The sequence below is a fragment of the Gloeomargarita sp. genome, assembly GCF_053491055.1.
Genome location: NZ_JBRCEP010000045.1, coordinates 1 through 57,363 on the forward strand (window position 1 = coordinate 1; position 57,363 = coordinate 57,363).

51 protein-coding genes, 1 tRNA gene and 1 pseudogene (1 of these 53 only partly in view) are annotated in these 57,363 nt (G+C 57.6%); 32 read left to right on the forward strand and 21 right to left on the reverse strand.

The genetic code is table 11. From position 1 onward, the window contains the following. Window positions 1-6 precede the first annotated feature (6 nt). The 5 genes from ACWISF_RS04865 (at window position 7) to ACWISF_RS04885 (ending at window position 4,099) form a co-directional block, all read left to right on the forward strand. On the forward strand, window positions 7-189 hold the full coding sequence (locus ACWISF_RS04865) for a transposase (protein ID WP_448380551.1): 183 nt from the start codon (window positions 7-9) through the stop codon (window positions 187-189). 15 nt (window positions 190-204) lie between these two features. Beyond that, the gene (locus ACWISF_RS04870; protein WP_448380470.1) at window positions 205-1,014 is read left to right on the forward strand and encodes an RNA-guided endonuclease InsQ/TnpB family protein; all 810 of its coding nucleotides are present in this window, start codon (window positions 205-207) and stop codon (window positions 1,012-1,014) included. A 405-nt stretch (window positions 1,015-1,419) separates the two neighbouring features. Next, window positions 1,420-1,815, forward strand: a complete 396-nt coding sequence (locus ACWISF_RS04875; protein ID WP_448380471.1) for a DUF6464 family protein — start codon at window positions 1,420-1,422, stop codon at window positions 1,813-1,815. Continuing rightward, window positions 1,803-3,074 carry a serine--tRNA ligase gene (gene serS / locus ACWISF_RS04880; RefSeq protein WP_448380472.1) on the forward strand — a complete coding sequence of 424 codons (1,272 nt, stop codon included), beginning with the start codon at window positions 1,803-1,805 and terminating at the stop codon, window positions 3,072-3,074. Before ACWISF_RS04875 ends, serS begins: the two co-directional genes overlap by 13 nt. Beyond that, window positions 3,071-4,099, forward strand: a complete 1,029-nt coding sequence (locus ACWISF_RS04885) for an AI-2E family transporter (protein ID WP_448380473.1) — start codon at window positions 3,071-3,073, stop codon at window positions 4,097-4,099. Before serS ends, ACWISF_RS04885 begins: the two co-directional genes overlap by 4 nt. On the opposite strand, the gene ACWISF_RS04890 is transcribed toward ACWISF_RS04885, so the two are convergent. Further along, window positions 4,073-5,773: an N-acetylmuramoyl-L-alanine amidase gene (locus ACWISF_RS04890; RefSeq protein WP_448380474.1), complete on the reverse strand. Its 1,701-nt coding sequence runs from the start codon at window positions 5,771-5,773 to the stop codon at window positions 4,073-4,075. The two genes, ACWISF_RS04885 and ACWISF_RS04890, sit on opposite strands and share 27 nt — an antisense overlap. Continuing rightward, window positions 5,770-6,537 (reverse strand): phycobilisome rod-core linker polypeptide, encoded by a 768-nt coding sequence (locus ACWISF_RS04895; protein ID WP_448380475.1) that lies wholly within the window; start codon window positions 6,535-6,537, stop codon window positions 5,770-5,772. Before ACWISF_RS04895 ends, ACWISF_RS04890 begins: the two co-directional genes overlap by 4 nt. Before the next feature lie 292 nt (window positions 6,538-6,829). On the opposite strand from ACWISF_RS04895, the gene ACWISF_RS04900 reads away from it, so the two are divergent. Beyond that, window positions 6,830-6,991, forward strand: a complete 162-nt coding sequence (locus tag ACWISF_RS04900) for a hypothetical protein (protein WP_448380476.1) — start codon at window positions 6,830-6,832, stop codon at window positions 6,989-6,991. Here ACWISF_RS04900 and ACWISF_RS04905 read toward each other — a convergent pair. Then, entirely contained in the window at window positions 6,979-7,494 is a 516-nt protein-coding gene (locus ACWISF_RS04905) for a TRAP transporter small permease subunit (protein ID WP_448380477.1), read from the reverse strand. The two genes, ACWISF_RS04900 and ACWISF_RS04905, sit on opposite strands and share 13 nt — an antisense overlap. Before the next feature lie 66 nt (window positions 7,495-7,560). Between ACWISF_RS04905 and ACWISF_RS04910 the strand changes: the two genes are divergently transcribed. From ACWISF_RS04910 to ACWISF_RS04920, 3 genes are all read left to right on the forward strand, one after another. Continuing rightward, a tRNA-Gln gene (locus tag ACWISF_RS04910) sits at window positions 7,561-7,632 on the forward strand. 89 nt (window positions 7,633-7,721) lie between these two features. Continuing rightward, on the forward strand, window positions 7,722-8,516 hold the full coding sequence (locus ACWISF_RS04915; protein ID WP_448380478.1) for an HAD family hydrolase: 795 nt from the start codon (window positions 7,722-7,724) through the stop codon (window positions 8,514-8,516). A 415-nt stretch (window positions 8,517-8,931) separates the two neighbouring features. Further along, window positions 8,932-10,011, forward strand: coding sequence for a pentapeptide repeat-containing protein (locus ACWISF_RS04920; protein WP_448380479.1), 1,080 nt, complete (start codon window positions 8,932-8,934; stop codon window positions 10,009-10,011). Here ACWISF_RS04920 and cbiE read toward each other — a convergent pair. Both cbiE and ilvD read right to left on the reverse strand, forming a co-directional pair. Then, a complete protein-coding gene (gene cbiE / locus ACWISF_RS04925) occupies window positions 10,008-11,252 on the reverse strand; it encodes a precorrin-6y C5,15-methyltransferase (decarboxylating) subunit CbiE (RefSeq protein ID WP_448380480.1) in 1,245 nt (414 codons plus the stop codon). The genes ACWISF_RS04920 and cbiE overlap by 4 nt on opposite strands. Then, complete coding sequence (ilvD, locus tag ACWISF_RS04930) at window positions 11,243-12,931, reverse strand: dihydroxy-acid dehydratase (RefSeq protein WP_448380481.1); 1,689 nt, start codon at window positions 12,929-12,931, stop codon at window positions 11,243-11,245. The genes cbiE and ilvD overlap by 10 nt, the downstream gene beginning before the upstream one ends. Window positions 12,932-13,130: 199 nt before the next feature. On the opposite strand from ilvD, the gene ACWISF_RS04935 reads away from it, so the two are divergent. Continuing rightward, complete coding sequence (locus tag ACWISF_RS04935) at window positions 13,131-13,625, forward strand: phosphoribosyltransferase (RefSeq protein ID WP_448380482.1); 495 nt, start codon at window positions 13,131-13,133, stop codon at window positions 13,623-13,625. Here ACWISF_RS04935 and ACWISF_RS04940 read toward each other — a convergent pair. Beyond that, the gene (locus tag ACWISF_RS04940; RefSeq protein ID WP_448380483.1) at window positions 13,612-15,147 is read right to left on the reverse strand and encodes a tetratricopeptide repeat protein; all 1,536 of its coding nucleotides are present in this window, start codon (window positions 15,145-15,147) and stop codon (window positions 13,612-13,614) included. The genes ACWISF_RS04935 and ACWISF_RS04940 overlap by 14 nt on opposite strands. A 364-nt stretch (window positions 15,148-15,511) precedes the next feature. Here ACWISF_RS04940 and ACWISF_RS04945 point away from each other — a divergent pair, with 364 nt between their 5' ends. From ACWISF_RS04945 to ACWISF_RS04955, 3 genes are read left to right on the forward strand one after another with little or no spacing between them, the layout of a single operon-like run. Then, entirely contained in the window at window positions 15,512-16,126 is a 615-nt protein-coding gene (locus tag ACWISF_RS04945) for a ferrous iron transport protein A (RefSeq protein WP_448380484.1), read from the forward strand. Then, entirely contained in the window at window positions 16,123-18,411 is a 2,289-nt protein-coding gene (feoB, locus tag ACWISF_RS04950) for a Fe(2+) transporter permease subunit FeoB (protein ID WP_448380485.1), read from the forward strand. The genes ACWISF_RS04945 and feoB overlap by 4 nt, the downstream gene beginning before the upstream one ends. Before the next feature lie 3 nt (window positions 18,412-18,414). Next, window positions 18,415-18,639: a FeoC-like transcriptional regulator gene (locus ACWISF_RS04955; RefSeq protein ID WP_448380486.1), complete on the forward strand. Its 225-nt coding sequence runs from the start codon at window positions 18,415-18,417 to the stop codon at window positions 18,637-18,639. A gap of 275 nt (window positions 18,640-18,914) precedes the next feature. On the opposite strand, the gene lnt is transcribed toward ACWISF_RS04955, so the two are convergent. Beyond that, the gene (lnt, locus tag ACWISF_RS04960) at window positions 18,915-20,399 is read right to left on the reverse strand and encodes an apolipoprotein N-acyltransferase (RefSeq protein WP_448380487.1); all 1,485 of its coding nucleotides are present in this window, start codon (window positions 20,397-20,399) and stop codon (window positions 18,915-18,917) included. 271 nt (window positions 20,400-20,670) lie between these two features. On the opposite strand from lnt, the gene ACWISF_RS04965 reads away from it, so the two are divergent. The 3 genes from ACWISF_RS04965 (at window position 20,671) to ACWISF_RS04975 (ending at window position 23,061) form a co-directional block, all read left to right on the forward strand. Further along, the gene (locus ACWISF_RS04965) at window positions 20,671-21,405 is read left to right on the forward strand and encodes a hypothetical protein (protein WP_448380488.1); all 735 of its coding nucleotides are present in this window, start codon (window positions 20,671-20,673) and stop codon (window positions 21,403-21,405) included. A 62-nt stretch (window positions 21,406-21,467) separates the two neighbouring features. Further along, complete coding sequence (locus ACWISF_RS04970; RefSeq protein ID WP_448380489.1) at window positions 21,468-21,674, forward strand: Hfq-related RNA-binding protein; 207 nt, start codon at window positions 21,468-21,470, stop codon at window positions 21,672-21,674. Window positions 21,675-21,732: 58 nt separating this feature from the next. After that, window positions 21,733-23,061: a (Fe-S)-binding protein gene (locus ACWISF_RS04975; protein ID WP_448380490.1), complete on the forward strand. Its 1,329-nt coding sequence runs from the start codon at window positions 21,733-21,735 to the stop codon at window positions 23,059-23,061. Here ACWISF_RS04975 and ACWISF_RS04980 read toward each other — a convergent pair. From ACWISF_RS04980 to ACWISF_RS04990, 3 genes are all read right to left on the reverse strand, one after another. Continuing rightward, window positions 23,029-23,571: a hypothetical protein gene (locus ACWISF_RS04980; RefSeq protein ID WP_448380491.1), complete on the reverse strand. Its 543-nt coding sequence runs from the start codon at window positions 23,569-23,571 to the stop codon at window positions 23,029-23,031. The genes ACWISF_RS04975 and ACWISF_RS04980 overlap by 33 nt on opposite strands. Window positions 23,572-23,574: 3 nt before the next feature. Continuing rightward, window positions 23,575-25,110, reverse strand: coding sequence for an NAD(P)H-quinone oxidoreductase subunit N (locus ACWISF_RS04985; protein WP_448380492.1), 1,536 nt, complete (start codon window positions 25,108-25,110; stop codon window positions 23,575-23,577). A 69-nt stretch (window positions 25,111-25,179) separates the two neighbouring features. Continuing rightward, on the reverse strand, window positions 25,180-25,452 hold the full coding sequence (locus ACWISF_RS04990) for a DUF3143 domain-containing protein (RefSeq protein WP_448380493.1): 273 nt from the start codon (window positions 25,450-25,452) through the stop codon (window positions 25,180-25,182). Between the two features lie 129 nt (window positions 25,453-25,581). On the opposite strand from ACWISF_RS04990, the gene ACWISF_RS04995 reads away from it, so the two are divergent. The 4 genes from ACWISF_RS04995 (at window position 25,582) to pstA (ending at window position 29,009) form a co-directional block, all read left to right on the forward strand. Next, window positions 25,582-25,848, forward strand: coding sequence for a DUF5340 domain-containing protein (locus ACWISF_RS04995; protein ID WP_448380494.1), 267 nt, complete (start codon window positions 25,582-25,584; stop codon window positions 25,846-25,848). A gap of 134 nt (window positions 25,849-25,982) precedes the next feature. Next, window positions 25,983-26,996 carry a PstS family phosphate ABC transporter substrate-binding protein gene (locus ACWISF_RS05000; RefSeq protein WP_448380495.1) on the forward strand — a complete coding sequence of 338 codons (1,014 nt, stop codon included), beginning with the start codon at window positions 25,983-25,985 and terminating at the stop codon, window positions 26,994-26,996. A 67-nt stretch (window positions 26,997-27,063) separates the two neighbouring features. Further along, window positions 27,064-28,017 carry a phosphate ABC transporter permease subunit PstC gene (pstC, locus tag ACWISF_RS05005; protein ID WP_448380496.1) on the forward strand — a complete coding sequence of 318 codons (954 nt, stop codon included), beginning with the start codon at window positions 27,064-27,066 and terminating at the stop codon, window positions 28,015-28,017. An 11-nt stretch (window positions 28,018-28,028) separates the two neighbouring features. Further along, the gene (pstA, locus tag ACWISF_RS05010) at window positions 28,029-29,009 is read left to right on the forward strand and encodes a phosphate ABC transporter permease PstA (RefSeq protein WP_448380497.1); all 981 of its coding nucleotides are present in this window, start codon (window positions 28,029-28,031) and stop codon (window positions 29,007-29,009) included. 6 nt (window positions 29,010-29,015) lie between these two features. Here pstA and ACWISF_RS05015 read toward each other — a convergent pair whose 3' ends face one another. The 3 genes from ACWISF_RS05015 to ACWISF_RS05025 all read right to left on the reverse strand — a co-directional run bounded on the left by ACWISF_RS05015 (window position 29,016) and on the right by ACWISF_RS05025 (window position 32,671). Further along, window positions 29,016-30,143, reverse strand: coding sequence for a geranylgeranyl reductase family protein (locus ACWISF_RS05015; RefSeq protein WP_448380498.1), 1,128 nt, complete (start codon window positions 30,141-30,143; stop codon window positions 29,016-29,018). Then, a complete protein-coding gene (locus ACWISF_RS05020) occupies window positions 30,140-31,099 on the reverse strand; it encodes a sirohydrochlorin chelatase (RefSeq protein WP_448380499.1) in 960 nt (319 codons plus the stop codon). Before ACWISF_RS05020 ends, ACWISF_RS05015 begins: the two co-directional genes overlap by 4 nt. Window positions 31,100-31,441: 342 nt before the next feature. Further along, window positions 31,442-32,671 carry an acetate/propionate family kinase gene (locus tag ACWISF_RS05025; protein ID WP_448380500.1) on the reverse strand — a complete coding sequence of 410 codons (1,230 nt, stop codon included), beginning with the start codon at window positions 32,669-32,671 and terminating at the stop codon, window positions 31,442-31,444. 442 nt (window positions 32,672-33,113) lie between these two features. Between ACWISF_RS05025 and bcp the strand changes: the two genes are divergently transcribed. The 3 genes and pseudogenes from bcp to ACWISF_RS05040 form a co-directional block, all read left to right on the forward strand. Continuing rightward, window positions 33,114-33,599: a thioredoxin-dependent thiol peroxidase gene (bcp, locus tag ACWISF_RS05030; protein WP_448380552.1), complete on the forward strand. Its 486-nt coding sequence runs from the start codon at window positions 33,114-33,116 to the stop codon at window positions 33,597-33,599. An 85-nt stretch (window positions 33,600-33,684) separates the two neighbouring features. Further along, complete coding sequence (gene fba, locus ACWISF_RS05035) at window positions 33,685-34,764, forward strand: class II fructose-bisphosphate aldolase (protein WP_448380501.1); 1,080 nt, start codon at window positions 33,685-33,687, stop codon at window positions 34,762-34,764. Window positions 34,765-34,837: 73 nt separating this feature from the next. Continuing rightward, window positions 34,838-34,993: pseudogene (locus ACWISF_RS05040) on the forward strand (L-lactate MFS transporter); the annotation flags it as partial. 112 nt (window positions 34,994-35,105) lie between these two features. Here the strand turns inward: ACWISF_RS05040 and ACWISF_RS05045 are convergent. Both ACWISF_RS05045 and ACWISF_RS05050 read right to left on the reverse strand, forming a co-directional pair. Then, entirely contained in the window at window positions 35,106-35,999 is an 894-nt protein-coding gene (locus tag ACWISF_RS05045; protein WP_448380502.1) for an ABC transporter permease, read from the reverse strand. A 37-nt stretch (window positions 36,000-36,036) separates the two neighbouring features. After that, the gene (locus ACWISF_RS05050) at window positions 36,037-37,164 is read right to left on the reverse strand and encodes a response regulator (protein ID WP_448380503.1); all 1,128 of its coding nucleotides are present in this window, start codon (window positions 37,162-37,164) and stop codon (window positions 36,037-36,039) included. 517 nt (window positions 37,165-37,681) lie between these two features. Here ACWISF_RS05050 and ACWISF_RS05055 point away from each other — a divergent pair. After that, window positions 37,682-38,536: a Uma2 family endonuclease gene (locus ACWISF_RS05055; protein WP_448380504.1), complete on the forward strand. Its 855-nt coding sequence runs from the start codon at window positions 37,682-37,684 to the stop codon at window positions 38,534-38,536. Window positions 38,537-38,800: 264 nt separating this feature from the next. Here ACWISF_RS05055 and ACWISF_RS05060 read toward each other — a convergent pair whose 3' ends face one another. Then, window positions 38,801-39,046, reverse strand: a complete 246-nt coding sequence (locus tag ACWISF_RS05060; protein ID WP_448380505.1) for a DNA-directed RNA polymerase subunit omega — start codon at window positions 39,044-39,046, stop codon at window positions 38,801-38,803. Window positions 39,047-39,398: 352 nt separating this feature from the next. Between ACWISF_RS05060 and ACWISF_RS05065 the strand changes: the two genes are divergently transcribed. Together ACWISF_RS05065 and ACWISF_RS05070 are read left to right on the forward strand one after the other, a co-directional pair. Then, window positions 39,399-40,004 (forward strand): shikimate kinase, encoded by a 606-nt coding sequence (locus tag ACWISF_RS05065; RefSeq protein ID WP_448380506.1) that lies wholly within the window; start codon window positions 39,399-39,401, stop codon window positions 40,002-40,004. Between the two features lie 52 nt (window positions 40,005-40,056). Then, entirely contained in the window at window positions 40,057-41,259 is a 1,203-nt protein-coding gene (locus ACWISF_RS05070; RefSeq protein ID WP_448380507.1) for an HhoA/HhoB/HtrA family serine endopeptidase, read from the forward strand. 3 nt (window positions 41,260-41,262) lie between these two features. Here the strand turns inward: ACWISF_RS05070 and ACWISF_RS05075 are convergent, their stop codons facing one another. Together ACWISF_RS05075 and ACWISF_RS05080 are read right to left on the reverse strand one after the other, a co-directional pair. Further along, on the reverse strand, window positions 41,263-43,323 hold the full coding sequence (locus tag ACWISF_RS05075) for an O-linked N-acetylglucosamine transferase, SPINDLY family protein (RefSeq protein WP_448380508.1): 2,061 nt from the start codon (window positions 43,321-43,323) through the stop codon (window positions 41,263-41,265). Then, on the reverse strand, window positions 43,320-44,318 hold the full coding sequence (locus tag ACWISF_RS05080) for a pentapeptide repeat-containing protein (RefSeq protein ID WP_448380509.1): 999 nt from the start codon (window positions 44,316-44,318) through the stop codon (window positions 43,320-43,322). Before ACWISF_RS05080 ends, ACWISF_RS05075 begins: the two co-directional genes overlap by 4 nt. Window positions 44,319-44,431: 113 nt before the next feature. Here ACWISF_RS05080 and ACWISF_RS05085 point away from each other — a divergent pair, with 113 nt between their 5' ends. Genes ACWISF_RS05085 through ACWISF_RS05105 form a run of 5 tightly spaced genes read left to right on the forward strand, consistent with a single transcriptional unit; the run spans window position 44,432 to window position 50,655 of the window. Then, window positions 44,432-47,785 (forward strand): tubulin-like doman-containing protein, encoded by a 3,354-nt coding sequence (locus ACWISF_RS05085; protein WP_448380510.1) that lies wholly within the window; start codon window positions 44,432-44,434, stop codon window positions 47,783-47,785. A 36-nt stretch (window positions 47,786-47,821) separates the two neighbouring features. Then, complete coding sequence (locus ACWISF_RS05090) at window positions 47,822-48,757, forward strand: NAD-dependent epimerase/dehydratase family protein (RefSeq protein ID WP_448380511.1); 936 nt, start codon at window positions 47,822-47,824, stop codon at window positions 48,755-48,757. A 41-nt stretch (window positions 48,758-48,798) separates the two neighbouring features. Further along, the gene (locus tag ACWISF_RS05095) at window positions 48,799-49,221 is read left to right on the forward strand and encodes a single-stranded DNA-binding protein (protein ID WP_448380512.1); all 423 of its coding nucleotides are present in this window, start codon (window positions 48,799-48,801) and stop codon (window positions 49,219-49,221) included. After that, entirely contained in the window at window positions 49,205-49,780 is a 576-nt protein-coding gene (rdgB, locus tag ACWISF_RS05100; protein WP_448380513.1) for an RdgB/HAM1 family non-canonical purine NTP pyrophosphatase, read from the forward strand. The genes ACWISF_RS05095 and rdgB overlap by 17 nt, the downstream gene beginning before the upstream one ends. Continuing rightward, on the forward strand, window positions 49,777-50,655 hold the full coding sequence (locus ACWISF_RS05105; RefSeq protein ID WP_448380514.1) for a UPF0104 family protein: 879 nt from the start codon (window positions 49,777-49,779) through the stop codon (window positions 50,653-50,655). Before rdgB ends, ACWISF_RS05105 begins: the two co-directional genes overlap by 4 nt. Before the next feature lie 452 nt (window positions 50,656-51,107). Here the strand turns inward: ACWISF_RS05105 and ACWISF_RS05110 are convergent, their stop codons facing one another. From ACWISF_RS05110 to acnB, 3 genes are all read right to left on the reverse strand, one after another. Continuing rightward, window positions 51,108-51,983, reverse strand: a complete 876-nt coding sequence (locus tag ACWISF_RS05110) for an alpha/beta fold hydrolase (RefSeq protein ID WP_448380515.1) — start codon at window positions 51,981-51,983, stop codon at window positions 51,108-51,110. Further along, window positions 51,971-54,091, reverse strand: a complete 2,121-nt coding sequence (locus ACWISF_RS05115) for a lytic transglycosylase domain-containing protein (RefSeq protein ID WP_448380516.1) — start codon at window positions 54,089-54,091, stop codon at window positions 51,971-51,973. Before ACWISF_RS05115 ends, ACWISF_RS05110 begins: the two co-directional genes overlap by 13 nt. 150 nt (window positions 54,092-54,241) lie before the next feature. Continuing rightward, the gene (gene acnB, locus ACWISF_RS05120; protein WP_448380517.1) at window positions 54,242-56,764 is read right to left on the reverse strand and encodes a bifunctional aconitate hydratase 2/2-methylisocitrate dehydratase; all 2,523 of its coding nucleotides are present in this window, start codon (window positions 56,762-56,764) and stop codon (window positions 54,242-54,244) included. A 404-nt stretch (window positions 56,765-57,168) separates the two neighbouring features. Here acnB and ACWISF_RS05125 point away from each other — a divergent pair, with 404 nt between their 5' ends. After that, a protein-coding gene (locus ACWISF_RS05125) for a response regulator (protein WP_448380518.1) crosses the window boundary here: on the forward strand, window positions 57,169-57,363 show its beginning. 924 nt of this gene lie beyond the right edge of the window; only the first 195 of its 1,119 coding nucleotides appear in the window; the start codon lies at window positions 57,169-57,171; its stop codon lies off the right edge, out of view.

Consider the following 57,363-nt stretch of genomic DNA (forward strand, 5'->3'; position numbering starts at 1 on the left):
AAGGTTGTGGCAGCCGCTGGGTGTGAATTGATATATCTACCGAAATACTCTCCCGATTTAAACCCGATTGAGCATCCATGGCATAGAATCAAGCAAAGAGTTAGAAAAACTATGACATCCACAACCCAAAACCTTCATGACATCATCGATTCAGTCATCTGCTCTATATGTCAACCTTTGCCTGCTTAGCTATACCTAGAGTGGGTGTATGCCAAGCCTTCTGAACCGCACCCCCTTGACCCAACAAAAGTTCTCGCAATTGATCATGGTGTCAACAACTGGCTTGCCTGCGTTAGTAACTTAGGACATAGCTTTATCATCAATGGGCGGCAGGTCAAATCTTGCAACCAGTGGTACAACAAAGAGGTGGCTAGGCTCAAAACCGGTAAACCGCAAGGTTTTTGGTCTCGCCGACTGGATCGTCTCACCGAGAAGAGAAATCGTAGGATGCGGGATGGCATTAACAAAGCTGCTCGTTCGGTCGTTAATTACTGCCTAGAGCACTCCACCGGGAAAATTATCTTTGGCTGGAACCAAGAGCAAAAGCAGGAATGCAATCTAGGGAGGGTCAACAACCAAAACTTTGTGTTTATTCCCACAGGCCGGTTGAAGGAGCGCATAAAAGAGCTATGCCAATATTACGGCATCGAGTTTATTGAGGTGGATGAAGCGTACAGTTCGCAGGCGAGTTTCTTGGATAGGGATGACCTACCTACTTATGGTGAAAAACCCGACGGGTGGCGGCCATCTGGGAAGCGAATCAAACGGGGATTGTACAAAACCGCGAAGGGGTGGCTGGTAAATGTGGATGTTAACGCTGCAGCCAACTTACTAAGGAAAGTAAGCAGAACCCTAGGGCTTTGTCTTAAGGAACTGTGTAGGAGCGTCTTGACCACGCCTTGGCGCGTCCGTTGGTGGACTGCATCAGCATCCCCCGACTTGAGGCGGTGGGCGTGTCAACACCGCCGGTTTCGAGAATATCTCAACGCCGGAGTCACCCAGGGCTACATGTAGAAAGGTAGAAAGCAGCCTGCGCCTATTCCCTCGGCCCACATAATGCCTGCACCCCAACCCCCAGGCACACAAGTTTTATTGTCAGGACATCTATCACTTTGTACGGGGCACCGATCAACGGAAACCCTTAGAATGAGTACGGTGACATACTCCCGTCTCTCGTCCTACAGACAGAGAGCGGGCTTCAATACGCTTCCTTGGGGAGCTTCCGCAAGAACCCTCTGCGTGTCGCAGACACGGGATGTCCCACCACGTAGCCATGCCAGATTCCGGCAACGCCGTTTTGTATGGCCAACCCTATTTTACCACGTGGGGGTGGCTGTATCCCGGCACCGTGCGGGGCTTATCCACCCCCACACCCCCGCGAGCTAAATTACACCTATACCTGCTTGTCGCTTGCTGACGATGACCCCGGAATCCGTGCCTACCCAAATTCTCCTGAGCCAACCGGCCCAGTCGCTGGGGGAATTTTGGCTCCCTGACCGGCCCCAACCCGGCAGCCCAGTGCAGATCAACGGCCAAACCTACACCGTCTTGGAACGCCGCCATTGCTACCACTACCGGGGCGGTCGCTACCACCTGCACAAAATGGCCCTGCTGGTCCAGGTCGCTCACCCTGACCGCAATCGCTGGCAGGGACGCTGGATTATCGGCGATGGTCGCTGCAAGTACAATGCCCTGTCAGAGTTAGTACGGTGTGCAGTCAACCCCCACGGGCCGTGCCAGGGTTGTCCGAGTTTTACCCCTACTTCCAGTACAATCAGGGATGGTGTGGCGGGGGAATCAGGGTGCTCGACCTGAAACTCATTCGGGAACAGCCGGAGTTGGTGGCGGCCCGGTTGGCGACGCGCCAGGGGGATGTGGATGTGCAACCCCTGTTGGCGGTGGATGCCCAGGTGCGGGCGTTGGCCAAACGCCGTTCCCAGTTGCAGGCAGAAAGTAATGACATTGGCAAGCAGGTCGGCCAGTTGCTACGCACGGGGGCGTCAGAGGAGGTGCTGGCACCGCTGCGGCAACGGGGGCAGGAACTCAAGCAGACCCTGGCGGCGCTGGAACAGGAGGAACGGGAACTCACGCAAAAACTCCAGGAGTTGTTATTACAACTGCCGAATTTACCGGCGCCGGATGTGCCCGTGGGCAAGGATGAAACCGCCAACGTGGTGCGGGCGGTGTGGGGGGAAGCCTACAAACCGCAGCATCCGGTGTTGCCCCACTGGGAGGTGGCGGCCAAATTCCATTGGTTGGAGACGGAACGGGCGACCAAAATTGCCCAGAGCCGGTTTGTCACCCTGTGGGGGGCAGGGGCGGCCCTGGAGCGGGCGTTGATCCAATGGATGTTGGATTGGCACATTCGGCGGGGGTATGTGGAGGTGTTGCCGCCTTTTTTGGTCAACAGTCAAGCGCTCACCGGGACGGGGCAACTGCCCAAATTTGCGCAGGAAAGTTTTGCCTGTCGGGACGATGATTTGTGGCTGATTCCCACTGCGGAAGTGCCGGTGACCAATCTCTATCGCGATGAGATTTTATCCGCCGAGCAATTGCCCATTTATCACTGTGCTTGGACGCCCTGTTTTCGCCGGGAAGCAGGCAGCTATGGCCGGGATACGCGCGGGTTGATTCGTTTGCACCAATTTAATAAGGTGGAGCTGGTGAAAATTGTTCATCCTGCCACCTCGCAGGCAGAACACGAACGTTTGGTCCAGGATGCGGCCAGTTTATTAGAAGCGCTGCGGTTGCCCTACCGGGTGGTGGAATTGTGTACGGGCGATTTGGGTTTTGGGGCGCAAAAATGCTATGACTTGGAGGTGTGGTTGGCGGCGCAGCAAACCTACCGGGAAATTTCCAGTTGCTCTAATTTTGGTGATTTTCAAGCGCGGCGGGCCGGGATTCGCTATCGGGAAGCGGGGAAAAAAGGGACGGAATTTGTCCACACGCTCAATGGGTCAGCTTTGGCTGTGGGGCGGACGATGGCGGCGATTTTGGAGTGCTACCAACGCCCGGATGGTTCGGTGCAGATTCCCGAGGTTTTACAGCCCTTTATGGGCAGGGAACTTCTATGAAATTGGGGGATTGGTTTGGTCTGATCCTGCTAGGGGTAGCCCTGTATATTCTCTGGGAAATTCGCTACTTGTTGCTGTTGGTTTTTGCGGCGGTGTTGGTGGCGGTGGCGTTGGATGGAGCGGTGCATTTTTTGCGCCAGTGGCGGATTCCCCAGGGGGTTGCCATTGGTCTTACCTTGTTGACGTTTTTGGCGGGGTTGACGCTGTTGGTGGGGTTGTTGGTGCCGCCTTTTAGTAAGGAGTTGGAGGAACTGGCCAAACTGTTGCCGAAGGGGTTGCAGTCCCTGGCGCAATGGTCGGAAGATTTGCAAATGCGTTTGTTGGGGGAAATCCTCGTTCCGTTGCAGAGTAACGGTGATTTGCTGCGGCAATTGCAGGCGTTTCTCAACCCGTTGCTGCGGCGGGGGATTAGTTTCTTTTTTGATACGTTGGGGGGGGTGCTGTCGTTTATTTTTATCCTGGTTTTGGCGGTGATGTTTTTGGCCGACCCTGCTACCTATCGCCAGGGATTTATCCGCTTATTTCCCGCTTTTTACCGCAATCGCGTCCATACCATTCTCCGTCGTTGTGAGGTGAATTTGCGGGCTTGGATGTTGGGAACGCTGACGGCCATGGCGGTGGTAGGAATTTTGAGTTTTGTTGGTTTATCGCTGTTGGGGGTGCGGTTGTATTTTGCCCATGCCTTGATTGCCGGTTTGTTTAATTTAATTCCCAATATTGGCCCGACGTTGAGTGTGATTCCGCCGACGGTGATTGCGGCTTTGGATGCGCCTTGGAAGGCGGTGGCGGTGGTGATTTTGTATTTCTTAATCCAGCAAACGGATGCCTATTTGGTCACGCCCTATGTGATGTCGCAGCAGTTGCAATTGCCCCCGGCGCTGACGCTGATGGCGCAGGTTTTTTTCACGACGTTTTTGGGGTTGCCGGGGTTGATTTTGGCTTTGCCCTTGATGGTGGTCTGCCGGGTGTGGATCGAGGAAGCCCTGGTGAAGGATGTGTTAGACCCCTGGCGACAACGGGGTTAGGGTTTGCCGCAGCCAGGCTTCGATGCCGGCTGCAAGGGTCTGGGCCAGGTGCTGCTGGGCCTGGGGGTGGACAATCCATTCAAACTCCTGGGGATGAATCATAAACCCCAGTTCCAGTAACACGGCGGGGCAGACGGTGGGACGGGTAAGGGCGAGGTTGTGCCAAAAAACGCCGTAGCTGGGCCGCCGGGCGGTCTGGGTGAGGTATCGGTGCAAAAAGACGGCCAGGGGTTGGCTCTGGGGGTGATACCAAAAGGTGCCAATGCCCTGGGTGCCCCAAACGTCGCCGTCATCGGGGAGGGCGTTGTAATGAATGCTCAGGGCCAAATGGGGCTGTTGGGTCTGAATCTGGGCCACCCGCTCGACCAAAGGCACGGCCACATCGCTGGTGCGGGTCAGGGTCACCTGGGCACCCCGCCGGCGCAAGCGGGTCGCCACCAGAAGGGCCATCTTCAGGTTCACGTCCTTTTCCGGCGTGCCATCGGGGCCCACAGCCCCCAGGTCCTCCGGGCCGCCATGTCCAGGGTCGAGCAGAACCCTCACCCCCGCCAGGGAGTGGGGCGGCAACGGGGGCGGATGTCGCAGAGCAAAGATCAAAACCTGGTCTTGGTAGTGCGCCCGGTAGCCCCATGCCTGCGCCGAGGGCAAATAAAAGCTGTAGCGGAGGGTTTCCGGGGCGGTTTGTTGCCAGGTAAACCGGCGTAGGGCCGGGCCTTCCCCCAGCCGAATAATGTCGGTTTGCGCGCGGGTGTGCCACAGGGTAAGATGCACTACCCCCGGCTCCTGGTGAATGGCAATGGGTACAGGGCGGCTCAAGGGAAAGTGAATTTCCGTCCAGTCAGCGGTGCGGTGTTCCCGAACCCCCCGCAAGAGGCTGGGCAAGAGGGCCATGCGTTGCAAGGTCACCTGCTGCCGCTGTACCCAACCCCCGTAGCGCAGTTGCAGCCAGTCCCCCTCTTGGGCAATCACCTGGTCCTGCGTCCCTGCCGGCAGGGGGGTCAAGCGGGAGTAATCCGTGCCGGGGCCGGTGCGGGCGATGCCCTCCGTGGTCAGCGTCGCCACCTCTAGCTGGTTGGGGTCGAGAATGGTCACCGCCCCAGGACTCTGCCAACGTTGTTGCCCCCAGCGCAGTTCCGGGTGTCCCAGCAACCCTGGGGTTTCCACCCGCAGACACCCCTCGTACCGCAGTCGCGCCGGAGTGGGCCGGGGAGCAGTCAAAACCGCCTCGTTTCCGGCCAGGTCAGCAACCCAACGGGGTGACAGCGCCACCGACCAGGGACCCACCTGGAGCGCCACCGGCTCGCCAGGCGGCAGGAACGCCTGAAAACAAAGGGGTTCCCCCGGCAACCGCGCCACATCCACCGCCGGGAGCAACGGCGTCGCCGGTTCCGCAGGCGGGACCCGACGAATGGTTAAGGTTAGGGTTTGCGCACCCGCTTGCACCTGTACCGTGTTATGCCCCCAGGCCAGGGGCACAACAGGCGCAAAATGCCCCGCCGCCGAACGGGCCACCACCTGCCCGTTGACCCGTACCGGTTCGTGGGGGGGATGGGTGCCAATCAGAAAAATGTGGGGCGCGGTGGTCTGATGCTCCGGGGGCGGATAAACCACCTGCAACGCCGCAGCTTTGGTTCCCACCAACACCAGGCCCCCTACCACCCACCAGCGGGTCACGACCGCCGCCGCGGCACCTTGGCCAAAAAGTCCAATTCCTGCACCGCCACCACTGGCCGCGTTTGGGGACGGGTATCCACCGCACGGGCCAGGGCGCGATACTGCCGGGGGTCGCCCGCCTGGGGAAACAATTGCTGGCGTTCCTGGGCGCGTTTTTGGTAGTAGCGGATCAAAACATAGTTCCAATCAATGTATCCAATCCCCGCTTTCGCCCGATAGTTGCCGTCATAGCGGGGCGTGACCAAATTGAACGGGCGACCCTGCATCCGGCGGCGTTGGTAGGGCACCGTTTGATCCCCAAAATTTTCCGTATATTCGTCGCTATCTACCAGTTCATTGACAAACCCCTTGAACCCCTGGGTAGCAATGCGGATCGACCAGGCAATCCGTTCCTCCTGGTTGTAGGCTTGCCGCCCCAAAATCCGCCGCAAACACACATCCACCAGCCGGTAATTGTTGTTGGCCGCCACCACCAACCGGTAAAAGGGGTCCGATTGCGCCAAACCCCGGATGAAATCCCGCACGGTAATCGTCCGATTCTTGAGCTGGGATTCCAAAGTCACCTGGCGGCAGGATTTGAGGATCGCGTGTTCACTAAAAATTTGCCGGTAGGCCGCCCAGATCAGCGCATCCATCTCGTCGGTAGTGCCCACATCCTCCAAACGGTAAATCCGGGGGCTATCTTCATTCAGTTCCGCCCGGCCAAAATTCCGCACCCGATGGTTTTGCGTGGTGGGTCGGTAAGCAAGCAAAGGCAAGGTCATGGCAACCAACTCCAGTCAGAAGCTTCCTTCAGGGTAGGCGAAGCGGTTCCCCCCCGTCACCCAACGTAACAGAATGTGAAGCGGCCTGCCGCAACCGGCTCTGGGGAATGGGTATCTCCTTATATTTTCCTGAGAACAAGCCGCGGCCAACGGCGGGAGTGCTCCAGCCGCCGCGTTAACCGTTCTTAAACCTTGTTATGTTCGCGCGGCTTTGGTGATGTTTATCACGCCGGCACAGCCGATTCCTTCTTTAGAGTGGAATTAAGCCATTGGCACCATTCAGGAGTTTTGGATGATGACGCAATTGCGGGAGCACATTGTGGAGACCGTGCGTTTGTCTTTGGCCTTAGCCGCCATGATTGGGGTGGTGTGGGGGATGCAGAACCTCCGCCAGGATGTTCACCAGCAGGGGCGCTATCCGGCCACCGCCCACCCGACCGACTATTCCCGCTGACCGTGACGGAGAAAGTGCACCAGCCCCACCACCTGGGCTATTCCCTGCACCAACAGCAGGCCAAACCCCAGCAAGGGGAGGGATTTGACCCAGTAGCGCGGCAAACCGCCGGGGTCGGGGGACTGTTCCCAAATGCGCCAAGAAGCCCAGACGGTGGGGGTGGTCACCCACAAAATCAAGACCACAAACGGCAGCAGAAACAGTAGGGTGCCTAGGAGGTCCATCCAGGCGCGGCGGCGTTCCGACCAGCGCTGGTACAGCACATCCACCCGTACATGGCTGTTTTGGTAGAGGGTGTAGGCCGCCCCCAGGAGAAAAACCGCACTGAACAGATACCACTGCAATTCCAAAAGCGCATTGGAGGTGAGGTTGCGCCCCCACCATCGCCCTAGATAACGACCCACCACATTCCACACCCCCACCAGCACCAGGGGCGGCACCAGCGCCATTGCCACCCACCCTGCCGCCAGGGTCAGACGATTGATACCATGCCAATACCGCATGGTTCCCAGCATACGCCCATTGTCAAGCGCCCCGCAAGATTGTTAAGATAGCTAATGCGATGGCAATGGGGTGTCGCCAAGTGGTAAGGCAGCTGGTTTTGGTCCAGCCATTCCGAGGTTCGAATCCTTGCACCCCAGTTCTCCCCCCACGGGCACACAACCGAGTGACCAGGGCAAGCGCCTGGTCAGGTTTAGGAAGGTTCATTTTCTGAAGGGCTGGGCGTCCCATGCCGCAACCGTCCCTGTTGGCTCTGGATTTTGACGGGGTGCTCTGTGACGGGCAAGAGGAATACTTTGCCATCAGCGCCCAGGTGTACCGGGAATTATGTCCTGACATTGGCTGTACCGGCAATTTGGAGCCGTTCCGAGAATGGTTTTACCGGCTGCGGCCTGTGATTACGCACGGGTGGGAGATGCCCCTGCTGTTGCATGGGTTGGTGGTGGGGGAGGACTTAGAAGTCATGGCGACTGCTTGGTCCCAGGTGCAACAACGGCTTTTGGCGGCCACAGGTTGGTCGGCAGAGATGTTAGGGCAGCGGGTGGATCGGACGCGGGATGCCTGGATTGCCCAGGATGAAGCCGGATGGTTGGCGCGACACCATTTTTATCCGGGGGTGGTCGCCCAAGTGCAGCGCTGGTTGACGGCTGCCCCCTTTCAGCCGGTGATTGTCACCACCAAGCAAGAACGGTTTGTATTGGCGCTCTTTGCCGGGGCCGGCATCGCATGGCCGCCAGCATGGCTGTACGGCAAAACCCTAGACCAGCCCAAAACCGCGATACTGCAGGCATTACATCAGCAGCACAAAGTCATTGGGTTCGTCGAAGACCGCCTTGAGGCTCTGACTGCCGTGCAACAGATTGCCGCCTTGCGGGACATTCCCTTATTTCTTGCCACCTGGGGCTACAACACCCCCGCCCAGGCGCAATGGGCCGCTCAGCAGGGAATTCGGCCCCTGACCTTAGCGGAATTTTGCCACCCCGATTGCCCCTGGTTGCCGCACACTGATAAGCAAAAGCAGTGATGATGGTCGTCAATCGCTGTTTTCTATAAGAAAATTGTATCGCTACCGTCGCTGCAGGCGGATGACAAAGCAGGGACCGACCTGATAAAGTTTACTTGTGTGAGGAGCGAACCAGTTAGGGAGTCGAGACGAAACACGGCAAGTCGTCGGCTCCCTTTCTGGTTTTTAGGGGCTGGATAGGTGTGCGGTAGATAGATGGGGCGGCTTGGGCAAGGGGGGCAATGTGTCCTGAGTTTGTTTGAGAGGGCGGTTAGCGGGTCACGCTGTAGTAAGTGACAGCATTTGCTTAACTGTGGGGATGCCGAACCATTCCTGCCCACCAGGGTTCCTGACGGGCTACCGGAACTAACTGTATGCAGTATGATGACAGTCAAGGAGTCGCATAATTGTCAGGATTTGGTTAGGAGATGGGCAGATGAAAACGACCTGGTGGGGAGTAATTTGGATTGGCATTGAGTTACTGGGATCGTCGTTGGCCTTGGCCGCCAACCCGGAACATATACAGCGGTTGACCAGCACCAATCAATGTCCGAAGTGTGATTTATCGGGAGCGGATTTGCGGGGAATGGTTCTGGCGGGAGCTAATTTGGGCAATGCAAACTTGCGGGGAGCTAATTTAGCAGGGGCGAATTTGGAGGGTGCCAAGTTATTTAATGCGGATATAACCGAAGCAAATTTGGGCAATGCCAACCTGAAACAGGCGGATTTGGGCAATGTTAACTTGGCAAAAAGTATTCTCATCCGTGCCAACTTGGAGCGAGCAAATTTGAATGGCGCTAATCTTGTCCACACAGATTGCAGCGAAGCCAATTTACGTCAGGCCTCTATCAGTCTGGCGAATCTGGAAAAAGCCAATTTATCGGATGTGAATTTGAGCGGGGCAGATTTGACGGGATCGGTGTTGACGGGAGTGAATTTATCCCAGGCGCGGCTGCACCATGCGGTGCTGAACCGGGTGAATTTGGACCAGGCGGATTTGACAGATGCCCGCATGGAGGGAGTGAAATTGCGGGAAGCCAGTTTGGTAGGAGCAACGTTGCCGCGGGTGCGCTTGAGCCGAGCCGATTTAGTAGCGGCCAAATTAGGGGGGGCCAATTTGCGGGAGGCGGATTTGAGCCAGGCGGATTTGACAGGTGTGGATTTGACCGCTGCGCGTTTGGATCGGGCGAATTTAGCGCAGGCGACTTTAGAGGGTGCCAAGTTAAAAAAGGTGAGTTTGGTCACCGCCAATTTGCCCGCTACAAATCTCATCCAAGCAGATTTAAGTGATAGCGATTTACGAGGAGCTAATATCTCCCGCGCCCGCTTGCAAGATGCCAATCTGAGCAATAGTAATTTGAGCGTAGTGAATTTGAATCACACCAACCTCACAGGCGCTAATTTAGCCGGTGCAGATTTAACAGGTGCCCAGGTGCAGCAGGCCATTATGGGCAATACCAACCTCAACGGCACGATTGGGTTAGATAAGCTGGTGGGACGCACGCAAATCCCTTAGCCCGCCGGTTTGCCCAGTTGCACAAGGGTAAGCGGATTGAGGGGTTGCCAGCGCGTCAAATCCCCGACCGCCAGGGAACGGGAGAGGCGAACATCTAGAGCATGATACGGCCAACCCTGCTGTTTTGCCCAGCTTAAAACCAGCGCTTGGTGTTCTTGGGTCGCCAGCGCCAAAACCACAATCCCCCCTGGCAGCAAACGGGTATCTAATGCCTCTAAAATGGCCCTTAAATTGCCGCCACTTCCGCCAATAAACACCCGGTCAGGATTGGGTAAATGAGTAAAAATTTCCGGGGCATTGCCAGCAATAACAGTAACATTTCTCACCCCTAACTGTTGACAGTTTTGGTGAATTAATTGCACCCCCATTGCATTTTTTTCAATGGCGTAAATGGTACTTTGGGGGAGTACACGAGCGATTTCGATGGCCACTGTGCCTGTACCTGCTCCCACATCCCAAATCGTTTGCCCATCCTGAAGCTGCAATTCCCCCAAAATTAAACTGCGCATTTCCTTTTTGGTCATCAAACCTGGCTGATCGGGAAACCCGTAAAACACTTCATCAGATATGCCGAATATAGGTAACTTCATCGGGTTGCATAATCGGGATGACTCCCGCAGCAGTACCACAACATTCAGCGTATTTCTTTGATCCTTGAGTGCTTGCTCCAGGGTGAGTAATTCAATCTGTTCGTCGGGACTACCCAACTGCTCACACACCCAAATTTGATACGCAATAGGCAGTCTTAATTGCTGGAGCACCTGGGCAATGGTGCGGACGTTGTGGGTGGGGTCGGTGAGAATGGCAATTTTGGCAACCCCTTGTTTGAGCGGGGGAATTAAGTTTTCCCACGACCGGCCATGAATGCTCACAATTTGGGCATCCTGCCAAGGGATTTTCAAGCGACTAAATGCCAATTGCACCGCGCTGACGTGGGGATAAAACCGCAACGATTCCGGTGGAAAATGGCTGAGCAATAACCGCCCAATCCCGAAAAACAAAGGGTCACCGGAGGCCAACACCACCACCTGTTCATACCCCTGCGCCAAATACTTTTTTAAGTCCTGAATGCCCTGCTGGAGATGTTCCCAAGGCAGACGCAACGCCGGATGTTCGGCAAAATGAGCTAAATGCCGGGGAGCGCCACACAAAATTTGCGCGCGATTGAGGGCAATTCGGGCATCCGTCCCCAGCGAAGCCGCCCCGTCCCCGCCCAGCCCAATGACATGAATCAAGCCCACAAATCTAGATCAGTGACCGCCCCCAGATGACTGCCCGCCACCAACTTGGCATACTTCGCCAATACCCCACGCGTATAACGGGGCGCCGGAGGTTGCCATTGCGCCCGCCGCTGCGCCAATTCCTCATCCGCAACGTGCAGATGCAAACGGCATTCCTGGGCATCAATGGTGATCAAATCCCCTTCCTGCACCAGGGCAATCGTGCCACCCACCGCCGCTTCGGGCGACACATGCCCCACCACCAACCCATACGTACCGCCGGAAAACCGCCCATCCGTAATTAACCCCACTTGCTCCCCTAGCCCCGCCCCGATCAGCGCCGATGTGGGGGACAACATTTCCCGCATCCCCGGCCCACCTTTTGGCCCCTCATAGCGGATCACCACCACATCCCCCGGTCGAATCCGCCCGGCCAAAATCGCCGCCAAACAGGTCTCCTCTGAATCAAACACCCGCGCCGGCCCCGTCATCGAGGTCCGTTTGATCCCCGAAACCTTGGCTACCGCCCCCTCCGTCGCCAAATTTCCCCGCAAAATGGCGATGTGCCCCCGCGGATACACCGGGTTGTCCCAAGGGCGAATCACCTCCTGCCCCGCTGGGGGTTCATCCGGCACCGTCGCCAACTGTTCTGCCCACGTGCGCCCCGTAATCGTTAGACAATCCCCGTGCAGTACCCCATGATTGAGCAGAATTTTTAATACCTGAGGAATCCCCCCCGCCCGGTGAAAATCCACCGTCACATACCGCCCCGACGGCTTCAAATCGCATAGCACCGGCACCCGCTCCCGCATCCGGGCAAAATCATCCAAGCTCAAGGGCACCTCCGCCGCCTGGGCAATCGCCAACAAATGCAGTACAGCATTCGTCGAACCCCCCACCGCCATCACCGTAGCAATCGCATTCTCCAACGACTTACGGGTAATCAACTGCCGGGGTAGGATTTCCTTTTCAATCGCCGCCACCAACACCTTGCCCGACGCCGCCGCACTAGCCCGTTTTTCCTCATCCTCTGCCGCCATCGTCGAAGAATACATCAGACTCAAGCCCAGCACCTCCGCCACCGAGGACATGGTATTGGCCGTGTACATCCCACCGCAGGAACCCACCCCCGGACAGGCCCGCCGTTCAATTTCCAACAAATCCGCCTCACTTATTTTCCCAGCGCTGTAGGCCCCCACCGCCTCAAACGCACTCACAATCGTCAAATCTTGCCCCTGATAGTGCCCCGGTTTAATCGTTCCCCCATAAACAAAAATCGCCGGGATATTCAGCCGGGCCATCGCCATAAGCGCCCCCGGAATATTCTTATCACAACCCCCAAGCGCCAAAATCCCATCCAGACTTTGCCCCAAACACACCGTCTCAATCGCATCGGCAATCACTTCGCGGGACACCAACGAGCATTTCATCCCCTCGGTTCCCATCGAAATCCCATCGCTAATCGTAATCGTGCCAAACATCTGGGGCATAGCATTGGCTTGCTGAATCGCCGCTTCCGCCTGCAGGGCCAAATCATTTAGCCCCGCATTACAAGGGGTAATCGTGCTATAGGCGTTGGCAATGCCCACAACCGGCTTGGCAAAATCCCCATCCGTAAATCCCACCGCCCGCAACATCGCCCGGTTCGGGGAACGTTGCACCCCAGCGGTAATCGCCTGACTGCGGCGGAAAGGGGTCATAAAAGCCCAGCAGCACAAAAGTCCCTTGGCCTTAATCATACCACGCCTGGCGTGAGTGCTCTGTTTGGGGCCCTAGGGTTCCCCCAACCAAGCCGTTTTTTCGATTCCTTTAACAATTCACACCCGTTGGACCAAGGGAATGTCGGCACCCGTGCAGAATCGCTATAATGGCCAAAACGGCTGGTAGGGGAAACATCGCTTGCCCCAGGATTACTACCTCACTTGGGAAGAATACCACCAAAAAATCGAACAACTCGCCCAAAAAATTTACGATTCTGGGTGGGAATTTGACCAAATTTTAGCGATTGCCCGGGGTGGGTTGCGGGTAGGGGATATCTGTTCGCGAATGTTTCAAAAACCCCTGGCAATTCTCATGGCCCAATCCTATACGGGAAAACAGCAGGGTTGTTTACGCATTGCCCCCCATATCACCATGACCCAAACCCAGCTTGGCCCCCGGCTGTTGGTGGTGGATGATTTGGTGGATTCGGGCAAAACCCTGGGGCATGTCGTTGCTTATTTGTGGCAGAACCCCCAAATTATCGAACTCAGAACCGCCGTGATTTGGGTCAAAGGGCGCGCCCAATTCTCGCCCGATTACTACCTGGAATTGCTCCCCCACAATCCCTGGATTCACCAGCCCTTTGAACCCTATGACCACTGGCAATTTGCGCCTAACCCTAGGGCAACATAAAATCGGGAATGTCTAGGGTGGGATCGAGTTCCAACGCCCGGCGAATATCGGCAATCGCCCCCCGCTGGTCCCGCAACTCATAGCGCAACAACCCCCGCCGGTAATAGGCCAGGGCAAAATTGGGGTCCAGCCGCAGACATTGGTTGTAATCCCGAATTGCCCCCTGGAAATCCCCCCGCTGCGCCTTGCTGTTGCCCACTTCGTAGAAATCCTGGGCATCCTGGCTGGTGGGATTGAGCGCCGTGCCGTGAATGTAGGCGAAATTCGGATTCAGACGCAGGGCTTGGTTGTGGTCTTTGACCGCCTCGCTGTAATACCCCATGCGGCGGTAAGCAATACTGCGGTTGTAATAGGCATCGGCCAAATCCGGTTGCAGTTCAATGGCCCGCGTATAGTCCGCAATCGCCCCCTGCTTATCCCCCAGCCGATAGCGCGTCAGACCCCGTTGGTAATAAACATCCGCCCGCCCGGGCAGGTAATGCAGGGCCTGGTTGTAGTCCTCCAACGCCCCCCGATTATCCCCCAGATAAAACCGCAACCACCCCCGCCGAAAATAGGCTTCCCCATGCTCCGGGCAAAGCCGCAACGCCGCGGTGAGCTGGGCCATGGCCTGTTCATGTTGTCCCTCGCGGATGTGGGCCAAAGCCGCCTGCACCTGTTGCTCTGCCGCTGCCGCAGATTCCCGGACTGGGGGTGACCAACGGCGGGGTTCCGGCTGCACCCGGTTAAAATCCTCCATCGCGCCCCGCTGATCCCCTAAAGCTGCCCGCGCCTCGCCCCGATGGTAATAGACCTGGGTCAAATTCGGATCAAGCAACAGCGCCCGCGTGTAATCGGCAATGGCCCCCCGCAGGTCCGCGACCGCCTGCCGCGCCAACCCCCGCTGAAAATAGGCCTGGGCAAAATCCGGCTTGACCCGCAGACATTGATTGTACGCCTCAATCGCCGCCGCCCAATTTTTTAACTCCGCCTGCGCCAACCCCTTTTGATAAAACCGTTCCGCACCGCTGGGCGCCAAACCCTGCGCCGTGCCGTGAATGTGCGTGTAATTGGGATTTAATTTCAACGCCTGGGTATAGTCGGCCAACGCCCCCTGTAAATCCCCCTCCCGACGCCGGGCAATACTGCGGTTGTAATAGGCATCGGCCAAATCCGGTTGCAGTGCGATTGCTCTTGTGTAGTCGGCAATCGCCCCCTGCCGGTCGCCCAAGCGATAGCGCACTAACCCCCGATGGTAATAACTCAGGGCATGCTCCGGCGCCAGGGCCAACGCCTGGGCAAAATCCGCCTGCGCCCCCTGGTAGTCGTGGGTATGCAGCCGCGCCAACCCCCGCTGATAATAGGCCAGGCTGTACTGCGGTTGACATTGCAACGCCTGCGTAAAAAACTGAATCGCCCTGGGCAAATCCCCCTGCTCCACCTTTTTTAAGCCCTGGTGGTAAAAACTCTCCGCCTGCAGGGACACCGTCTGCACCGCTTGGGGCTGCGTCTGCTGGGACCGGGAACGGTTGGGGTGGGCCATACCACACAGTAAGATTTATCTGGCTAATTCCATCCTTGTTGCTGGGTATAAGGTTTGCCAGTGATAAAAATCACAAAAAATCCCCCAATACTCAAAATTAAGTAATTTTTCGTACAAAATAAGCCATTTTTCTCAATGAGCGTATATTTACGGAGCAATTTCCCTGACAGACGCCAGAGCCGGCAGGTTTGTATTTTTTTATATTTCTCTTTGAATTTTGGCCCTGCCTGGAGCCTGAGTCCCCTTCGGCAATTATTAAGACTTCTTTAAGGCTGGCGTGGGGTGCCGCTTCTTTTTGTCTAATTGAGAATGATAATTATAATTATTTTGGTGATAAACGCCAGGAATAAGCAAGGAGGTTCCGATGCGCCATTGCTGGGGTCAGGGGCAGAATTCCAGGCAAAATCAGGGGTTTACCTATGTGAATGATGCCACCGTGAGCGGTGAGGGGTCGGGAATTGTCAGTGCGGATGATTCTCAAAAAATGCTTCTATCCCAAGTCCAGCCAGGGGAGCGGGTGCGGGTGGTGCGGGTGGATTGCGGCGAGGCGAATCCCCGGTTGGTGGGCATGGGCATTACCCAGGGGGCGGTGCTGACGGTGCTAAGCCATCTGGATTCCGGGTCGGTGCTGGTGGAATGTCACGGTCAGCGGTGGGGGTTGGGGGCAGGGATGGCAGAACGGATCGGTGTCGTGCGCTGCGAGGCGGAAATGCCTAGGATGACCCTGGGGGAGGCGGCGATTGGCAGTTGGGTGCAGGTGGTGGGCTATGTGCCGGGGGCAGGGGACTACAAACGGAAATTGCTGGGGATGGGTTTAACGCCAGGGACGCTGGTGCGTGTGAAACGCCATGCGCCCTTGGGGGACCCCACAGAGATTGAGGTGCGGGGGTTTGCCCTGAGTTTGCGCAAAGGGGAAGCGGCGGCGTTGCAGGTGGTGCCGGTGGAGGGAGAAGGAAACCAAGGGAGGGATGGGCAATGAGCAAGCGGACGGTTGCCTTACTGGGAAATCCCAACTGTGGGAAAACGACCCTATTCAATGCTTTGACGGGGGCACGCCAACGGGTGGGCAATTGGCCAGGGGTGACGGTGGAACGCAAAGAGGGCATTTACCGGGAACAGGGGCAAACGGTGACGGTAGTGGATTTGCCGGGGATTTATTCTCTGGATGTGGCGGCAGGCAGCACGGGGCTGGATGAACAGGTGGCGCGGGATTACCTGCTCAGCGGCGAGGCTGACCTGGTGGTGAATATCCTGGATGCCAGCAATCTGGAGCGCAATCTTTACCTGACAACCCAGCTTTTGGAGATGGGGGTGCCGCTGGTGCTTGCCCTGAACATGATGGATCAGGCGGAAGGGCGGGGAATGCGCATTGACCGTGCCGGGTTACAACGGCGCTTGGGCTGTCCGGTGGTGCCGTTGTGTGCCCATCGGGGGCGGGGGGTGGCAGAACTTAAGGCAGTCATCCGGCAGGCATTAACCCAGCCACAGGGGGCCAGGGTGCGCCCTACTTATCCCCCGGTGATCGAGCAGGCGTTTACCGAACTTGCCCATGAAGCAGGGCTGGGTTCCCCTTGGGCGGTGCTGTACGGGTTGCAAAGTGACTCGCCGGGATTGCCAAGCCGTTGTCAGCAGTACCGGCAAGAGATTCTCCAAACCCTGGGGGAAGACATAGATTTATTGATTGCCGATGTCCGTTACTCCTGGATTCGGGAGGTGGTGGCGGCGACGGTCACCTTCGCTGGCCAGGTCAGCCAAACGGTTTCGGATCGGATTGACCGCTGGGTGTTGCACCGGTGGTTGGGGATTCCCATTTTTCTCGCCGTCATGTACCTAATGTTTTTCATATCAATCAATGTGGGAGGGGTGTTTATTGACTTTTTCGATATTGGGGTGGGCACGCTGGCGGTGGAGGGCACGGCGCATCTTTTGATCCAACTCCACGCGCCGGGTTGGTTGATTGGGCTGTTGGCAGACGGGGTAGGGGGTGGCATTCAGACGACGGCGACCTTTATTCCCCAAATTGGCTTGTTGTTTGTGTTTTTATCGGTGTTGGAGGATTCGGGGTATTTGGCGCGGGCGGCGTTTGTGATGGACCGGCTGATGCGGTGGATTGGCCTGCCTGGGAAGTCCTTTGTGCCGATGCTGGTGGGATTTGGGTGCAATATCCCTGCCATCATGGCGACCCGTACCCTGGAAAATCGGCGGGATCGGTTGATGACGGTTTTAATGAACCCGTTTGTGTCCTGCGGGGCGCGGCTATCAGTGTATGCTCTGTTTGGGGCGGCGTTTTTCCCAAGAAACGCCCAAAATGTGGTGTTTCTGCTCTACCTGATTGGCATTGGGGCGGCAGTGTTTACGGGTTTGGTGATGAAAAGCACCCTGCTACGGGGAATGACGGCTCCCTTCATTCTGGAATTGCCGCCGTACCATTTACCGACGCTCAAGGGGGTAGCCATCCACGCCTGGGGACGGTTGCAAGCGTTTATTACCAAGGCGGGGCGGATGATTATTGTGTTGGTGGTGATTTTGGGCTTGTTAAATTCGGTGGGTACGGATGGTTCCTTTGGGAAACAGGACAGTACCGCTTCCCTGCTGAGCGCCATTGGTCGGCAAATCACGCCGGTATTTGCACCGATGGGGGTGCGACTGGAAAATTGGCCGGCAACGGTGGGGATATTCACCGGGGTATTTGCCAAGGAGGTGATGGTGGGGACGATGAATTCCCTCTACGGGCAGTTGGCGCAGGCGGAAGCGGCAGATAGTGGGGAACCACCGGCGGCATTTGACCTGTGGGGCGGTCTTCGGGAGGCGGTGGAGAGCATTCCCCAAAATTTTGCCGCCCTAGGGGAGCAGTTGCTGGACCCGCTGGGGATGGGGGTCGTCAGCAGGAGTGGGAACCAGGAGGCAGTGGCAGAGGCATTAGGGGTGGGGACGACCGTCTTTGGTCAGATGGCTGTCCGTTTTGGCAGTACCACGGCGGCAATTGCGTTTCTGCTGTTTGTCCTGCTGTATTTCCCCTGTGTATCGGCGACGGCGGCGGTGTATCGGGAAACCAATCTGGGCTGGACGGTGTTTGTCGCCTGCTGGACAACCGGGCTGGCTTATTGGGTTGCCACCTTTTATTACCAGTTAGCAACCTTGAATGAACACCCGGAAAGTTCCCTGTTGTGGCTATCGGGACTCATCCTGGTCAAGTTGGGGGTTTTGTGGGGATTGCGTGCCGTCAGTAGCCCCCGTTTACGTCGCGTACCCTCCGGGAGGTAACGGATGCTTTTGCAAGACCTGCAAGGTTATTTACAAACACACCGGCAAGTTTCGTTGACCAAGTTATGTCAACACTGGCAAATGGACGCCGATGCCCTCCGTCCGGTTTTGAATCTATTAATTCGCAAAGGGCGGGTGCGATGCTTACACCAGCCAAAGTGTGGGGGCTGTCACTCCTGCGCCGCAACAGATTTAGAACTGTACGAGTGGGTAGAACAACCACCCTAAAGGGGATAAGCCATAGCAATCCTATAGCTAGGTAGGTTAAGGTTGTCGCCTGAAGATTCACGGCTACGCCCAGCAACCCATAGCGTGTCAACCTATGTATGCTTAGCCATATTGGTGACGAAACAATCACCTACCCCGGTGAACAACCCGGACGGTGCGTAGCTTGGGGGTGTTCTCGCTTCCCCAAAGTAAGCAGAACCTTGGGGAACTGGGTAGGGGCGTCTTGACCACGCCTTGGCGCGTCCGTTTGGGGACTGCGTCAGCATCCCCCGACTTTAGGCGGTGGGAGTGTCAAGCCAATGGATCAGCAGAATGAGAAGGAATAGGCCGACACAACTGGGCGTCAGCCAGTCGCCATAACGCACATAAGGGGTTTGGTTGGTGCGGCGGTAAATGCGTACCAGATGGGTTTGATAGCGATAGGGTTCAGCCTGCCAAAGGAGACGCCCCCGCGGACTAATAACCCCAGAAATACCGGTATTGGTCGCGCGTACCAACCAGCGGTCGGTTTCAATCGCCCGCAGTACGTCCTGGGCTTGGTGTTGCCGCATCATCCGGGGTGGGTAGGGATCGTTGTTGGCCACTGTGATGATCCATTCCCCCCCGGCTTGGGCTTGGGTGCGAAAAATCGGGGCAAAGGCCGAATCATAACAAATTCCGGCAATCACCGGCCGGCCTAGAAGCTGCACCGACTGGGACAACGGGCCAGCAACCTGCGATTCCGGGAGTGCGGAAATCCGCCGTACCCACCCCCCCAACCACGGCTCCCAGGGGATGAATTCTCCCAGGGGCACAATCTTTACTTTGTCGTAACGGCTGACCACTTTGCCGGTGCGGTCAAGCACAAACAGACTATTGGTGAGTCGCCCGTCCCGACGGCCATAGGCGCCCAAAACTAAAGGAACTTGCCACTTTTGTATGGATGATGTCAGGGCATGGCCGGGTGTGAACTCCGACCCCAGAGCGCCTTCGGGGGTAAGGATGACCGCTGCTCCTTGGCGCGCCAGGGCTGCATAGCCGGCTCGCAAACGTTCGACCATTTGGGTGTGACCAAAGGGCGTAAACCGCTGGGGGTTGGGGATGGAAGGCTGAATGATGCCCACAGGTACAGCCGCGAAAACCTGATCCCGCCACGCCGTCACCTGCACAAACCAGCCCAAACTTTGTCCCAGACAGAATAACCCCAGCGCGAGGGGGAGTATGAGGTGGCGGGGATAGGTCACCACCAGCGCCAGGACACCGTTGGTCAACACCAGCCAAAGCGTCGGGGTCACCGGCCCCGAAAGTTGCCCCAGGTGCAAAAAGGTGGGATTACCAGGGCTTTGGGTAAGCGCTAGGGTGGTCCACCACAGGGGAGTCCAGCTTGCCAGGGTTTCCAGCACACCCCAGAAGGCCACGCCAGCGCCTAACCGCAGTCCAGGTTGAGTGATTCGGCTGGTTGCCCACGCCCAGACGCCCACCAGCCCAGCCCCCCAAAGCGTCACGCTTAACCACAGGGCAAGGGCAATGACCAGACTGGCTACCCAGGGGATACCCAACCAGGTGAGGGGGTGGAGATGGGTCAGCCAAGAGAGCGCCACGCCGTGATAGGCCGCCCCCCAGACCAGGCCATGCCGCAATGCCCCTTTGCGCCCAAAGGTCGCCCACCACAGGGGCACCAACGCCACCCATCCCACCGGCCACAGCCAACCTTCGCCAGGGGTCAAACCGAGCAACGCCCCGGCCAGCCACAGTAGGGTGGGGTGAAACCAGCGTCCCATAAGGAAATTAAATCAGCGGTTGACATCCCCAGAGGGGCTGACTATGCTGAAAGTGTCTCCTGCCTGTGGAATTCCGATTCATCTTTATTCTCTTCGCTCCTAGGGTTTGCTTACGACCGCTTGCCCCCTGCGTTATAGACTGCAGGGTGACGGTTAGGGAATTGGGTTGGGGGCAAGTCATCGCTTGAGCCCAAAGGCACACCATCCACATTGCTGAGGAGTTGATCCGATGATGCGACACACACACAGAATGCCTGTTTTAGGAATGGCTTTGGCGTTACTGGCCACGCCAGCTTGGGCGCAGTTGGGAACCCAGCTTCCCGCACCGGCGGACTGGAATCAACGACAACAGCGGCTCAGTGCACCCAACCAACGCCCGCTCCCCGTACCCGGCATGGCCGCACCGGTGGGACAAGGGAGTGTGTTGCCCCCAGCGCCAGGGGTGATGGTGAACCCGGATCAGGCGCACCGGGTGTTGGTGATGGCAGTGTCCCCGGCTCAGCTCGGACTTCTACGGCAAATCGCGCCCCAAGCCTTTCCGGTGCGCTATCAGGGGCAGATGGTCATGCAAGCAGGGGTGTTTGCGTCAGCCCAGGAGGCGGAGCAACTGGCAGAACGATTGCGGCAACAGGGATTACTGGCGCAGGTGGTGAGTCCGGCGGCATGGCAAGCGGCCAAGACGCAGCGGGATGCCCGGATGCAGATGGTGCTCAATCCGCCTGGCAGTGGCGACCCCGATGCTTGGGAAACCCTGGCCACTTGGCAGCATGTCCGGCGCCAGACCCCAGCCAGCGGTTCCCGGCAGCCAACGGTGCGGGTGTTGGTCCGCCCGGCCACTCCCACCCAACAAGAGGAAATTCTCAAACTCCTCCCAGAGGCTTTTCGCTCCAGCTACCGCGGGCAAATTTTTTGGCAAGTGGGGCGTTTCCAGAATCAAGTACGGGCGCAGCAATTGGTGGAATACCTGCGTTCCCGCGGCTTCCAGGTAGTGGTCGAATCCCAGTAAGGGGGCGCACGGCCCGAACGCAACCATAGTACAATACCGGGGGTAGTGCCGAGAGCAATCGCATGGCGGAACTGGATACGGGTTTGCCCAGCGTGCGGCAGGTGCAGTTCTACATTCAGGAGAAAAAGGCGGTGGAGGTCAAGCTGACGACCGGGGATGTGCTCTCCGGCCAGATTGTCTGGCAAGACCCCGATTATTTCCGCCTGGTGAACACCCAGCAAGAGCAGTTTCTCCTGTACCGGCCAACGGTGGTCTATATCAAGGGGTAAATCCTGGCGAGAATTGCCAAATCACGGTACAAGGGAAGAAATGATCCCTGGCGTGAGCATGAGGGCTGCTTCCGGTTTTGATACCCATGACCCCCCGGCGCAGGCGGTAATCAATACCTGCGTGCATTGCGGTTTTTGTTTGACCACCTGCCCCAGTTACCGGGTGTTGGGGACGGAGATGGACTCCCCCCGCGGGCGCATTTACCAGATGAACGCCATCCACCAGGGGGAAAGCACCCTGAATGCGGTTACGGTCAGCCATTTTGATACGTGCTTGGGCTGTCTGGCCTGTGTCACGGCCTGTCCCTCCGGGGTGCGCTATGACGAACTCATCCGGGCGACCCGCGCCCAAATTCAACGCAACTATCCCCGCCCCTGGCCGGAACGGCTGCTGCGGCAGATGGTCTTTCAACTGTTCCCCTACCCGGAACGCTTGCGGTGGCTGGCGCCCTGGCTCTGGCTCTATCAGCAAATGGGCCTTGCCCGCTGGCTGCCGGGTTTACTTGGCCGAATGGCTCCCCCTTTGGGGGCAATGGCGACGCTGTTGCCGCCCCTGACGTTTTCCCAACTGTTGCCCCAGCCTTGGCCGGAGGTGTTGCCTGCCCAGGGAACCCGGCGGTTTCGGGTGGGGGTGATCCTAGGCTGTGTGCAACGGCTGTTCAACCCGGCGGTGAATCGGGCGACGGTGCGGGTGTTGCAGGCGGTAGGCTGTGAGGTGGTGATCCCGCCCCAGCAGGGCTGTTGTGCCGCGTTGCCCCAGCACCAGGGGGAAACCGCCCAGGCGCAAACCCTCGCCCGCTGGATGATTGATTGTTTTCGCCATTACGACCTGAACGCCATTCTCATCAATGCCTCCGGCTGCGGCCACACCCTCAAAGAATACGGGCATCTGTTGGCCGATGACCGGGAATATCGGGAACTGGCGCAGGCGTTTAGCCGCCGGGTGTACGACCTGCAGGAATTTCTCGCCCAAATTGACCTGGGAGTGCCCCTGTATCCCTTGGCAGACGAACCCCTGGTCGTGGTGTACCAGGATGCCTGCCATATGATGCACGGCCAACAAATTCGCTGGCAACCCCGGCAGTTGTTGCGGCAAATTCCGGGCGTGGAACTGCGAGAACCTCTGGATGCGGCGCTTTGCTGTGGTAGTGCCGGGGTGTATAACCTGCTCCAGCCGGAAATTGCCCAGGAATTGGGCCGCCAAAAGGTGCGCCATTTGCTCAACACCGGGGCGCAGGTGATTGCTTCTGCCAATATTGGCTGTACGGTGCAAATCCAACACTACCTACGGGAACAGGGAGCGTCCGTGCCGGTCTATCATCCGGTGCAGTTGCTCGATTGGGCCATGCGCCGCCTACCGCTTCAGGATGTCCGTCGCCCGCTGTAGGGTGATGTGTTGGGAAGGTAAATTCAGCGGGTAGCCCAACTGCTTGGCCTTTTGGGTCATGGCCGGGCTGAACACCACATCCGGGTTGGCGATGCCGTGACAGACCCCCCAGTAAACCGGATAGGAGTTTTGGTTGTAGCCAAAATAATCCCCACCGGGGTTGAGCAGATGGGCCACATACCCCGGTCCTGCCGGGTCGCGAAAGATATAGGCCGGGCGCGTCCGCGAGCAGTACACGTAATCCTGGCTCCGTTCCGTAAATTGGCGAGGTGGTTGGCCCTCTATCGGCCAAAAACGGCGGCCCACCGTAATTTGGTAGAGTTGCCCCTGCGCCGTTTTTTGGGCAAGACGGATGCCCAGCACTTGCATTTCCCAGCATTCCCCCTGGCGGCATCCCGACTGCACCACCAGCGGTTTTACGCCCTTGGCTTGGGGTTGGGCCGCCACCGGCAGAACCCCCCCTGCCACCACCAGCGACACCAGTACCAGAACCCACCGATTTCCAACCATCGCTCAACGTCGGTCACCCAAATGGGCCACAGCCAGGGACGGACGCAAGAAATCCGTACCCGTCACCGCCTGATTTGCCAGGGTCAGCAGGGGATTGGCCAACAGACCCGCTATTGCCGTCACCACCACACAGGTAATCAACGTTGCCCGCAACTCCGGCAAACCCGGCACATTCCAGGTAATCGGCGGATAATTTTGCACCGCCAAAGACATTTCCTGCGGTTCCTTGACCACCATCATCCGCACCACCCGAATGTAGTAGTAGATGGAAATCACACTGGTCACCAACCCCACCAACACCAACGTGTACGCACCCGCCTGCCAACCGGCCCAGAAAATATACAACTTGCCGAAAAAGCCTGCCAGCGGCGGAATTCCCCCCAACGACAGCAAACACAAACTCAACCCCAGGGTTAACAACGGGTCTTTTTGATACAGTCCCGCATACTCATTAATCTCATCCGTGCCCGCCCGCAAACTAAACAAAATCACACAGGCAAACGCCCCCAAATTGGTGAACAGATAGATGAGCATATAGAACAAAATACTGGCGTACCCTTCCGGCGTACCAATTGCCAAGCCAATCATCAAAAACCCCGCCTGCCCAATCGCAGAATAGGCCAACAGCCGTTTCAAACTCGTCTGCGTCAGCGCCACCACATTCCCCAACACCATGCTGAGAATCGCCAGCGCACGAAACACAAACTGCCACTGTGCCGTTGCCTCTGGAAACACCGTCACCAACAGCCGAATTGCCAAGGCAAACCCCGCCGCCTTCGACCCCACCGACAAAAACGCCACCACCGGCGTCGGCGACCCCTCATACACATCCGGCGTCCACTGGTGAAAGGGCACCGCCGACAGCTTAAACGCAATCCCCGCAATCACAAACACCAGCGCCATCAACACCCCCAACGACCGGCCCATCTCCTGGCGCACCAACTGCTGGGCAATGGCGCTCAAACGGGTTTCCCCCCCCGATAGACCATACAGCAACGACAAACCGTACAGAAAAATGGCCGAACTTGTCGCCCCAATCAGCAAATACTTCAGTGCCGCCTCATTGGAGCGCACATCCCGCTTCATGTACCCCGCCAGCAGGTACGACGCCAACCCCAGGGTTTCCAGGGCGACAAACACCATCACCATCTCATCTGCCCCGGCCAGGAACATCCCCCCCACCGTGGCCACCAGCAAGATGGTCATGTATTCCCCCAAGGCACAGCCCGTCTCATTCACATAGCGAATCCCCATCAAAATACTGAGCGCCCCCGACAGCGCCACCAAGCCCCGAAACAAAATCCCCAGCCGGTCCGCCTGAAAACTGCCCAAAAACCCCTCCGTCACCGGCAAAGACCACTGCCCTGCCAGCGCGACTACCGCCCCCAGCAACCCCACCAAGGCCACATACGGAGTCCAACGGCTGACCTGCCGCCCCCCGACCAAATCCGCCAACAGCACCACCGTCAGCGTCACCACCACCAGCAATTCCGGCAGAATCGTCCCCGTATGCAAAGCCGCCAACGACATCCCATCCATTCCCATCCTCCAGGCAGTTTTTTTAGGTCATACCAGTAGGGTAATGCAAAAGAGCCAGGTATCCACCCATCACGGCCCCCGCAACAACGCCCGCTCCACCTCCTGACGGCTTAGGGAATACTTGAACTCCCGCACCACATCCCGACCCGCCGCGGCCCCCACATACCGCACCTGCAATGCCTCAATCTCCAAAGAGAGTTCGGCCCGCCAGGCCCCCCGGTGCAACACCCAGCGGTGCAATTCCTGCTCATCCTGACAGGCCCCCAACGTGCGTAACCAGTCTTCCAAAGTCGCCAGAGAATGGTTGTACAAAGGGGTTTCCGGCGGTGGCCAGCGATTCATCACCCAGCAAAATCCCACGAAAACCGTCAGCGCTCTCCCATTTTAACCAAACCGGCATGCCTCCCATCGCCGCCTCCCCCTGCGACCAAAAGAGTTACAATCTAAAGAACGCGGTTTTCTAGGGACACTATGAAAGGGACTGTTATCTTGCCAGCGCCCATCCACTACGAACTCCTCATGCAAATCTTGGAACGCCACACCCAAAGCGCCTTAGACTACCACCCCAGCCAACGCCAACAACTGCACGACCTCCTGGCCACCCTGCGCAAAGCCGCCCTCCAGCAAGAATACCTCGAAGCCGAATGCCGCCGCGCCGGCCTGAACGTCGAATACCGCTGGTCCACCCACCAAAGCGAATCCCCCACCCTCCAAACCGCCAACGGCAACACCCGTTAAGACACGGTTAAGAATGGGTTAAAAATCGTCCCCAGTGGGGTTTTCGGCTTGACAGGGGCAATTTTTTTGGAACAATGGAGAGGGATGAATGCCCGCGACATGTTGTTGCTCCTGATAGGGGAGGATTGAGTTCCATGCGTACGACAACCAAGTTTTTGGCCCTGACTGCCGTAGCGACGCTGGCAGCGGGTGTGGCTGGTGCGAATCAGGTGGTTGCCCAGGGCCGGGCAGTGGTCAAAGTGGATGGTTCCAGTACCGTGTTTCCGATCACGGAAGCTGTGGCCGAAGAATTTCAGAAGTTCAAGAAAGGCCAAGTGCAAGTGACGGTAGGCATCTCTGGTACCGGCGGTGGTTTTAAGAAGTTCTGCAACGGGGAAACGGACATTTCCAATGCTTCCCGTCCCATTCTCAAAAAAGAGATGGAAGCCTGCCGGAGCAAGAATATTTCCTACATTGAACTGCCGGTGGCGTTTGATGCGTTGACCGTGGTGGTCAACCCCCGGAACAACTGGGTCAAGCAGATGACCGTAGCTGAATTGAAGACCATGTGGGAACCGGCGGCGCAGGGGAAAATCAAAACGTGGAATCAGGTGAATCCGAGTTGGCCGAATCGTCCCCTGAAGTTGTTTGGCGCTGGTACGGATTCGGGGACCTATGACTACTTCACCGAAGCGATTGTGGGTAAAGCCAAGTCCAGCCGGGGGGACTACACCGCCAGCGAAGATGACAACGTGCTGGTGCAAGGGGTTGCCACCGATCAAAATGCCTTGGGGTTTTTCGGGTATGCCTACTACGAAGAAAATGCCAAGAGGTTGAAGGCGGTACCGATTGTGAATGCCCAAGGGAAAGCGGTTTTGCCGTCGCGGAAGTCGGTGGAAGATGGTTCCTACAACCCGTTGTCTCGCCCCATTTTCATCTATGTGAACGCCGAATCCCTGAAGCGGCCCGAAGTGCGGGAGTTTGTGGAATTTTACCAGCGTCAGGCATCCAAGCTGGTGCCTCCTACGGGTTATATTCCCTTGCCGAGTCGTGTCTATGCGGCCAACCTAGAGACCATTCGCCGGGGCAAAACCGGGACGGTGTTCGGTGGGGAAAACAAGGTGGGTCTGACCATTGACCAACTGATGAAGTTGGAGCGGATCGACTAGGGTTATCCTTTGGGGGGAAGGGTTCGCTTTCCCCCCAATTTAGTATTCTTTGAGGAGCTTATCGCCGATGACAGTCAGTACTGATCCGAACTTTGCCGCTTATGAAGCCCAGCGATTGCGCAGTCGGTGGGTAGAGCGGATTATGAAAAATCTGACGCGGGCGTTTGCTTATTTCTCGATTATTGTCACCGTGGGGATTACCCTGATTTTGATCTACGAAAGTTTTTCCTTTTTCGATAGGTTAGCCAAGGAGGGGATTTCCTGGACGCAACTTTTCACAGAAACGGAGTGGACACCTTTGTTTAATCCGCCCAAATTTGGGATAATTGTGATCATTGTGGGGACATTGATGACCACAGTGATTGCGATGATTGTGGCCTTGCCGATTGGGTTGCTCAGCGCGGTTTTTCTGAGTGAGTATGCGCCGCCTAAGGTGCGGGCGGTCTTAAAGCCGACGCTGGAGATTCTTGCGGGTGTGCCGACGGTGGTGTATGGTTTTTTTGCCCTGTTGGTGATTACGCCGATTTTGCAAAAGATTATCCCAGGTGGGGATGAGGTGGTGGCCGGTTTGAATGCGTTGAGCGCCGGTTTTGTGATGGGAATTATGATTATTCCTTTGGTGGCCTCTTTGAGCGAGGATGCGATTTATGCGGTGCCGAATCTGTTGCGCGAGGGGGCCTATGCGGTGGGGGCGACCAAGTTTGAAACGACGGTGAGTGTGGTGATTCCTTCGGCGCTTTCGGGGATTGTTTCGGCGTTTATTTTGGCGGTCTCGCGGGCCGTGGGCGAGACGATGATTGTGTCTTTGGCGGCGGGGCAAAGTCCGATTTTGAATTTCAATCCGCTGGATTCGGTAATGACGATTACGGCGTTTATTGTGCAGGTGAGTTTGGGGGATACACCGACGGATTCTTTGGCCTTTTATACGATTTTCTTTGCCGGGTTTGTGTTGTTTGTCATGACTTTGATTTTGAACATTCTGGCGGACTGGTTTGTGCGCCGCTATCGGTTGATTTATTAAAGGTGGGGGTTATGACGGTTGACATTTCTCCAACTGAGGTCAATTTCCGTGCTGATTATGACCGGCGCAAACTGACCACCAATATTTTCTGGGGCGTGTCGTTCTTTGCGACCATTTTTGGTCTTTTTTTCCTGGGTTTGTTGCTGTACGATGTGTTGAAAAAGGGTTTGCCCTATCTGAATTGGCGGTTTCTGATCACCTTCCCCTCGCGTAATCCTGCTGATGCGGGGGTTTTGTCGGCGTTGGTGGGTTCGATTTGGTTGATGTTATTGATCCCGTTTTTCGCTTTTCCTTTGGGGATTGGGGCGGCAATTTTTATGGAGGAATATGCGGATCGGGATGAGTGGTATAACCGGGCTTTGGAAATTAATATCTCCAACTTGGCCGGTGTGCCTTCGATTATTTATGGGTTGTTGGGGTTAGAACTCTATGTGCGGATTTTGGAGCCTTTGACGAAGGGACGTACCTTGCTGGCGGGGGCATTAACCTTATCGACGCTCGTGTTGCCTGTGGTGATTATTTCTTCCCGGGAAGCCATCCGGGCGGTGCCGCAGGAAATTCGGGAGGCGGCCTATTCGGTGGGGGCTACGAAGTGGCAGTCTATTTGGTATCACGTTTTACCAATGGCGTTTCCGGGGATATTGACGGGGACGATTTTGGCGTTGTCCCGGGCGATTGGGGAGACGGCGCCGTTGATTACCATAGGGGCGTTGACGTTTATTGCCTTTTTACCCCCTTGGCCGGTGACGACGGCGGTGAATGAACAGGGGGTGGTGGTCATGGAGAAGGTGTCTTTAGGGTTGGGTTCCTTTATTCAGGCGCTACAGACGCCGTTTACGGCCTTGCCCATCCAGATTTTTAACTGGGCCAGTCGTCCACAGGCGGAGTTTCATGCGGTATCGGCGGCGGCCATTATTGTGCTGTTGTTGCTGTTGGTGGCGATGAACTCGGTGGCCATTCTGCTGCGGGCGCGGTTCCAACAGCGGAAGTAGTAGGATTCAGGGGTGGCCAAGTGGTGTTAACCGCTGTAAGGCCAACCGGGCAACTGCTTCGTAGTGGGTTTTACCGGTGAAGAGTTCGGCGAATTTGCGGGTTGCGGCGGGGCGTTTGACCCCCAGGCGGTAGGCCAGCCGTGGCCACCGATAAAACACCTGGGCCAACCGTTTTGCCCACGCCATGTCTTTGCCCCAGGTCTCCTGTACTGCCTTTGTGTAATCTGCTAGGGCATCCGGTTCCCCTGCCAAAGCCCGGTCCAAGGCTAAGGCGGCCTGCCAACCGGTCCACAGGGAAGGCCGAATGCCCTCGGCGGTAAAGGGGTCTACCACACAGGCGGCTTCCCCGACCAGCAGGGCATGGTGGGTATGCAGGGGTTGGGGCGCATCCCAAAGACACAAGGGGTGACCGTACTGGCGGGTGTGGTCCAAGTTCACGCCAAAGTGGGCGGCGTAGGTTCGCAACATTTGGCGAACGTCCTGGGTTGGGCCGCCGCCGCCAAATGTGCCAACCCCCAAGGAAAAGCCGTCGCGTTTGGGAAAGTTCCAGAGGTAGCCGTTTTTGACCAGGCCGAATTCAAAATAAATGTGCGCCGGGGGGGGTGCTGTCAGGGGAGCTTCTGCCTCCAACGCCCCGGCCAACCGACGCTGGCGCGCGCCAAATCCCAACCACCCCGGCAATTTGCCCTTTGCCCCATCGGCAGCCACCAGATACCGCCCCTGGTACGGCTCCCCGGTTGTATGCACCTGCCAAGTGTCCCCCTGCCAGGCAATCCCCGTGACGGTTGTGCCATCGCGCACCACAGCCCCCTGTCTTTGCGCCTGTTGCACCAGAAAATGGTCAAATACCTCCCGGCGCACCAGCCATATCGGTTCCAAGCCCGTCAGCGCCACCGCCACCGGGTCCCCCAGCTTCCAGGTGTAGTGAATTGCTTGACTGACACAGGAGATGGCCGGGCGAAAGTCGAAGTCAAACCAGGCCTGCACCTGGGGCGACACGCCCCCCCCACAGGGCTTGTACCGGGGTAGGGTGGCCTGTTCCAGCACCAGCACCGACCGCCCCCGCTTGGCCAAATGGTAGGCGGCACTGCCCCCTGCTGGCCCCGCCCCCACCACAATCACATCGTATTTCATCGCCAAATCCGCTGGTGGTACTGGTTCAGGTCGCGGTAGGGGTCCGTGTAGGTGGCGTGGTGATGGTGATCGTGGTGGTCGTGGTCGTGGGAATGGTGATGGGAATTCCCGTAGAGCACCTGCTGGCGGAACTTGCACATATCGCAGTTCATGGGTGTGGTCGCGCCGTAGGTTTCCTGTTCGCGCTGGCGCACGAGGGTAAAAAGTGCTGGGGTGATGCCCAGTTCCGGCAGGCAGGTAATGGGCACGTCGGGGTGTTCCGCCTGCATGCGTTGGGCCATCGCCTGAATTTTTTGCACCAACACTCCCGTAAATAGGAAATGGGGCAGGACAATCACCCGTTTGGGTTGGTACAGCCAGACGCGCCGCCAGCCCTCTTCCAGGCGGGGATGGGTAATGCCCACAAAACAGGTTTCCACCGTCAGATAGCCGCTGCCTTCCCACAACAGCCGCGCCAATTTCAGCGCATCGCTATTGGCATCCGGGTCGCTCGAGCCCCGTCCCACCACCAGCACCACCGTCTCGCTGCGGGGAATGGTGGGATGCTCCGCCTGGGCCAGTCGTTCTTGCCACAGGTGGAGAATCTCCGGCGCCAGTCCCAAATGCCGCCCGTAGTGAATGGTGAGTCCCGGATAACGCTGGCGTGCCCGGTCCAACTCGCGGGTAATGTCCAACTTCACATGCCGCGCCGCCAACAACAGCAGGGGCACAACCGACAGTTCCTGCCAGCCCGCTGTGACACAACGGGCAATGCCTTCGGCAATCAACGGCTCGGTCAACTCCAAAAAACAGGGAATCACCGGGCGACTGGGGTCTAGGGCCCCATACTGACGCGCAAATTCCAGAAAATCGGCCCGCCCTTGGGCATCGCGGGTGCCATGACCAATCAACAACAGGGGGCGGGGTTGGGGCAAGGGCAACACCTCCAGTTCCCCCGGCGCAACCAAAGCAACCATAGAACACTCCTGAACCCGTGCAACGCAGGTCAACGGAAGGACAAACCGACCAAACGGCATTCAGGCTGAGGGGTTACCCATCACTGCTGCGGCACAGCGCCGGATTCGCACCGGACTTTCCCGCTTGGTCAGCCCTACTATCATAAACGCAACGGCATGCCCCCGGCGGTAACCTTAGGTGCTTTTCCAGAATTGGGGCGTATTGGCTCTTTGATGTCCTTGCTCGCGGCATTGGGATTGATGAATTTCTGTACTTACACGCCAAGGCCGAACGTCCCTCGTTGGTCATGACCCACAACGCCGCAGTCTTTCCCCAAAACCGTATGACTAGGGGAAACGGGGTCAGCGACCGGCTTGCTGCAATCGCCAACAGGCTTGCGCAATTGCCCAATCTTCCTCCGCCGCAATCACCCAAACCCGAACCGCCGCATGGGGGGTGCTAATCTCCCGGTCTGCGCCCTGCATTTGATTTTTTTCCGGGTCACAATCCACGCCCAAAAACCGCAATCGGTGACACAATTCAGCGCGCACCGGTGCCGCATTTTCCCCGATGCCACCGGTGAAAATCAGGGCATCGCAACCACCCAAACTTGCCACCATGGCCCCCACGCATTGGGTTAAGCGATGGATATACACATCAAACGCCAATGTTGCTCCCGGATGCCCCTGCGATCTGGCCTCTAAAATCTGCCGCATATCCCCGGAAAGTTGCGATACCCCTTTTAACCCGGATTCCTGATTCAAAAGATGGCCGATTTGCTCCGCACTGAGGGATTCACGGCGTAGCCAATGCAGGATAATGCCGGGGTCAATCGAACCCGAACGACTGCCCATCATCAACCCTTCTAGGGGCGTAAAACCCATCGTGGTATCCACACTTTTCCCCCCGGCAATTGCACACAGGGAAGCCCCATTGCCTAAATGGCAGCAAACCAGTTTTAGTTCCGCCAAGGGTCGCCCCAAAAGTTGCGCGGCGCGGTGGGCGCAGTATTCGTGGTTAATGCCGTGAAATCCATAGCGGCGAATCCCTTTTTCATACCATTGGTAGGGGATGGGATACACCTGGGCCGCCAGGGGTAAATCATGGTGAAAAGCCGTATCAAAAACCGCAATTTGGCGGCAATCGGGCAGCAATTCTTCCAGAACCGTAATGCCTTCCAAATGGGCGGGGTGATGGGCAGGGGCAAGGGGAATGAAATCCGCAATATCTTGTTTAACTTCAGGAGTAATTAGGGTGGGTAAATGATATTTGGTTCCCCCATGCACGATGCGATGCCCGGCGATGCTAATTTGTGAGAAATTTTCGAGCACCGCCAATTCCCCAGCGATGAGGGTATGCAGCACTGAACGCATGACCGCAGGGCGAGAGGTAAGCGGCATTTCCTGGGTGTGCGTGCGCTGGTTTGCTTTAATTTTGATGGCCGCCTGCCCCGGAATTTTCGTCCAATCAATATGGGCTTGCCACAGGGGCGTTGGGGGATGCTCCGGTAAGCCCTCGCCCGGCAATTGATAAAGACAACTTTTTTGGCTGCTGGAACCGGCATTTAAGACCAAAACATAAAGACATTCCATGAATTTTTACCCATCACAATTGGCATGAGATTATTGTTGTCAATGAGCCACTGTGTAAGCTAAAAGTTTCTGTGTTTAGTGTACCAAAGGTGTCAATAGGGCCTAGGGGATTTGCCTTGCTGCCAACCCGCACCCTACAATCCTAAAGGTTCCTACTTTTGGGGTGACTGGCCGTGCGACGGCTTCTCAGTCTGGTCATCGGTTGTGCCGCTTTAAGCTGGCCGTCTTCGGCACTGGCCCAGGATGGAGGTCTCCCCCGCGAATCCCTAGACCCCACGAATTGGATTCTGCCCGCCCGTCCGATTCCCCGTTCTGTCAACTGTTTCTACCGGGCATGCCGTGTTAGACCAGGTGCAAGCCACCCGCAACCGTGGGCTGAGTCCGAACCCCTATGGCCACAACCGGAAAATCGGCAGTACCTCTGCACCATCTCCAAACGGCCATGAATGACCTCCTAGCCATCGGCCAACCTGCGCCCCCCTTTACCCTGCCTGGCAGCAACGGCCAACCCGTCAGCCTGGCCCAATTTCGGGGGCAATGGGTGGTGCTGTACTTCTATCCCCGCGACAACACCCCCGGCTGTACCAAGGAAGCCTGCGGGTTTCGGGATGCCTATGACCAATTCCAACAGGCGCAGGCGGTCATCCTGGGCATCAGTCCCGATTCCGTCGCCAGTCACGCCAAATTCATCCGTAAGTACAACTTACCCTTTTTACTCCTGGCCGATACCGAGGGACAGGTGGCCCGAACCTATGGCAGTTATGGCCCCAAAAAATTCATGGGCAAAACCTACGAAGGTGTATTGCGCCATACCTTTATCCTTGATCCCCAGGGCAAAATCGTCCACATCTACCGCCAGGTGAAACCGGAAACCCACGCCCAGCAGGTCTTAACCGACCTGGCCCAATGGCAACAACCGACCCCCTGAGCAAAGGAAATTTCCCCACCGGCGGCAGAAGATGTTAAAAATAATGTGAAGACCATCGGTTTGCACCAAGCATTAGGAGGAGATTATGGCACTGGTTCCCATGCGGCTACTGCTGGATCATGCCGCCGAACATGGCTATGGCATTCCTGCTTTTAACGTCAACAACATGGAGCAAATCCAGGCGATCATGCAGGCTGCCCATGAGACCGACAGCCCGGTGATTTTGCAGGCGTCGCGGGGCGCGCGCAAATATGCTGGGGAGCATTTCCTGCGCCATTTGATTCTGGCGGCGGTGGAAACCTACCCCCACATTCCCGTCGCCATGCACCAGGACCACGGCAACAGCCCCGCCACCTGCTATTCCGCCATCCGCAACGGGTTTACCAGCGTGATGATGGACGGCTCTCTTCTGGAAGATGCCAAGACCCCGGCCAGCTATGAATACAACGTGGCGGTCACGGCGGAAGTGGTGAAGGTGGCCCATGCGATTGGCGTGAGTGTGGAAGGGGAACTGGGCTGTCTGGGTTCCCTGGAAACCGGCATGGGCGAAGCGGAAGACGGTCATGGGGCCGAAGGGAAACTGTCTCACGACCAACTCTTGACCGACCCGGATCAGGCGGTGGATTTTGTGGAAAAAACCGACGTGGATGCGCTGGCGGTGGCGATTGGCACCAGTCACGGGGCCTACAAATTCAGCCGCAAACCGGAAGGGGAAATCCTGCGGATGGACCGCATCGAAGAACTGCACCGCCGTCTGCCCAACACCCACCTGGTCATGCATGGTTCTTCCTCGGTGCCCAAGGAATTGATTGACCTGATCAACGCCTACGGGGGCAGCATCCCGGAAACCTACGGGGTGCCTGTCGAAGAAATCCAACGCGGGATCAAAAACGGCGTCCGCAAGGTGAATATTGACACGGACAACCGCTTGGCGATTACGGCTGCCGTGCGGGAAGCCCTGGCCAAAGACCCCAAAGAGTTTGACCCCCGCTACTTCTTGAAGCCCTCGATCAAATACATGCAAAAGGTGTGCGCCGACCGCTACCAACAGTTCTGGACGGCGGGCAATGCCAGCAAAATCAAGCAAATGAGCTGTGAAGAATACGCGGCCAAGTACGCCAAAGGGGAGTTGAAAGCCGTCACCCGCAAACTGGTGGCTGCCTAAATTTCCTGTCTGTGACGAACCCCTTTCCCCCGGAGAGGGGTTTTTTTGTGCCCAAGCCAAACGGTGTGCACCAATCACCATTCTGGGCAGACCCGCCCACCAAGGCCGCCGGCTGTTGCTCCCACTGGGAATGCTGATTCTCCTCTGTTTGGGGAGTGTTTATTTCTGGAGTATTTTTAGAACCCCTTTAGCGCGGGAACTGGGGATTCATGCCACCCAAAGCCTCCTATAGCTAGGTAGGTTAAGGTTGTCGCCTTAAGATTCACGGCTACGCCATTGTGGGGTTACGCCCAGCGACCCATAGCATGTCAATCTTTGTATGCTTAGCTACAGAACCCCAATCAGTACGATCTCTGTTCCGAATGATTCAGCAAGGCCATGTAAATCACAATGGGCAATAAAATTAAGCCCATCAAGGTAACCGATAGGGCTGATCCCAAGGGCCAATCCAAGGTTTTGAGAAACTGATTTTGGATCACATTGCCAATCATCAAACTCTTGGCCCCCCCCAAAATATCAGGAGTTACAAACGCGCCCACTGACGGAATAAACACTAACAAACAGCCCACCCCAATACCCCGCGCGCTTAGGGGAATCAATACCCGATAAAGCACTTGCCAAAAATTCGCACCCAAATCCTGCGCTGCCAACACGAGATTGAAATCAAACTTATCCAAGGTACTATACAGGGGTAAAACCATAAACGGTAGATACCCATACACCAACCCAATCCAGACCGCCAACGGGGTAAACAACAGGTTCAACGGCTCCTTAATTATTCCCATTGCCAAGAGCAGGGAATTAATCACCCCCCGCTGGCCCAACAGCACCATCCAGGCATAGGTGCGCACCAAAAAATTCGTCCAAAAGGGAATGATGACCAACAACAAAAACCCGGTACGCCAACGGCGGGGCAAACACACCAGCCACAGCGCCAAAGGATAACCCAGCACCAGACAGACCAGCGTCGTTCCCAGCGCCAGACCCACCGACCGCAAAAAAATTTCCCCATACACCGGGTTGACCAACCGCGCATAGTTTTCCCCGGTCCAGCGCCACAGCACATTCCCATAGCCCTGGTGGGTGAGGAAACTATAGACCACCAGCACCCCCAAAGGCAGCACGAAAAATAAGCCCAACCAAAGTACCGGCAGGAGCAACAACCCCCGCCACACCCACCAGGACGGCGTTGGCCACACTTCCGTATTTTTACGGAGATTGCGCGTCCCCGTCACCCACGCCACTGCCTCGCATGACCCCCGGCGGATCATTTTACGCTGCAGCCAAGGCCGGAGCCAAATACCGCGCGGCTATCGCCCGCAATTGCTCTGGCGTCGCCGGTTTTTCCATCACCTCGTTGGCGCCGGCCAACCGCGCCCGCGCCCGGTCCAACAGCCCCCCATTGGCCGTCAGCAGGACAATCGGCGTGTTTTTGAGAATGGGCGATTTGCGCAGCAGAGAACAGATTTCCAACCCATTGACCTGCGGGAACAACCAGTCCAGGAAAATCAACTGCGGGCGGGATTGAATCAACGTCCCCAACCCCCGCAACGGGTCTTCGATCGTCACCAGATTAAATTGGTCCCCCAACGCCTTCACCACCTGCTGTAAACAGGCCGGACTGTCATCCACACAGGCCACAACCGGTTTCGGTGCCGACTCCTGCGGCTCCGGCGGGGTCAAATCCGGCAGGGTTTGCAAACGGAAATACCCCTCCCGCACCAACCCCAACAGCGACTGGCCCACCTGGGGCAACTCCGCTCCCGTCTCGATTGCCAAGTCCCAAAAGGTGTGCTCTCCATCACACAGCCGCGACAGGGTGAGAAACGTCTGGGGATTCACCCGTTCCTCCAGACGACGCTTTTCTTGGAACTGGGGCGCCATATCCGGAGACGTGGCCCGCAACCCCACCTGTTGCCACTGCTGCCACCATTGCTCCACCCGCTGCCATTCTTCACTGGCCACCAACAACAACAGCTCCCCCGGCAGACGAAAGTCCTGGTCCCAATAACCGCGCACCTGCCCCACACCCATCTGCGCCAGGGTTGCCGCCTGCGCCAAACCAAAAAATACCTCCGTCACCGCCCCCCGAATCACTTGTTGCGCCTGCTCGCGGGTAATCTTTTGGGCGGCCACCGCCTGCACCAACACCTCGTACTCCCAAGGCGCCTCCGGCGAACCCTGTATCCCCTGCACCTGTGGGGCAAACCGCGCCGTCAACCGCCGCCACCGCCGATACCGATGCGCCCCGCCCGTGGCAAACAACAGACGTCCCCCCAAAAAGTACACCGACCAGCGCTGGCGACTATCCCCCAACTGCAAATGCCCCGACAACTGCTGGTTCTGAATTTTCGTCCACAAGGTGGGTATGTGGGTCACCACAAATGCTTGTCCTGCCATCGCTCTAGACCCCTTCTGTGTTTACACGGAACGTCACTACCCGTAGTATAACGCATTGTTAAGTTTTGTGTGAAAAATCTTAACAACTTATCGTTATCCAACGGTTTGTCATTATGGTAAACGCTTCCAATCGGAGTTGTAAACCCCCTATGTACTACATTATACCTTACTACAAGGTTTATATTATACTTATTTTGTAAGAATAATGTTATAACAAAACACCGACAACTACTGTCCTAGCCCTGGTCCCAATGCCCGTATTGTCTGGATTTCAGCAAATATACTTAAGTGTTTATCCGTATACGGAGCACAATCTAAAATTTTTCCGTAATTTACCGGTGGAACGCTGGATCAGTTGTTACGCTTGCTTGACCTTAGCGCTGGGGTCAGGGCAGGCAGCCCGATTTCTGAGGGTTTACCGACTCCCAACCGCCTGGGGTTACGATGGGAGTTAAGGGGCAATTTTTGTCTGGAGCAGGGCCTTGGCATTTTTGGTATCAATTGCAGAGGGAATGGTATGGTGAATCCGGCGCTGGCTGCGATGGCAAACTTGGTGGCACCGGATGTGCCCTTGCCCCCGGACGACCTGGTTTTTGACGACGGAGAACCCTTGGAAAGTAATCGCCACCGGATTGCCATCAATGTGCTGATTCGCTCAGCGCAACAAGCCCTCTCATCCCGTGCAGACGTGTTCATTGGCGGGAATATGTTTGTGTATTTCAGCCGGGAGCAGGCTATCAAGCGGGATGTGCGTGGGCCGGATGTGCTGATGGTGTTGGGGGTTCCCCCCCGCGAGCGCCAGGGTTGGGTGGTTTGGGAAGAAGGCGGGCGTTATCCCGATGTGATTGTGGAATTGCTTTCGCCCAGCACAGCGGCGATGGATCGGGGTGCCAAGAAGGACCTGTACGAGCAGGTTTTTCGCACGCCCTACTACATCATTTTTGATCCCTTTGCGCCGGAATCCCTAGCGGGGTGGCGATTGCAGCCGGGGGTGGGGTATCAGCCCATCGTGCCAAACGAACGGGGATGGCTGTGGTGTGACCTGTTGGGGTTGTGGTTTGGGGTGTGGGAGGGGGTCATTGACCGCGAAGGCCCCTGTGCTTGGCTGCGGCTGTACACGCCCCAGGGGGAATTGGTGCCCCTGCCGGAGGAGGCGGCGCAACAACAGGCAGAACAGGCCCAACGCCTAGCACAACAGGCGCAACAGTTGGCCGAACAGGAACGGCAACGGGCTGAACAAGCACAACAGCAAGCCGAGCAAGAACGGCAACGAGCCGAACAGGCCCAACGCTTGGCCGAACAGGAACGGCAACGGGCAGAGCGTTTGGCGGCGAAATTGCGGGAATTGGGCGTGACCTTAGAAGAGGGTTAAAAGATGCATTACCGGGCATACGCCTTGCTTTTGGGTCAGTCGGGCATGGGCAACCCAAGGGGGAAAGGTTATCCCTACGTCCTGCATCTCGTAGGACGGTTGGCAAACTGCGCTGACCCCAGGATTCACAAAAAAAATGCCGGTTATGGCTCTGCCACCCCGGCTTTGCGTCTGTCCTCAATCCTCTTACTGGGTTAGACCGGTCAGAGGGAGACCGGGTTCAATGCCAACATAAAAAATCTCTGGCTAATCGCTGCTTGGGGGCTAGGCTGCTTCGTTCAGACCGTCTCCCACCAACTCCGGTTTGAGTTTCTCTGCCATTTCCATAATCGCCCGGATCACCGGTTTGTTGAAGGGATCATCCAGGGCGTCCATATCCTCGTAACGGCACCGCTTGGCACACAGGGAGACTTGGTGTGTGACCTCGTAGCGGTTCCGGGCATCCCGGAGCAACTCCTCGGTGCGAAATAGAATGTGGGCGGGGTCAATGCGACTACGGCGTTGGCTCATAGCAGCAAGGGATTCCGTGCAATAGCTGTATAACTCTATTTTTATTTTATTTCGATTTATTTCAGTGGGGATCACCGGGCTTCTAGGGTGTGGCTGTTGGGATGTTGGTCTGGAGTGAAGGCGGATTGGTTTCAGGGGTCAATTACCCGGATGGGGCTGGCACCTGTGGCTACTCCTGTCTGGTACGTTTATCTTTGGCGCGATTGTTCGGGAAGGTGGCTTCGTTTTTTGTCCCCCCAGCCCGCTTACAGGAGAAATAGATGCACTACACATAGATGCACATGATGCACATATTGAGCAACCATAGTGGTGATTGGCCTGAAAAGGCACCAGTGGTCATTCAGCAAGGGGGATGACAGACACGTCCTTGGCAGCCCAGGTACAGACCCGCTTGGGCGGGGTGACGGTGTTTTTGGTGGGGATGATGGGCTGTGGCAAAACGACCACGGGCAAACGCTTGGCTAAGCAGTTGGGGTACGGGTTTTGCGATACGGATCAGGTCATCAGCCAAGTGACAGGGCGGACGATTCCTGAACTGTTTGCCCAGGTGGGGGAGGCGGAATTTCGGCGGTTGGAATCCCAGGTGTTGGCCCAGGTGGCAAGCCATACCCGCTTGGTGGTGGCTACAGGGGGCGGGGTGGTGACCCAACCGATTAATTGGAGTTATTTGCATCATGGGGTGGTGGTGTGGTTGGATGCCCCGGTGGAGGTGTTGGTGGAGCGGCTCCAGCAGCGGCAGGACCGGCCTTTGTTGGCACATGACAGCGCTGACCCAGAACGGTTGCGCCGGCGGTTGCAGCAGTTGTGCGCCCAACGGCAGCCCCAGTACGCCCAGGCGGATGTGCAGGTGACCATTCGTCCCGGGATGACCGTAGCAGGGGTGACCAAAGCGGTGTTGCGGGGCATTCTGGGGAACACCCACCCCCGTAGTCAGTCATTTCCTAGGGGCGTAGAATAAGATGAAGAGTCGTTCCACCATGAGAAGCAGGCGGCGGATTAGGGGCAAAAGCATGCAACCGAGAACCTGGTTTCACCTGTTGACCCATGCTCTGGCAGTGTTGGTAGGCGTCATTGCGGCGGTTGTGGGGTTTCATGCCTTGCCCTCGCAGGCCGACCCCTTGGACCAGGTCGTGGCCAGTTCCCCGGTGGCCCTGACCGGTAGTAGCAGCAGGCAAGCCAGCAATTTTGTGGTGGCCGCGGTGCAAAAAGTCGGCCCGGCGGTGGTGCGGATTGACACGGAGCGCACGGTGTCGTTGGGGCTGGACCCCTTTTTTGACGACCCCTTTTTCCGGCGGTTTTTTGGGGATAGCTTTAGCCTGCCGCGGGAGCGCACGGAGCGGGGCCAAGGTTCCGGGTTCATTGTGGATAAAAATGGCACGATCATTACCAATGCCCACGTGGTGGAAGGGGCGCAAAAAGTGAGTGTGACGCTGACCGATGGGCGGCGGTTGGCGGCGCGGGTGCAGGGAACGGATGAGGTGACGGATTTGGCGGTGTTGAAGCTGGAAAATCCGCCGCCGAATTTGCCGGTAGCGCCTTTGGGGGATTCCAGCAAGGTGCAGGTGGGCGACTGGGCGATTGCGGTGGGCAATCCCTTGGGGCTGGACAATACGGTGACGTTGGGGATCATCAGCAATTTGCGGCGCACCAGTTCGGAGGTGGGAATTCCCGACAAGCGGTTGAATTTTATCCAGACGGATGCGGCCATTAACCCCGGCAATTCCGGTGGGCCGTTGCTCAATGCCAATGGGGAAGTGATTGGGATTAATACGGCGATTCGGGCGGGGGCTGAAGGGATCGGGTTTGCAATTCCGGTGGATTTGGCCAAGACCATTACCCCGATTTTGGCGGAGGGGAAAACGGTGCCCCATCCCTATATCGGGGTAGTAATGAGTACGTTGACCCCGGAATTGGCCCGCCAAATCAACAGCGACCCCAACAGCACGACCCAGGTGCCGGAAGTCAACGGGGTGGTGATTCGGCAGGTTGTGCCCGGCAGTCCGGCGGCGGAAGCGGGGCTGCGGCGGGGGGATGTGATTATCGAGGTGGAAGGGCAAAAGGTGACCACGGCGGATCAGCTCCAGCGGTTGGTGGAGCAAAGCAAGGTGGGGCAACGGCTGCAGATGCGGATACGGCGGGGTGACCAAACTCTGGCTCTAAGCGTTCGCACGGGTGACCGCAAGCAGGTATTCGGGCGCAATCTCCGCAATTAAGGCTTAAAGGCCCTGGTGGATGCGCCACATGGTCTGCAAGGCGTTGCCCAACTCCTGGACAAACTGGGGTCCATGCCAGAGGGGGGAGGTGCGACGGCTGGCCAGCAACCGCTGCCGGATGTTTTGGCGCAAGTCGGCATCCGTACCCAAGCGCACCCCCCAGGCAATGTATTCTTCGGCGCTATGGGCGATGCCTTCGGTAATGCCGCACTGGGTGAGAAAGGCATAGCTATTGCGGGCGGCAAACTGTTGGCCGACGCGGGTAACCAGGGGGATACCCAGCCACAGGGTTTCTAGGGTGGTAGTGGCGCCGTTGTAGGGGTAGGTGTCGAGCACGACATCCGCCAGGGTTTGCATATTGGCGCGATGGACGTACTCGCTATCTACCGGCGGGAGAAAGCGCAGCCGGCGGGGGTCCACGCCCAACTGCTCGGCCTGGGTGCGAAATTGTTGGGACAGGCCTTCGCCGTCGTAGATGTATTTCACGCAGAGGTAGCTATTGGGAACCTGTTGCAAAATGCGCAATTGCCAATCCACATTGTCGGGATGGCGCTTATAACCGCTTTGGGCCGTGTAGAAGATGATATCCGTAGGGGCAATGCCCAAATCTTCTCGCCGCAGAGTGGGCACATCAATTTCAAACCCATCCACCGCAATATAAGTCGCAGGCAGCCGCCAGATTTTTTCTTGGTAATAGGCGTCGGCTGCCGGGGGCAAAACGTAGGGGTCGGCGATGAAATAGTCAATGGTATCCATGCCGGTCGCATCCCAGCCCAACCAGGTCACTTGAATCGGGGCGGGTTTGTGCGCCAACACCACACAGGCCGAGCTGAAGGTCAAGCTGTCCATGTCCACCAGAATCTGAATGCCATCGGCGGCAATTTGCTTAACGAGCGATTCCGGGTAGGGGTGGTAGAAGTAATGGTCACACTTTTCCACAAACCACTGGTGCCCCAGGGCATCCGGCGGATTGCCGATGTAGTAGAGGAAAAATTCCAAATGCTGCCGGTCGTAGTGGTGAAAAAAGGTGCGGGCCAGCCAGCCGACCGAATGGCGGCGCAGGGTTAGGGACAAAAAGCCCACCCGCAGACGCTCCCCAACCCGAGGGGTGACCGTCGGGGTTTGGCGGCGCAAGCTGCGGCCAATTTGGGTGCTCAGACGGTTGATCAAGGGGCGGTCCTGCGCCGGTTCATCCCGCAAGTAGGGCAAGAAAAAGGGCAGGTGAAACAGTTTGGCTCCCAACGCAGGAAACGCCGGGGTAAGGTCGGCATCCGCATCTGCCAGAGCCTGCAACTGTTGCCGGTAGGTGGGGGTTTCGGCTAGGGCTTGGAACCAACAGACGCCGCCTGCGGTGAGCAAAGCCTGCAACCGGTAGTGCCGGGCATAGGCCTGCGCTGCCAGGGATTGGCTCTCGGCAACCGCCATGAGCCGCTCGCACAGTTGCAAGGCCCGCTCGTGCTGGTGGATTTCCCCGTAAAGCGTCACCAAAGCGCCCATTGCAAGCAAATGTTCCGGGTCGGCCGCCAGGGCCAACTGGAGCAATTTTTCCCGCACGGCCAGGGCGTTGTGCCACTGGAGATTCAGACTGCTCACATAGAGGGCCTTGGCGTAGATTTTGGGCGGCAGATGGGGACGGCAGGCGTGGATGAAGGCCTCAACCGGGGGTTGAAATTCCACATAGAACACCACATCCAACAGGGTTTTGTATAGGGGTTTGATGGGAATCGGGCGCTGGGTTGCTAAAGTCTGCATCAACGCCTCCAATTCCTCCGCCGTCAATTCCCCCTGGCTTGCCAACCACTGGATCGCCGTCAGCCATTGTTCCAGGTTGGGCGCCAATTCCTGGGCGGCCCGGTACAGTTCTGCTGCGACCTGGGGTTCCGCATCCCGTCGCGCCGCCGCCTGTTGCCACAGCCATTCGCCCAACGCCTGGATTTGGTCCGAGGGCAAAACGGTGAGGGCCTCCAACCACCAGGCCTGCGCCGCCGCCCTATCCCCTTGCTGCAGGTAGGCCACCCCCTGCTGCCCCCAGGTGGCGATGTCTTGGCCTTGGGCGTCGCTCATAGGGAACCCCACTGCGGCGCATACACCTGGCCGTCTGGGAGGGTCGTCCCCCACAGATTGGCTGTCGCGAGGCTGGCCGGGTCAAGCCGCGCCTGGGTCAAATCTGCCCCGCTGAGGTTTGCCCCCCACAGGGACGCCCCCTCCAGATTGCTCCCCCGTAAATTCGCCCCAATCAGCAGCGCCTCGCTAAGATTGGCCTGGGACAAATTGGCGCCCGTGAGATTGGCCCCCCCCAAATTCGCCCCCACCAGATTCGCCGCCGTCAAGTCCGCTTCGCTCAAATCCGTGCCGATCAAAATCGCCCCAATCATCTGGCAGCGGTGGAAATAGCCGCCAACGGCATCCGCCCCGGTGAGATTGGCCCCGATAAGCCGGCTATCAGCCAGCACCACCTCCGCCAAATTCGCCAGCATCAACTGCGCCCGACTCAAATCCGCCCCACTTAGGTTCACCCCTGCCAGATGCGCCCGCACCAGGTCGCACCCCTGAAACTGCCGTTCCCCGGCCATGTAACGCTGGAGCACTTGGGCGCAGGCCTGCCCCTGGTCGCCGGGGGAGCCAGCCGTAGGATGAACCGCCGCACACAGCCATTCTCCCAGAGGACGGCTCCCCTCAGCCGCCTCATCCTGGGGGGGCAATTGGGCTGCCAGCCGTTCAAACCGTTGGGTAATGGCTTGGCAGGTCGCCTGCAACTGCTGGGCCTGCTGGGCCAGCGTGTGGAGCCGCGCCTGCACCAAACGGCGAAAACTGCCACAGGGATTCACCCCCTGACGTTGCAGCTCCAGCAGATGTTTGATGTCTTCCAAAGTCAGGCCAAACAGCTTGCTGTGCTGGATAAACAGCAGTTGTTGCAGCGATTCCGGCAGGTAGAGGCGGTAACCACTCTTATTGCGTTCCGGGGGCGCCAGCAACCCCTCCCGCTCGTAAAAGCGAATGGTCTGGGGCGAAACCCCCGCCTGGGTGCTCAATTCACCAATCAGCCAGCCCCGTTCCATCCTACCTCTGCCCCTGCTGCTTCTATTCTAAAAGTTGCCGTGCGCTCGCCCAGCCACCAGACAAAACCAACCGGAATCCTCTACAATACGGCCAAGTGCCCTCCTAGCGACCTATGGCAGACTACCTCGGCATGACCCCCACCATTGTCGTCGGTCTTGGTGGTACAGGCAAGGAAGTCATCATCAAAATCCGGCGCATGATTGTGGAGACCTACGGCAGCCTGGATGCCCTACCAATTGTTTCTTTTTTGCATATCGATACGGAACAAAACGCCAAGGTTTCGGAGCCGCAAACCGTTTTGAAACAGGATATTTCCCTGCGCCCGGTAGAGCAAGTCTGGGCCAAAGTGGACAATGCCAAAGCCATTTTGAACCGCATTGCCGATTACGAATACCTGCAGGAATGGTTTCCCCCGGAACTGGCAGGAACCGACTCGATTTTGGCGGGAGCCGGGCAGATTCGCGCCCTGGGTAAATTTGCCTTTACGGTGAACTACCAAACCATCAAACAGGCCTTTGCCAATGCCCGTTCCCGGATTGTCGGCCATGAGAAATTTATGCTGGACCGCTGGGGCGTGCAATTGGACAAAGGGATAAATGTGTTTATCGTTTGTTCCCTCAGCGGCGGTACGGGTTCCGGCATGGTCTTGGACGTAGCTTATAATGTGCGGGACTGGGTGCCGCCTTCCGATTTGCCGCAAACCTGTGCGTTTTTGGTCTTGCCAGGGGCGTTTTCCGGCCTGGGTGACCGGGTGATTGCCAACGCCTATGCGGCCTTGATGGAACTAAATCACTATTCTCGTCCCCACACCCGGTTTGAAACCCAATACAGCAACAACATTGCCGACCGAATTAGCAGTCAAAATGCGCAAGACACGCCCTTTGGGTTTTGTTATTTGGTGGGCAACAGCAATGATAAAGTCACCTTGCCGAACTTGGAATCGGTTTTGGAAATGGTGGCGCAAAATATTTTCTTGGATTTTTCTTCGGGGTTTAGCCAGTACAAAAAGTTGGTGCGGGACAACATTCGCAAGCACTGGGCGAGTCCCGACCCACTGGGCTATCCCCAAAACTACATTGCCTTTGGTTTGGCGAGCATCCAATTTCCCGTGCAACGGGTGCTCAATGCCTGTGCGTCCCGGTTGGCGGTGGCCCTGGTCGATTGGTGGAGCAATCCCACCCCGGCGCCGACGGCTATGCGGGATGTGATCAAAACGGAAATTTTACCTAATTTGGGCTTAGCGGAATCGGAAACCAACCACCAATTGCTAGACAGTTTGAGCGTGGGGGACAACATGAAACCCTACAGCAAGGAAGTAGCCGATTGGGTGGCCGGGTTACGCAAAAAACGCAACGATTTGAACATTCCTTTTGAGAATTTAATGCGGTTTATTTCGGTGGAAGAGGAAAAATATCGGGTGCATTTTAACGATGCGGATAGCGACCCGCGGCGCTGGAGCGATTACTTCCAGAAAATGTGGGACAATCTCAACCGTCTCATTCCGCAAAAAACGAAGGAATTGCGCGAAACGGTGGCGCAGATGGTGGAAGACCGGTTTCGGGGTCCCAAGTGGACGCGCCAATTCCTGGAAGTGTTGTTGGAAGTGCTGTTAGAGTTTCGCACCACCTTTGACCAGTCCCGGCAAAAAGATTGGTTGCCCAGGGAGCGCTCGGCCAGTCAAGCCCTGCAAATTCTGCTCAAACAAATTGACAACCACGCCCGCCAGATGATGCTGCTGAATCGCAAAAAAGTTATTGACGATGATTTCAATGCAATCATGCAGGCGTTGGAGGCGATTTATGTTTCCAAGGTGGAAGTGAAAGCCCGGGCTTTGGCGGTGCCGCTTTTGGATGCCCTGCGGGAAGAAACCCAACGTTTGCTCAGCGATCTGAATTATTTTGATAAGAATTTGGAAAACCTGCGGCGGCAGTTGGCGGAGCGGGAACAGGTATATACCCGTGAAACCAGCACGCTGACAGTGAATGGGATTTTGCTGTACGACCCGCAGGACATTGACCAAATCTATCAAAAGACGATGGCAAACCGGGCGGAAATGGTCTATCAATCTATGAGCCAAGACATCTGGAATGGCCTGGGGTGTCGTCTGTTTGATTTGCATAAATTCGAGCATTTGCGGCAGCAGGATTTATATCAACGGCTGATCAACCGGGCGATTGATGAATTTAGCACCAGCGAACAGTTAAAGGTTTCTGTCGCGGAAAAATTCATTGCTCAATATCCCACCCTCGAGCAACAGGAATCCCAGTTGAAAACCACGTTTGAAAAAAGTGAAGCCTTTTTGCGGTTTAGCCAGGAGCAGGCCCGTTTGGGTTGGGATGACCGTCCGGAAAAACGGCAAACCTTGGTGGGGATTCAAGGGGGAAATAAACCAACCGACCCTGCGGTGGCGGCCCTATTGCCTTTGCTGCGCAAAAGCACCACGCTGACGGACAAGGATATTCGTCCCTACAACGACCCCCATCACATCTATTTCGTGCGGGAAATTGGTGCTTTTCCCTTGCGGTTGATTGAGGGGATGGAACGGATGCGAACCATTTATCGCACGGTGGCGCAGATGGACCGCAATCCCCTGCATACACACCGCAATAGTCGCCAGTTTCAGGACATTATGCCGCCTTCGGCCGAGGAAATTCAGGTGCAGGAAAACCTGATTTTGGGGCGCATCTTTCACCTGGTCACGGTCACAGAAAATCGAATAACGGGTTATACGGAAGTGAAATTGACCTATCACGATAGCGCTACGGGTTTAGAGCGGACGTTAAATTTGGGGAGCAATTGGGACGAAGCGCGGGATTATCTGTTGGCGGATCAAAATCGGCGGGCGCGGGAGTTGCTCAATGATGGGGTGCAAAAGATTCTCAAACAGGCGAATAATCGCGACAGCAAACGGGCGTTGTATGAGCGATTGATGGGCTATTTGCAAACTTTGGAACAGACGATCCCTGGGGGGCGGGATAACCCGGAATATCAGGCGGTCGAAAGTGCTATTAGCAATTGTGTGCGGAACTATCGTCTGTTTGAACCAGGGGTGACGCCGCCGGCATCTGCTGCGCCTGCAAAAGTTGCGCCCACCCCCGCTGCGAAACCCAAAGCGACCCCCGATGGGGCGATTGAGAAATTTACTAAGTTGGTCGAGGCCTGTTTTAAGGGGGGCAAAACGCCTTCGGAGAAGGAGTTAGAAATGTTGGATAAGTTGCGGGAGAAATACGGGGTCAGTCGCGAAACGGCGCAGGAAATTATTGCGCGATTTCAAACGCCCGGTCACGACCCGGAGTTGGCGGCTTATGAATACGCTTTGATGTTCCGTGCCTGTTTGGAAAATGACGGGGAAATTGGTCTGGAGGAACGGGCGCAATTATTAGAACTCCAGGGGGAACTGGGGTTGACGGATGAGCAGGTGGCGACCATTGAAGCCAATGTCCGGGAGGAATTGGGCCTGGGCTAGTGTGGTAGGCTACGGATTGCCGTATCTGCTGGGTACATGCGGGTTTTGATTACGGGTGGGGCGGGTTTTATCGGCTCGGCGGTGCAGGATATTTATGTGCAAGCGGGGCATGAGGTGGCGATTCTGGACAATTTCGTCGCCGGGAATCCTGCCTATGTTCATCCCCAAAGCCGGGTGTATTGGGCGGATTTGCAGGATGCGTCCCGCGTCGAGGAGATTCTCCGGGAATGGCAACCGGAGGTGGTCAGTCACCATGCCGCCCAGATTGATGTGCGGCAGTCGGTGGCCCAGCCGGTCGCCGATGCCCAGGTCAATATTTTGGGTTCGTTGCATGTGCTGGATGCGGCGGCGCGCTTGGGGGTGAAACAGTTTATTTTCGCGTCGTCGGGGGGGGCGTGTTATGGGGAATTGCAACAGATTCCGGCGCCGGAGACCCACCCGTTGCAACCGGTTTCTCCCTACGGGATTGCCAAGGTGACGCTGGAGCATTATCTGCGCTTTTATTACGAGACGCATGGGTTGTGCTATGGGATTTTGCGCTATGCGAATGTGTACGGCCCACGCCAGGGAATTAGGGGTGAGGCAGGGGTCATTGCAGCGTTTATACGGGCTTTGTTGCGGGGGGAAACACCGGTGATTTATGGAACGGGTCAGCAAACGCGCGATTATGTGTATGTGGCGGATGTGGCCCAGGTGAATTTGCAGATTTTGGGGCGGCCAGAACCCTTTATTTTCAATATCGGCACGGGGCAGGAAACGTCGGTGTTGAGCCTGTATGAATTAATCCAAACTCTGATTCCCACCAAAATTAGGCCGCAATTTTTACCGGCGCGGGTGGGGGAAATTAGCCGCAGCGCCCTGGATGTGACGCGGGTGCGGGAACAGTTGGGGTGGCAGGCGCGTACTTCCTTACGCGAAGGGTTGCAGGCGACGTTGGCCTGGTATCGGCAGGTGGTGGCGGGGGTGGTCTGAAGTGGCGCACCGGAAATGTGCCAGACTGGAGATAGAATGCCGTGGGTGGAACTGAGGCGATGAATGTGTGTATTCTCCAAGCGGAAATTTTGCAGGAGCCGCAACTGCGCTACACGCCGGACAATCAACTGCCGGTGATGGATATGTTGGTGCAGTTTCCGGGGCTGCGTCCTGAGGACCCCCAGGGGCGGCTCAAGGTGGTGGTCTGGGGCGCTTTGGCCGAGCAAACGTTTAAGCAGCTCAAAGTCGGGGATCAGGTGCTCATTGAAGGGCGCTTGGGTATGGTCAAGGCGGATTTGCCGGGGGGAAGCCGCACCACGCGCCCGGAATTGACTGCCTCCCGCATTTTCCCGATCCAGGTGGGCGCCCCCTTGGTGGCCGAAGAGACGGCGCCGCGCCGTTTGTCTGCGCCGGTAGAGCCGGCCGAACCCAGCGACGGCGATGCGTATGCGACCCCCTTTTGAGTTGGTGGTGGCGACGACCAACCCCGGTAAGGTGCGGGAAATTCGCGCCTATTTGTCGGACTGGAACTGTTTGCTGCCCCCGCTGGATTTGCTGCTGGCAGAAACAGGAGCGACGTTTGCGGAAAATGCCTGCCAAAAGGCAACCCAGGCGGCTGTGGCGTTGCAGGCGTGGGTGTTGGCGGACGATTCCGGGTTGGAGGTGGACAGTTTGGACGGGGCGCCGGGGGTGTTTTCCGCCCGTTATGGCCGTACCGATGCCGAGCGCATTCAGCGGTTGTTGTTTGAGTTGGGGGATGAGCGGGAGCGGGGGGCGCAGTTTGTCTGTGCGGTGGCGGTGGCCAATCCCCAGGGGGAAATTGTGGCGCAGGCCCAAGGGGTGTGTCGGGGGGAAATTCTGTTTGCCCCGCGGGGCAGCGGTGGCTTTGGCTATGACCCGATTTTTTATGTCCCGACGGAGGGGTTGACCTTTGCCCAGATGACCCCGGCGCAAAAACAGCGTGTCAGTCACCGGGGTAAGGCGTTGCAAGCTCTGGTGCCCCAACTCCAGCGCCTGCGGTGAAATTCTGGCGGTGGCTGGCCTGGTTGGTGGTGCTGGCCTTTTTGGGGCAAAAGTTACGCCAGTCGTGGGGGGAGGTGCAAAACCTGCCGTGGCAGCCCTGGATAGTGGCCTGGTGGGGGGCAGCCGGTGGGGTGACCACAGGGGCGCATCTGTGGGCGGGTTGGCTGTGGGGGCGTATGCTGGGGTTTCTGGGGCATCCGGTGCCCAGTCGTTGGGCTGTGCCCCTGTATGTGCGTACCAATTTGGCGAAATATATCCCTGGGAATGTGTGGCATTTCTACGGTCGGCTGCAGGCTGCCCAGTCCCGCCGTATTCCGCTGGCGATTGTTCTGCTGAGCATCCTGTTGGAAGCCCTGCTGCTGGTGGCGGCGGCGTTGCTCCTGGGGGCGAGTTGGTGGCGGGGGTGGTGGGGGCCGTTGGTGGTTTTGCTGGCGGTGTTGCTGGGAATCCATCCCTGGTGTTTGAACCGGGTGGTGGCTTGGGTCGGGCGGCGTAGGGGACAGCCTTTGCCCCCCATTCGTCGGTATCCCTTGGCGCTGTTGCTGGGGTGTTTGGGCTTTATGGGGTTGCGCGGGCTGGGGTTTGTGCTGGTGCTGGGGGCGTGGTTGCCCCTCAGTTGGGGACGATTGCCGCACCTGTGGGGGGCGTTTGGGTGGGCGTGGTTGCTGGGGTTTCTCATCCCTTTAGCCCCAGGGGGAATGGGGGTGTTTGAGGCCACCTTGACCGCCAGTTTGAGTGGGGTTGTGCCAACCGGAATGGTCCTGACTGCCGCCGTAGGGTATCGGTTGGTGAGTGTGTTGGCGGAAGTGGCTGCTGCGGGTGTCGGTCTTTGGGTGGGATGGGGGCGGAGGGATTTGAACCCTCACGACCTTTAGGGTCAACGGATTTTCATTCTCCACCGACTTTCGCCGGGGGGTAAACCCCTGGAGAATTGGACTCTCCCTTTACCCACGACAGCAGCAAGCGCCACCTGTCGCTAGGGTAGCTCCCGTCGAGTCTCTGCACCTTCCGAAGCGGCTTTGGCCCCTTCGGCTTGGCTCAGGATTGCCATATCCACCGCCTGTGGAGTTAGGTTCCCCTGAATTTGAGAGCGTTCACTTGTGGGATTTCTCCCGCAAGGCTCAATGGCTTAAGTCCGTAGCGTCTACCGTTCCGCCACGCCCCCCAGTGAATTCTTAGAATAGCACAATCGCCAGAAATCCCACCTTTAAGAAAAAAAACGCCTGCCTAACCAGGGGGAGTGGCGCGTATCAATTTTAATTTTTTTTGCAACCTATTGCCCCCTCATCAGCACGCGCTTACAGGGAATACCAACGCCAGCCGCTGTTTAGACCTCGGTATGCCACTGTCTCAGCCATTCATCCAGCAACTGATTGACCTGCAACGGCGTTTCATCCTGGGGACAATGGCCGCTTGGGAGTGTGACCCACCGAATGTGCGGGAACTGTTCTGCCCAGCGCCGCCCCTGCCGGATGGGAAGCAACCGGTCGTGTTCCCCCCAAATCAACAGCACCGGCACCTGTAGGGCCGCCAACAACGGGGACACGCGGGGGGCATACCCCGGACGACTGCTGGCTTGTGCCATACGGCATAGGGTCAAGGCCGCACCCGGCTCCTGGGCAGGACGGGCAAACATCTGCACCAGTTCCGCATTCACCGCCGTTGGGTCGTGGTACACCTGGGAACGGCATACCCAGCGAATCACCGCCGGTTGCCGCAGTCCGTAAAACAACGGCAGGGTCACCACCGGGATCAACAACCGCTCCAGCCCCCCCAACCAGGCATACAACCAAGCCGGTTGCCCCCTTGGGCGTCCCTGGGGCAGCGTCAGCAAAACCAACCCCCGCACCATCTCCGGGTGGGCCACCGCCGCCGTCAGACTCACCAAAGACCCCAGGGAATGCCCCACCAAACAGACAGGCTGGCCGATAAACGTCCGCCAAAACTCATAGACCTGGGCGACCCACAAACGCACACCGTACTGGGCTGCCGCCTTCTGGGAATCCCCAAACCCCAGCAAATCCAAGGCATAAACCGGATGGTGTGCTCCCAGCACCGGTACATTGTACCGCCAATGTTCTAAGGCCGCTCCAAACCCATGCACAAACACCAGAGGGACGCCGTTGCAGGTACTCCCCTGGTGGCAGTAGCGCACCCGATAACCCCGCCAAAACCAGTACCGCTGCTGTTTCACGAGACACACAGATGGGGGTTCACCCGCGCACAGATGGCAGGATTGTACAGCCGCAAATAGTTCCAGTAGTTGCCGAACACCTGCCGCACGTAATCCCGCGTTTCCAAAAAAGGAATTTCCTCCACAAACTGGTCCCAATTCTGAGGCTGCTGCCGCTTCAACCATTGGTCCACATTCCCCGGCCCGGCATTGTAACTGGCAACCGCCAACAGGGCGTTGTGGCCGTATAAACCATCCGTGTACTGCAAAAACCAGGTGCCCGCCTGCAAATTCTCCTGGGGCCGGTGCAGTTGGAACGGCGGACGCCGCAACTTACCGGCAATCCAATCCCCCGTTTCCGGCAAGACCTGCATCAGCCCCACCGCCCCGGCACTGGAGACGATCTCGGCTTCAAAACGGGATTCCTGACGGATGAGGGCCGTCACCAACAGGGGATTGAGGCCATAGGTCGCCGCCGCGCTCGGTACCTCCGGCCAGTAGGCCAAAGGATACAGCGCTTGCCAGTAGGTGGGTTCCTGCTGCACCTGCCGGTACTGCTGTTGGTCGGCGGCGTTCTGCACCCGCCGCTCTAAAGTCGCCAGCATAAATAGCCCGTCTAAGTATTCCCCCACACCCACCCGGATCAGGCCATCCGTAAGCTGTTCGGCCAACGTGGGCTGCTGCCGCTGCTGAAATTCCAACTGCCACTGCTCCCAAGCATCCCGATATTCCCCCAGATGGTACAGTTCTTGCAGGGTGGGAGAACCACTCCACAAAGAAAAGGGAGCGCGCTGGGTCTGTACCTCCGGCTGCGCTTGCAAAACACCCTGAAAATCCCCCACCGGCCAGCCCAACCGCACCGCCGCCCGCCAGGCGTAGTAGGAATCCGGGTAGCGGGTCACCACCTGGGTATAAGCCGCCTGTGCCCGCTCTTTTTGCCCCAACTGCTGTGCCCATTCCCCCAGCCAAAACCCTGCTTGGGGCGCCACGGCACTCTCGGCCCCGTGCTGGAGAATCCCCTCGGCGTAGTGCATAGCCTGCCTCAGATTGCCGCGCTTGGCTTCCACCTGCGCCAGTTCCCAGCGCAACCGCGCCGCCGCCTCGGTCTGGGCATAGCGGGAGAGCAATTCGGTGCGGATTTGGCTAACCCGTTGGGGCGATTCCCCCTGTTCCCCCAGCAGGAGACGTTCCCACAACACCCGCGCCGCCCGTTCCCCATCCCGCTGCTGCAACTGCTGGAAATACTGATCCCGCTGGGGCGCCGGCGCCAACAGGGACAAATAGTACAACGCTAGGACACCCTGGGGCGTTTCGCTGTACTGCCGCAGGAGGTCCTGGTAATAGCCGATGGCCTCCTCGGTTTTGCCCCCCAACTGATGCCCCCGCGCCACGCGGTAGAGGTGCTCCGGGGTCAGGGGCGCCAGAAGATAGGCCTGAGCCGCCTTGAGATAGCGCTGTTTTTCCCAATAGGCAAAGGCAATCGCCTGCCATTCCTCCGGCGTGAGTTGCCCGCGGTACAGGTTGACCAAACGGTCCAAATACACCGTGAGGTTGGGCAGATGCAAACCGTGCCGTGCCAGATGTACCAGCAATTCCCGGTTGTTGGGTTGCTGCGCTAACGCCTTTTGCACCTGGGCCACCACCTGGGGATGGGCAGGATAGCGGCTCATGGCTTCGGCAGTGCGTCCCAAGGCCAACAGGGCTTCCGCCGCCACCTCCTGCTGGGGGTAACGCGCAACAATCTGCTGCCACCGCCGCTGCGCCGCCTGCCGGTCCCCCTTTTTCGCGTAGGCGCGGGCAGCCTGGGCCAAAACATGGGCCGCCAACAGGGGATACTCCCGCTCCAAATTCGCCAAAGTCGCCAGGGCAGTTTTCGGCTGCCCCTGCGCCAGGGCATCCACCGCCAACAGATACCGCGCCCGCTGCCGTTCAACGCCCTGCCCTTGGGCGCTCAACCGGGTCAACGCCCGCTGCCGCGCCGGAGGCGACTGCCGCACCAAAGGCGTTAACGCCCTCAAAGCAGGTGAAGGCGCGGCCGACAATGCCGCTGGTTGCCGGGGGCGCCAGTGCCACACCCATCCCCCCAACCCCACCAAAACGACCAGCCCGACCCCAAAGCCCACAGCATACCGTTTCATGGCCCGACTCCCCCCTTCTCCAGGAACCAAGATGGAACGTCACACATCGCGGGGACCCAGCAATTATCTCAAGTGTGATGGATTCCTGTGCAAGAAGCGACCCCACCCGCCGCGCCTGCTGCTTACTGCTGGCACCATCCTAGCACAACCCTAGCGTCCCACCCCCGTGCCGACCAGCCGGTCGAAATGCAAATACCGGTAAATATCCGCCGCCCAGGGGTCAATTTTCTCCGTGACAATTGCCCGGTATTCCGCCAGGGTGGGAATGCGCCCCAAAAGGGCACACACCGCCGCCAATTCCGCCGAACCCAGATACACCCGGGCATCTTTGCCCATGCGGTTATTGAAATTGCGCGTCGAAGTGGAAAACACCGTCGCGCCATCGGCCACCCGCGCCTGATTGCCCATACACAGGGAACAGCCCGGCATTTCTAAGCGCGCCCCTGCCGCCCCAAAAATACTGTAGTACCCCTCCTCCCGCAGCACCTGTTCATCCATGCGCGTCGGCGGACAGACCCACAACCGCACCTTGACCTGCCCGGCCCCCTCCAACACCTTGGCCGCCGCCCGGTAATGGCCGATATGCGTCATACAAGAACCGATAAACACCTCATCAATCCGCTCCCCCGCACATTCACTCAGGGGTTTGATGTTGTCCGGGTCGTTGGGCGCTGCCACCAACGGTTCCGTAATCGCATCCAAATTCACCTCCAACGTCGCCACGTATTCCGCATCCGGGTCCGCCGTCAGCAACTGCGGGTTGGCCAACCAGGCCTGCATTTTTTCCAGCCGCCGCTGCAACGTCCGCCGGTCCTCATAGCCCCGCGCGATCATGTCCTGGAGCAAGGCCACGTTTGACCGCAGGTACTCGCTTACCGTCGCGACCCCCAACTGAATCGTACACCCGGCACAGGAGCGCTCCGCCGTGGCATCGGTCAGTTCAAACGCCTGCTCCACCTGCAAATCCGGCAGCCCCTCGATCTCCATAATCCGCCCGGCAAAAATATTGCGCTTATTCTCCTTATCCAAAGTCAGATAGCCCTGCTGCAGCGCCACATAGGGAATCGCATGCACCACATCCCGCACCGTCACCCCCGGCTGCAACGTGCCGGTAAACCGCACCCGCACCGACTCCGGCATATTCAGGGGCATCGAACCAATCGCCGCCGCAAAAGCCACCAACCCCGACCCCGCCGGAAACGAAATCCCCAACGGAAACCGGGTATGGGAATCCCCACCGGTCCCCACCGTATCCGGCAGCAACATCCGGTTCAACCAGGAATGGATAATCCCATCCCCAGGCCGCAACACCACCCCGCCCCGCGTGGCAAAAAAATCCGGCAACTCCCGCTGCATCTGGATATCCGCCGGTTTGGGATAGGCCGCCGTATGACAAAAACTCTGCAACACCAAATCCGCACTAAACCCCAAACAGGCCAATTCCTTCAACTCATCCCGCGTCATCGGCCCGGTGGTATCCTGGGAACCCACCGTCGTCATCACCGGCTCACAGGCCGTCCCCGGGCGCACACCCGCCACCCCGCAGGCCCGCCCCACAATTTTTTGCGCCAGCGTAAACCCCTTACCCGTATCCGCCGGCACCCTGGGCCGCACAAACCCCGGATGGGGCGGCAACCCCAACCGGCTGCGGGTTTTATCCGTCAACCCCCGGCCAATCAACAGGGGAATCCGCCCCCCCGCCCGCACCTCATCCAACAGCGTCTCCGGTTTGAGCGTAAAACGGGTAATCAACCGCTCCTGTTCATCCCGCAGTTCACCCCGGTAGGGATAAAGGCGAATCACCTGCCCGGTGCTCAACCCCGTCACGTCACACTCAATGGGCAACGCCCCCGCATCCTCGGCGGTATTAAAGAAAATCGGCGCAATCATCCCCCCCAGGATCACCCCGCCCCGGCGCTTATTCGGTATTCCTGGAATGTCCTCGCCAATATGCCACAACAGGGAATTAACCGCCGATTTGCGCGACGAACCCGTCCCCACCACATCCCCCACAAACGCCACCGGCAATCCCAAGGCCTTAAGTTCCCGGATCGTGGCAATCGCCCCCGGTGCCCGCGTTTCCAACATACTCAACGCATGCAGGGGAATGTCCGAGCGAGTCGAGGCATGAATCGCCGGGGACAAGTCATCCGTATTCACCTCCCCTGCCACCTTAAACACCCGCAGCGTCAACACCTCCGGCACCGGCGGTCGGCACGTAAACCACCTGGCTTCCGCCCAGGCGGCAATCACCCCCTGGGCATAGGGATTGTGCTGCGCTAACTCCCACACATCGTTGAACGCATCATAAACCAGCGTGATTTGGGATAGGGCCGCCTGCGCCGCCTCTTGAATAACATGATCTGGACTTTGTAATAGTTCAATTAATATGGGCACGTTGTAGCCGCCCACCATCTGCCCCAGCATGGCAACGGCTGCCACCGGGGTAATCTGGGGGCTGGTGCAACGGCCCTGGGCCAAGTCCCGCAAAAATCCCGCCTTGACGTAGGCCGCCGGGTCCACGCCGGGGGGCACCCGTTCCTGGAGCAACCAGCGGTCGGTGGGGGTGCTGTCTGCCGTCTGTAACCGCTGGCACAGTTGGGCGGTCTGGGCCGCATCCAAGGGTAAGGGGGGAATGCCCAAAGCGGCTCGTTGCGGTGCGTCGGTTACCATAGGGAATCGCCAGGAAGCTATTTAACTCTCTAGTCTAAAGCAGAATGACCGGGCCCTAAGGTTCCTGGTAAACCAACTGCCGCCAGCGCCACATTTACCCAACATTTACCGGGCGTTAATATAAACTTAACTTTGTTTTTGTAATATAAACAAATTTGTTTTTGTCCTATGAAAGATTGGACCAAAAAGAGGGGCGAGGGTAAGGAGGGAGGTGGGGAATGGGTGCGGGTGAATTTTCTGTCGATCCAGGGGTTCCAAGGCTAGGGGTGGCGGGGTTTTTGCCGGTTTTATCGAGGGATTCATTCGGTGGATCGGTAGGGTTTACTGAAGCGGAATTTGGCGTTAAGATTGACGTAGGTGCTGGTGGGAAGACCGCTTTTGCTGAGTAGGTAAGTATTGGCAGGATGATGGAACCAGCTCAGGATCGGCCTCTTACGGGTCATGTCACGCTGTATGACCCGGCGGACCCTTCGGTGCGGTGGGATGTGTATGTGGGGCCGGCGGGGACGCGGTTGCATTATGCCAGCAGTGGCATGGGGCGGGCGGAGCGGTTTAATTGTTTGTTGCCGTTTTTTTTCCCGAAGTTGGCGGATTTGGTT

Coding starts and splice junctions, on each gene's coding strand:
- ACWISF_RS05055 (WP_448380504.1), top strand. CDS start 37,682: ATGGTGAATCCGGCGCTGGCTGCGATGGCAAACTTGGTGGCACCGGAT.
- ACWISF_RS04875 (WP_448380471.1), top strand. CDS start 1,420: ATGACCCCGGAATCCGTGCCTACCCAAATTCTCCTGAGCCAACCGGCC.
- ACWISF_RS05090 (WP_448380511.1), top strand. CDS start 47,822: ATGCGGGTTTTGATTACGGGTGGGGCGGGTTTTATCGGCTCGGCGGTG.
- ACWISF_RS04995 (WP_448380494.1), top strand. CDS start 25,582: ATGAAAGGGACTGTTATCTTGCCAGCGCCCATCCACTACGAACTCCTC.
- ACWISF_RS05115 (WP_448380516.1), bottom strand. CDS start 54,091: ATGAAACGGTATGCTGTGGGCTTTGGGGTCGGGCTGGTCGTTTTGGTG.
- ACWISF_RS04915 (WP_448380478.1), top strand. CDS start 7,722: ATGCCGCAACCGTCCCTGTTGGCTCTGGATTTTGACGGGGTGCTCTGT.
- ACWISF_RS05050 (WP_448380503.1), bottom strand. CDS start 37,164: ATGGCAGGACAAGCATTTGTGGTGACCCACATACCCACCTTGTGGACG.
- acnB (WP_448380517.1), bottom strand. CDS start 56,764: ATGGTAACCGACGCACCGCAACGAGCCGCTTTGGGCATTCCCCCCTTA.
- ACWISF_RS04885 (WP_448380473.1), top strand. CDS start 3,071: ATGAAATTGGGGGATTGGTTTGGTCTGATCCTGCTAGGGGTAGCCCTG.
- ACWISF_RS05065 (WP_448380506.1), top strand. CDS start 39,399: ATGACAGACACGTCCTTGGCAGCCCAGGTACAGACCCGCTTGGGCGGG.
- ACWISF_RS05085 (WP_448380510.1), top strand. CDS start 44,432: ATGGCAGACTACCTCGGCATGACCCCCACCATTGTCGTCGGTCTTGGT.
- fba (WP_448380501.1), top strand. CDS start 33,685: ATGGCACTGGTTCCCATGCGGCTACTGCTGGATCATGCCGCCGAACAT.
- pstC (WP_448380496.1), top strand. CDS start 27,064: ATGACAGTCAGTACTGATCCGAACTTTGCCGCTTATGAAGCCCAGCGA.
- ACWISF_RS05080 (WP_448380509.1), bottom strand. CDS start 44,318: ATGGAACGGGGCTGGCTGATTGGTGAATTGAGCACCCAGGCGGGGGTT.
- ACWISF_RS04970 (WP_448380489.1), top strand. CDS start 21,468: ATGGCGGAACTGGATACGGGTTTGCCCAGCGTGCGGCAGGTGCAGTTC.
- ACWISF_RS04895 (WP_448380475.1), bottom strand. CDS start 6,537: ATGACCTTGCCTTTGCTTGCTTACCGACCCACCACGCAAAACCATCGG.
- ACWISF_RS05015 (WP_448380498.1), bottom strand. CDS start 30,143: ATGAAATACGATGTGATTGTGGTGGGGGCGGGGCCAGCAGGGGGCAGT.
- ACWISF_RS05075 (WP_448380508.1), bottom strand. CDS start 43,323: ATGAGCGACGCCCAAGGCCAAGACATCGCCACCTGGGGGCAGCAGGGG.
- ACWISF_RS05020 (WP_448380499.1), bottom strand. CDS start 31,099: ATGGTTGCTTTGGTTGCGCCGGGGGAACTGGAGGTGTTGCCCTTGCCC.
- rdgB (WP_448380513.1), top strand. CDS start 49,205: ATGCGACCCCCTTTTGAGTTGGTGGTGGCGACGACCAACCCCGGTAAG.
- ACWISF_RS04975 (WP_448380490.1), top strand. CDS start 21,733: ATGAGGGCTGCTTCCGGTTTTGATACCCATGACCCCCCGGCGCAGGCG.
- lnt (WP_448380487.1), bottom strand. CDS start 20,399: ATGGGACGCTGGTTTCACCCCACCCTACTGTGGCTGGCCGGGGCGTTG.
- ACWISF_RS04920 (WP_448380479.1), top strand. CDS start 8,932: ATGAAAACGACCTGGTGGGGAGTAATTTGGATTGGCATTGAGTTACTG.
- ACWISF_RS04940 (WP_448380483.1), bottom strand. CDS start 15,147: ATGGCCCACCCCAACCGTTCCCGGTCCCAGCAGACGCAGCCCCAAGCG.
- ACWISF_RS04900 (WP_448380476.1), top strand. CDS start 6,830: ATGATGACGCAATTGCGGGAGCACATTGTGGAGACCGTGCGTTTGTCT.
- ACWISF_RS04980 (WP_448380491.1), bottom strand. CDS start 23,571: ATGGTTGGAAATCGGTGGGTTCTGGTACTGGTGTCGCTGGTGGTGGCA.
- feoB (WP_448380485.1), top strand. CDS start 16,123: ATGAGCAAGCGGACGGTTGCCTTACTGGGAAATCCCAACTGTGGGAAA.
- ACWISF_RS04945 (WP_448380484.1), top strand. CDS start 15,512: ATGCGCCATTGCTGGGGTCAGGGGCAGAATTCCAGGCAAAATCAGGGG.
- ACWISF_RS04955 (WP_448380486.1), top strand. CDS start 18,415: ATGCTTTTGCAAGACCTGCAAGGTTATTTACAAACACACCGGCAAGTT.
- ACWISF_RS04905 (WP_448380477.1), bottom strand. CDS start 7,494: ATGCGGTATTGGCATGGTATCAATCGTCTGACCCTGGCGGCAGGGTGG.
- pstA (WP_448380497.1), top strand. CDS start 28,029: ATGACGGTTGACATTTCTCCAACTGAGGTCAATTTCCGTGCTGATTAT.
- ilvD (WP_448380481.1), bottom strand. CDS start 12,931: ATGACCCCTTTCCGCCGCAGTCAGGCGATTACCGCTGGGGTGCAACGT.
- bcp (WP_448380552.1), top strand. CDS start 33,114: ATGAATGACCTCCTAGCCATCGGCCAACCTGCGCCCCCCTTTACCCTG.
- ACWISF_RS05070 (WP_448380507.1), top strand. CDS start 40,057: ATGCAACCGAGAACCTGGTTTCACCTGTTGACCCATGCTCTGGCAGTG.
- ACWISF_RS05000 (WP_448380495.1), top strand. CDS start 25,983: ATGCGTACGACAACCAAGTTTTTGGCCCTGACTGCCGTAGCGACGCTG.
- ACWISF_RS05060 (WP_448380505.1), bottom strand. CDS start 39,046: ATGAGCCAACGCCGTAGTCGCATTGACCCCGCCCACATTCTATTTCGC.
- ACWISF_RS04985 (WP_448380492.1), bottom strand. CDS start 25,110: ATGGATGGGATGTCGTTGGCGGCTTTGCATACGGGGACGATTCTGCCG.
- ACWISF_RS04990 (WP_448380493.1), bottom strand. CDS start 25,452: ATGAATCGCTGGCCACCGCCGGAAACCCCTTTGTACAACCATTCTCTG.
- ACWISF_RS05025 (WP_448380500.1), bottom strand. CDS start 32,671: ATGGAATGTCTTTATGTTTTGGTCTTAAATGCCGGTTCCAGCAGCCAA.